Annotated in this window: 51 protein-coding genes and 1 pseudogene (2 of these 52 only partly in view); 29 read left to right on the top strand and 23 right to left on the bottom strand. The window is 72.3% G+C overall.

Annotated elements, in window-relative coordinates:
- A protein-coding gene (locus PGN05_RS02885; RefSeq protein WP_419751010.1) for an FAD-dependent monooxygenase crosses the window boundary here: on the top strand, positions 1-1,002 show its 3' portion. Its footprint begins 129 nt before the window's first position; 1,002 of the gene's 1,131 nt are visible here — the last part of the coding sequence; its start codon lies off the left edge, out of view; its stop codon occupies positions 1,000-1,002.
- Positions 1,003-1,054: 52 nt separating this feature from the next.
- Here PGN05_RS02885 and PGN05_RS02880 read toward each other — a convergent pair whose 3' ends face one another.
- From PGN05_RS02880 to PGN05_RS02850, 7 genes are all read right to left on the bottom strand, one after another.
- A complete protein-coding gene (locus PGN05_RS02880) occupies positions 1,055-1,996 on the bottom strand; it encodes a quinone oxidoreductase family protein (protein WP_419751008.1) in 942 nt (313 codons plus the stop codon).
- Entirely contained in the window at positions 1,996-3,171 is a 1,176-nt protein-coding gene (locus PGN05_RS02875; RefSeq protein ID WP_419751006.1) for an FAD-dependent monooxygenase, read from the bottom strand. Before PGN05_RS02875 ends, PGN05_RS02880 begins: the two co-directional genes overlap by 1 nt.
- A gap of 101 nt (positions 3,172-3,272) precedes the next feature.
- Positions 3,273-4,502, bottom strand: a complete 1,230-nt coding sequence (locus PGN05_RS02870) for an ABC transporter substrate-binding protein (RefSeq protein ID WP_419751004.1) — start codon at positions 4,500-4,502, stop codon at positions 3,273-3,275.
- 95 nt (positions 4,503-4,597) lie between these two features.
- Positions 4,598-5,683 (bottom strand): branched-chain amino acid ABC transporter permease, encoded by a 1,086-nt coding sequence (locus tag PGN05_RS02865; RefSeq protein ID WP_419751002.1) that lies wholly within the window; start codon positions 5,681-5,683, stop codon positions 4,598-4,600.
- Positions 5,683-6,564 carry a branched-chain amino acid ABC transporter permease gene (locus tag PGN05_RS02860; RefSeq protein WP_419751000.1) on the bottom strand — a complete coding sequence of 294 codons (882 nt, stop codon included), beginning with the start codon at positions 6,562-6,564 and terminating at the stop codon, positions 5,683-5,685. The genes PGN05_RS02865 and PGN05_RS02860 overlap by 1 nt, the downstream gene beginning before the upstream one ends.
- Positions 6,561-7,310 (bottom strand): ABC transporter ATP-binding protein, encoded by a 750-nt coding sequence (locus PGN05_RS02855; protein WP_419750998.1) that lies wholly within the window; start codon positions 7,308-7,310, stop codon positions 6,561-6,563. The genes PGN05_RS02860 and PGN05_RS02855 overlap by 4 nt, the downstream gene beginning before the upstream one ends.
- Positions 7,307-8,170 (bottom strand): ABC transporter ATP-binding protein, encoded by an 864-nt coding sequence (locus PGN05_RS02850; protein ID WP_419750996.1) that lies wholly within the window; start codon positions 8,168-8,170, stop codon positions 7,307-7,309. Before PGN05_RS02850 ends, PGN05_RS02855 begins: the two co-directional genes overlap by 4 nt.
- A gap of 151 nt (positions 8,171-8,321) precedes the next feature.
- Between PGN05_RS02850 and PGN05_RS02845 the strand changes: the two genes are divergently transcribed.
- From PGN05_RS02845 to PGN05_RS02825, 5 genes are all read left to right on the top strand, one after another.
- Positions 8,322-9,239, top strand: a complete 918-nt coding sequence (locus tag PGN05_RS02845) for a LysR family transcriptional regulator (protein ID WP_419750995.1) — start codon at positions 8,322-8,324, stop codon at positions 9,237-9,239.
- Between the two features lie 95 nt (positions 9,240-9,334).
- Complete coding sequence (locus tag PGN05_RS02840) at positions 9,335-10,339, top strand: amidohydrolase family protein (protein WP_419750993.1); 1,005 nt, start codon at positions 9,335-9,337, stop codon at positions 10,337-10,339.
- Positions 10,336-11,334 (top strand): cyclase family protein, encoded by a 999-nt coding sequence (locus tag PGN05_RS02835; RefSeq protein ID WP_419750991.1) that lies wholly within the window; start codon positions 10,336-10,338, stop codon positions 11,332-11,334. The genes PGN05_RS02840 and PGN05_RS02835 overlap by 4 nt, the downstream gene beginning before the upstream one ends.
- A gap of 1 nt (position 11,335) precedes the next feature.
- Positions 11,336-12,271, top strand: a complete 936-nt coding sequence (locus tag PGN05_RS02830; RefSeq protein WP_419750989.1) for a fumarylacetoacetate hydrolase family protein — start codon at positions 11,336-11,338, stop codon at positions 12,269-12,271.
- A gap of 2 nt (positions 12,272-12,273) precedes the next feature.
- Positions 12,274-13,059 carry an SDR family oxidoreductase gene (locus tag PGN05_RS02825; RefSeq protein WP_419750987.1) on the top strand — a complete coding sequence of 262 codons (786 nt, stop codon included), beginning with the start codon at positions 12,274-12,276 and terminating at the stop codon, positions 13,057-13,059.
- Here PGN05_RS02825 and PGN05_RS02820 read toward each other — a convergent pair.
- Genes PGN05_RS02820 through PGN05_RS02805 form a run of 4 tightly spaced genes read right to left on the bottom strand, consistent with a single transcriptional unit; the run spans position 13,052 to position 16,126 of the window.
- Complete coding sequence (locus tag PGN05_RS02820) at positions 13,052-13,738, bottom strand: alpha/beta fold hydrolase (RefSeq protein WP_419750985.1); 687 nt, start codon at positions 13,736-13,738, stop codon at positions 13,052-13,054. The two genes, PGN05_RS02825 and PGN05_RS02820, sit on opposite strands and share 8 nt — an antisense overlap.
- Entirely contained in the window at positions 13,735-14,499 is a 765-nt protein-coding gene (locus PGN05_RS02815) for an enoyl-CoA hydratase/isomerase family protein (protein ID WP_419750983.1), read from the bottom strand. Before PGN05_RS02815 ends, PGN05_RS02820 begins: the two co-directional genes overlap by 4 nt.
- Positions 14,496-15,014 (bottom strand): nuclear transport factor 2 family protein, encoded by a 519-nt coding sequence (locus PGN05_RS02810; RefSeq protein ID WP_419750981.1) that lies wholly within the window; start codon positions 15,012-15,014, stop codon positions 14,496-14,498. The genes PGN05_RS02815 and PGN05_RS02810 overlap by 4 nt, the downstream gene beginning before the upstream one ends.
- A complete protein-coding gene (locus PGN05_RS02805; RefSeq protein WP_419750980.1) occupies positions 15,014-16,126 on the bottom strand; it encodes a 3-hydroxyacyl-CoA dehydrogenase NAD-binding domain-containing protein in 1,113 nt (370 codons plus the stop codon). Before PGN05_RS02805 ends, PGN05_RS02810 begins: the two co-directional genes overlap by 1 nt.
- A gap of 324 nt (positions 16,127-16,450) precedes the next feature.
- Between PGN05_RS02805 and aroQ the strand changes: the two genes are divergently transcribed.
- Positions 16,451-16,915, top strand: a complete 465-nt coding sequence (gene aroQ, locus PGN05_RS02800) for a type II 3-dehydroquinate dehydratase (protein WP_419750979.1) — start codon at positions 16,451-16,453, stop codon at positions 16,913-16,915.
- Positions 16,916-17,886: 971 nt separating this feature from the next.
- Here aroQ and PGN05_RS02795 read toward each other — a convergent pair.
- Positions 17,887-18,123, bottom strand: a pseudogene (locus PGN05_RS02795) (transposase); the annotation flags it as partial.
- 7 nt (positions 18,124-18,130) lie between these two features.
- A complete protein-coding gene (locus PGN05_RS02790) occupies positions 18,131-19,600 on the bottom strand; it encodes a sulfatase-like hydrolase/transferase (RefSeq protein ID WP_419750978.1) in 1,470 nt (489 codons plus the stop codon).
- A gap of 781 nt (positions 19,601-20,381) precedes the next feature.
- Between PGN05_RS02790 and PGN05_RS02785 the strand changes: the two genes are divergently transcribed.
- Positions 20,382-20,834: an SRPBCC family protein gene (locus PGN05_RS02785; protein WP_419750976.1), complete on the top strand. Its 453-nt coding sequence runs from the start codon at positions 20,382-20,384 to the stop codon at positions 20,832-20,834.
- Between the two features lie 352 nt (positions 20,835-21,186).
- Here PGN05_RS02785 and PGN05_RS02780 read toward each other — a convergent pair whose 3' ends face one another.
- Positions 21,187-22,041, bottom strand: a complete 855-nt coding sequence (locus PGN05_RS02780; RefSeq protein WP_419750974.1) for an SDR family oxidoreductase — start codon at positions 22,039-22,041, stop codon at positions 21,187-21,189.
- 177 nt (positions 22,042-22,218) lie between these two features.
- Here PGN05_RS02780 and PGN05_RS02775 point away from each other — a divergent pair, with 177 nt between their 5' ends.
- Positions 22,219-23,175, top strand: a complete 957-nt coding sequence (locus PGN05_RS02775) for a helix-turn-helix transcriptional regulator (protein WP_419750972.1) — start codon at positions 22,219-22,221, stop codon at positions 23,173-23,175.
- Between the two features lie 1,088 nt (positions 23,176-24,263).
- Here the strand turns inward: PGN05_RS02775 and PGN05_RS02770 are convergent.
- Entirely contained in the window at positions 24,264-25,127 is an 864-nt protein-coding gene (locus PGN05_RS02770) for an NmrA/HSCARG family protein (protein WP_419751043.1), read from the bottom strand.
- A gap of 797 nt (positions 25,128-25,924) precedes the next feature.
- Here PGN05_RS02770 and PGN05_RS02765 point away from each other — a divergent pair.
- The 5 genes from PGN05_RS02765 to PGN05_RS02745 all read left to right on the top strand — a co-directional run bounded on the left by PGN05_RS02765 (position 25,925) and on the right by PGN05_RS02745 (position 30,886).
- The gene (locus PGN05_RS02765) at positions 25,925-26,164 is read left to right on the top strand and encodes a hypothetical protein (RefSeq protein ID WP_419750970.1); all 240 of its coding nucleotides are present in this window, start codon (positions 25,925-25,927) and stop codon (positions 26,162-26,164) included.
- A gap of 409 nt (positions 26,165-26,573) precedes the next feature.
- Positions 26,574-27,740 (top strand): acyl-CoA dehydrogenase family protein, encoded by a 1,167-nt coding sequence (locus PGN05_RS02760; RefSeq protein WP_419750968.1) that lies wholly within the window; start codon positions 26,574-26,576, stop codon positions 27,738-27,740.
- Positions 27,741-28,001: 261 nt separating this feature from the next.
- Positions 28,002-28,430, top strand: coding sequence for a hypothetical protein (locus tag PGN05_RS02755; RefSeq protein WP_419750967.1), 429 nt, complete (start codon positions 28,002-28,004; stop codon positions 28,428-28,430).
- Between the two features lie 207 nt (positions 28,431-28,637).
- Positions 28,638-30,227: a GAF domain-containing protein gene (locus PGN05_RS02750; RefSeq protein WP_419750966.1), complete on the top strand. Its 1,590-nt coding sequence runs from the start codon at positions 28,638-28,640 to the stop codon at positions 30,225-30,227.
- Positions 30,224-30,886: a response regulator gene (locus PGN05_RS02745; RefSeq protein ID WP_419750965.1), complete on the top strand. Its 663-nt coding sequence runs from the start codon at positions 30,224-30,226 to the stop codon at positions 30,884-30,886. Before PGN05_RS02750 ends, PGN05_RS02745 begins: the two co-directional genes overlap by 4 nt.
- 55 nt (positions 30,887-30,941) lie before the next feature.
- Here the strand turns inward: PGN05_RS02745 and PGN05_RS02740 are convergent, their stop codons facing one another.
- Complete coding sequence (locus PGN05_RS02740; protein WP_419750964.1) at positions 30,942-32,303, bottom strand: aminomethyl transferase family protein; 1,362 nt, start codon at positions 32,301-32,303, stop codon at positions 30,942-30,944.
- 512 nt (positions 32,304-32,815) lie between these two features.
- Between PGN05_RS02740 and PGN05_RS02735 the strand changes: the two genes are divergently transcribed.
- Positions 32,816-33,289 (top strand): ATP-binding protein, encoded by a 474-nt coding sequence (locus PGN05_RS02735; RefSeq protein WP_419750962.1) that lies wholly within the window; start codon positions 32,816-32,818, stop codon positions 33,287-33,289.
- 853 nt (positions 33,290-34,142) lie between these two features.
- On the opposite strand, the gene PGN05_RS02730 is transcribed toward PGN05_RS02735, so the two are convergent.
- Positions 34,143-34,331 (bottom strand): lipopolysaccharide assembly protein LapA domain-containing protein, encoded by a 189-nt coding sequence (locus PGN05_RS02730; RefSeq protein WP_419750961.1) that lies wholly within the window; start codon positions 34,329-34,331, stop codon positions 34,143-34,145.
- Between the two features lie 399 nt (positions 34,332-34,730).
- Between PGN05_RS02730 and PGN05_RS02725 the strand changes: the two genes are divergently transcribed.
- The gene (locus PGN05_RS02725) at positions 34,731-34,970 is read left to right on the top strand and encodes a hypothetical protein (RefSeq protein ID WP_419750959.1); all 240 of its coding nucleotides are present in this window, start codon (positions 34,731-34,733) and stop codon (positions 34,968-34,970) included.
- 127 nt (positions 34,971-35,097) lie between these two features.
- Here PGN05_RS02725 and PGN05_RS02720 read toward each other — a convergent pair whose 3' ends face one another.
- The 4 genes from PGN05_RS02720 to PGN05_RS02705 form a co-directional block, all read right to left on the bottom strand.
- Positions 35,098-35,319 (bottom strand): RGCVC family protein, encoded by a 222-nt coding sequence (locus PGN05_RS02720; RefSeq protein WP_419750957.1) that lies wholly within the window; start codon positions 35,317-35,319, stop codon positions 35,098-35,100.
- A gap of 100 nt (positions 35,320-35,419) precedes the next feature.
- Positions 35,420-36,466, bottom strand: a complete 1,047-nt coding sequence (locus PGN05_RS02715; RefSeq protein ID WP_419750955.1) for a hypothetical protein — start codon at positions 36,464-36,466, stop codon at positions 35,420-35,422.
- A gap of 83 nt (positions 36,467-36,549) precedes the next feature.
- The gene (locus PGN05_RS02710) at positions 36,550-36,750 is read right to left on the bottom strand and encodes a hypothetical protein (protein WP_419750953.1); all 201 of its coding nucleotides are present in this window, start codon (positions 36,748-36,750) and stop codon (positions 36,550-36,552) included.
- Between the two features lie 659 nt (positions 36,751-37,409).
- Positions 37,410-37,682: a hypothetical protein gene (locus PGN05_RS02705; protein ID WP_419750952.1), complete on the bottom strand. Its 273-nt coding sequence runs from the start codon at positions 37,680-37,682 to the stop codon at positions 37,410-37,412.
- Between the two features lie 607 nt (positions 37,683-38,289).
- Here PGN05_RS02705 and PGN05_RS02700 point away from each other — a divergent pair.
- The 9 genes from PGN05_RS02700 (at position 38,290) to PGN05_RS02660 (ending at position 49,689) form a co-directional block, all read left to right on the top strand.
- Complete coding sequence (locus PGN05_RS02700; RefSeq protein ID WP_419750950.1) at positions 38,290-39,084, top strand: IclR family transcriptional regulator; 795 nt, start codon at positions 38,290-38,292, stop codon at positions 39,082-39,084.
- A gap of 85 nt (positions 39,085-39,169) precedes the next feature.
- Positions 39,170-41,200 (top strand): acetoacetate--CoA ligase, encoded by a 2,031-nt coding sequence (locus PGN05_RS02695; RefSeq protein ID WP_419750948.1) that lies wholly within the window; start codon positions 39,170-39,172, stop codon positions 41,198-41,200.
- Between the two features lie 23 nt (positions 41,201-41,223).
- On the top strand, positions 41,224-43,044 hold the full coding sequence (locus tag PGN05_RS02690) for a PEP-utilizing enzyme (protein WP_419750947.1): 1,821 nt from the start codon (positions 41,224-41,226) through the stop codon (positions 43,042-43,044).
- Between the two features lie 11 nt (positions 43,045-43,055).
- The gene (locus PGN05_RS02685; RefSeq protein WP_419750946.1) at positions 43,056-44,126 is read left to right on the top strand and encodes a PEP/pyruvate-binding domain-containing protein; all 1,071 of its coding nucleotides are present in this window, start codon (positions 43,056-43,058) and stop codon (positions 44,124-44,126) included.
- Position 44,127: 1 nt separating this feature from the next.
- Positions 44,128-44,628 carry an acetyl-CoA carboxylase biotin carboxyl carrier protein gene (locus PGN05_RS02680; RefSeq protein ID WP_419750945.1) on the top strand — a complete coding sequence of 167 codons (501 nt, stop codon included), beginning with the start codon at positions 44,128-44,130 and terminating at the stop codon, positions 44,626-44,628.
- Entirely contained in the window at positions 44,625-45,992 is a 1,368-nt protein-coding gene (locus PGN05_RS02675) for an acetyl-CoA carboxylase biotin carboxylase subunit (protein WP_419750943.1), read from the top strand. The genes PGN05_RS02680 and PGN05_RS02675 overlap by 4 nt, the downstream gene beginning before the upstream one ends.
- Complete coding sequence (locus tag PGN05_RS02670; RefSeq protein WP_419750941.1) at positions 45,992-47,473, top strand: biotin carboxyl carrier protein; 1,482 nt, start codon at positions 45,992-45,994, stop codon at positions 47,471-47,473. The genes PGN05_RS02675 and PGN05_RS02670 overlap by 1 nt, the downstream gene beginning before the upstream one ends.
- On the top strand, positions 47,466-48,311 hold the full coding sequence (locus PGN05_RS02665; protein WP_419750939.1) for an HAD-IIA family hydrolase: 846 nt from the start codon (positions 47,466-47,468) through the stop codon (positions 48,309-48,311). The genes PGN05_RS02670 and PGN05_RS02665 overlap by 8 nt, the downstream gene beginning before the upstream one ends.
- Positions 48,312-48,369: 58 nt before the next feature.
- On the top strand, positions 48,370-49,689 hold the full coding sequence (locus PGN05_RS02660) for a hypothetical protein (protein WP_419750938.1): 1,320 nt from the start codon (positions 48,370-48,372) through the stop codon (positions 49,687-49,689).
- A gap of 43 nt (positions 49,690-49,732) precedes the next feature.
- Here the strand turns inward: PGN05_RS02660 and PGN05_RS02655 are convergent, their stop codons facing one another.
- Positions 49,733-50,314 carry a TetR/AcrR family transcriptional regulator gene (locus tag PGN05_RS02655; RefSeq protein ID WP_419750936.1) on the bottom strand — a complete coding sequence of 194 codons (582 nt, stop codon included), beginning with the start codon at positions 50,312-50,314 and terminating at the stop codon, positions 49,733-49,735.
- A 76-nt stretch (positions 50,315-50,390) separates the two neighbouring features.
- Between PGN05_RS02655 and PGN05_RS02650 the strand changes: the two genes are divergently transcribed.
- The 4 genes from PGN05_RS02650 (at position 50,391) to PGN05_RS02635 (ending at position 56,375) form a co-directional block, all read left to right on the top strand.
- On the top strand, positions 50,391-51,917 hold the full coding sequence (locus PGN05_RS02650) for an MFS transporter (protein ID WP_419750934.1): 1,527 nt from the start codon (positions 50,391-50,393) through the stop codon (positions 51,915-51,917).
- Between the two features lie 164 nt (positions 51,918-52,081).
- Positions 52,082-53,566 carry an NAD-dependent succinate-semialdehyde dehydrogenase gene (locus PGN05_RS02645; RefSeq protein ID WP_419750933.1) on the top strand — a complete coding sequence of 495 codons (1,485 nt, stop codon included), beginning with the start codon at positions 52,082-52,084 and terminating at the stop codon, positions 53,564-53,566.
- Positions 53,563-54,987 carry a flavin monoamine oxidase family protein gene (locus PGN05_RS02640; RefSeq protein WP_419750931.1) on the top strand — a complete coding sequence of 475 codons (1,425 nt, stop codon included), beginning with the start codon at positions 53,563-53,565 and terminating at the stop codon, positions 54,985-54,987. The genes PGN05_RS02645 and PGN05_RS02640 overlap by 4 nt, the downstream gene beginning before the upstream one ends.
- A gap of 14 nt (positions 54,988-55,001) precedes the next feature.
- Entirely contained in the window at positions 55,002-56,375 is a 1,374-nt protein-coding gene (locus PGN05_RS02635; protein WP_419750930.1) for an NAD-dependent succinate-semialdehyde dehydrogenase, read from the top strand.
- Between the two features lie 65 nt (positions 56,376-56,440).
- On the opposite strand, the gene PGN05_RS02630 is transcribed toward PGN05_RS02635, so the two are convergent.
- Positions 56,441-57,031, bottom strand: the end of a protein-coding gene (locus PGN05_RS02630; RefSeq protein ID WP_419750928.1) for an amidase. The gene runs 1,110 nt beyond the window's last position; 591 of the gene's 1,701 nt are visible here — the last part of the coding sequence; its start codon lies off the right edge, out of view; it ends in the stop codon at positions 56,441-56,443.

The following is a 57,031-nucleotide window of genomic DNA, read 5'->3' as shown; positions in this document are numbered from 1 at the left end:
TCCGGCATCACCCTGCAGGGCAACGCCCTGCGCGTGCTCCGGCAGCTCGGGGTGCTCGACGAGTGCCTCGAGCACGGCTATGCCGCCGACCAGCTGGTGCTGCGGGCACCGGACCCGGACGCGACGGTCGTCGCCCGGCTCACCGAGCACCGGACCGGCGGGCCGGACCTGCCGGCCAGCATGGGCATGTACCGCCCCGACCTGGCGCGGATCCTCATGGCCCGCGCCGAGCAGGCAGGGGTCAAGATTCGCTTCTCCACCACGGTGCAGGAGCTGGAGCAGGACGACTCGGGCGTGGACGTCCGGTTCAGCGACGGCTCCACCGGCCGGTACGACCTCGTGGTCGGTGCCGACGGCCTCCGGTCGTGGACCCGCCGCCTGCTGGACGTGCCGCTCGAGACGCGCGCGGTCGGCATGGGCATCTGGCGGGTGTTCGCGCCGCGACCGGCCGAGGTCGTCAGCTCCGAGGCGATCTACGGCGGCCCCTGCTACATCGCGGGCTACACGCCGACGTCGGGATCCTCGCTATACGCCTTCCTCGTGGAGGACGCGCAGGACCGCACGACGATCACGGACGAGGAGAAGGTCGCTGTCGTGCGCGGGCTCGCCGGGGCCTACGGCGGCCCGTGGCGGGAGATCCTGGCCTCGATCTCCGACCCGGGGGCGATCAACTACACGTGGTTCGAGGAGCACCTGCTCGACGCCCCCTGGCACCGCGGCCGCGTGTTGCTCATCGGCGACGCCGCGCACACCTGCCCGCCCACGCTCGCGCAGGGCGCAGCGCTCGGCCTCGAGGACGCTTCGGTGCTCGCGGAGCTGCTCACCGCCGCCGACGCCGTGGACGACGACCTGCTCGTGTCCTTCGCCGAGCGCCGGCTCCCGCGCGTGCGCGAGGTCGTCGAGGCGTCGGTGCAGCTGGCCCGGTGGCAGCTGGCGCACGAGCAGGGCGACGTCCCCGCGCTGATGGGACGGATCGCCCACCTGACCAGCCGGCCGGCCTGACGCACAGGAGGAGCCCCGCCCCCGCAGGACGACGGGGCGAGGCTCCTCCTGTTCAGACCCGGACGGCGATCTTGCCCAGCGCGCCGTCGCGGAGGAGCCCGAACGCGGAGCCGATCTCCTCGATGCCGCAGGTGCGGGTGACCGGGGCGCGCAGCCGGCCGCTGCCCGCGAGCGCGGCGATCTCGCGGAGGGCGTCCTGGTCGACCTCCGCGAGCACGTTCCTGGCGCGGAGGCCGGGGAGGCGGTCGGGGTCGGCAGCGTGGCCGGTGCTCACCGCGGCTCCGCCCGGCACGAGCACCGCGGCGGCGAGGCGGCTCAGGACGTCCGGGTCGCGGTCCACCAGGTCGATGACCGCGGCGATCCCCCGGGGGTGGAGGGGCTGCACCTGCGCGGCGACGTCCCCGGCGGACCAGTCGACGACCTCCGACGCCCCGAGGGCACGGACGTGCGCCTCCTCCTCGCCGGCCCGGGCCGTGGCGACCACGCGCGCACCGCGAGCGGTCACCAGCTGCACGGCGTAGCTGCCCACGCCGCCGGTGGCGCCGACGACGAGGACGGTGTCGCCGGCGGACGGGTCGACGGCCTCGACGCAGCGCAGCGCGGTCAGCGCCGCCAGCCCGAGTGCGCCGGCCGCGCTGTCCTCGACGCCGTCCGGGACGGGCACGACCCAGCCGCGGGGGACGGCGACCAGCTCGGCGAAGGCGCCGCGGGCAGCGACCCGCTCGCGGACCAGTCCGAACACCCGCTCACCAGGCCGGAGGTCGTCGACGCCCGCGCCGACCGCCTCGACCGTGCCCGCGAGGTCGCTGCCCAGCACCACGGGGAACCGGTACTCCATGTACCGGGCGGCGGCCCCGCTGGCGACCAGGGCGTCGTGCGGGTTGACCGAGGACCTGCTCACCCGGACCAGCACCTCCCCGGCGGCCGGCTCGGGTGCCGGCACGTCGGCGAGTGCGGGGGCGGCGCCCTCCGCGGCGAGGACGACGGCGCGCATCAGTAGGCCTCCTGCGCCAGCCGTGCCTGTGCCCCGGGGATGCCCAGCTGCAGCAGCTCGGCCTCCCGCTCGGTGAGGTCCTTCCCGGACTCCTGCTTGAGCAGGGCCAGCGACATGTCCGCGACGAACAGCGCGCGATCACGGCGCCGGCGGTACCAGGCGTCGAGCGCCTGGGACAGCGAGGAGTGCTCGTCGAGCGCGGCGGCGAGGGTGACGGCGTCCTCGACGGCCATCGCGGCACCCTGGGCCAGGTGAGGAGTGCTCGTGTGCGCCGCGTCGCCGGCGATCGCGATGCGCCCGCGGAACCACGGCTCGCGGACGACGACCTGCTCCAGGGGCGTGTAGTTGATCGACGCGTCGTCCCGGATGCTGTCGCGCAGCTCTCCGAGGCGACCGGAGAAGCCGGCCATCCGGTCGCGCACCAGCCGGGGGAAGTCGTCGGGGTCGTGGCGCGGGTTCCCCGGCTCGGGCGTCACCAGGGCGATGTACATCTGCTCGGCGCTGATCGGGGTGAGCACGGCCTTGACGGGGCCCGCGAGAGCGAAGGCGATGGACGTGAGGTCGGCGGGGCGGGGCAGGGTGATCCGCCAGTTGGCCGAGCCGGTGAACTCCGGCGTGTACCGGTCGCCGAAGAGGTGCTCCCGGACCTTCGACCGGACGCCGTCGAAGCCCCCGACGAGGTCGTACCGGTCGCTTCCGGATCCCGCATCACGGACCGGCGGGGTGTGCTTGCCCGTCCACGTGGCCAGTTCGACCTCGACGCCGTCGGCGTCCTCGGTCATCTCCCAGATCGTGGCGCCGGTCCGGATGCGGGCCCCGGCCTTCTCCGCCGCATCGCGGAGGATGGCGTTGTAGGCCGGGCGGCTGATCGCGTTGTTCGACGGCGTGCCGTAGCGGCCCGCCGGGGGCGGGATGGCGGCCACCTGGGCGCCAGCGGGGCTCCACACGACCAGCGGCTCGAAGGGGAACCCGACGGCGAGGCACTGCTCCCGGACGCCGATCTCCTGGAGCGCCGCGAGGGCGTTGTTCGGCTGGTTCAGCCCGACGCCCAGGACGGCGTCCGAGCCGGCCGCCTCGACGACGTCCACCTCCACGCCGCGCTGTCCCAGCGCGGCCGCGAGGGACAGCCCGCCGACCCCACCGCCCTGGACGAGGACCCTGCCGGCTGCACCCATCGGACGGCTCCCTTCGCTGACTGCGGCCCCCGGCTGTCCGCGGTGGGGACGGGGCCCCCCCCCCCCCCGGGGGGCGGGGTGGGGGGGCCCCGCTGCGCGGGTCAGCCCTGCGCGCGGTCCGCCGCGTCGACGACGTCGCCGACGTCCTGCCAGCTGGTGCCGTCGAACTGCATCATCTGGTACTGGTGGAGGACGCGACCGCCAGGACCGCCGGAGAGCTGCATGCCGGGCAGGATGGCGGGGTTGTCCACACCGTCGATGTCGTCCCAGGCGTCGATGAACGCCTGACCGCCTTCGCCGCCGGACTCCTCGAGGACCGACACGATGGCAGCTGCCATGCCGTAGCCCTCGATGGCGAGGTAGGAGTCGGCGTTCTTCGCGTCGCCGTACTTCTCGATGTCCTCGCGGAAGGCCTGCACGCCCGCGTCCTCGGCCCAGCGCGGGTCGGCCGGGTCCTTGAAGTACTGCGCGGTGAGGGCGTCCGTCACGTTCTCCGGCCCGGCCGGGCCGACGGACGTGGCCAGGTCGGCCCCGGCGCTGTAGAGGTAGGTCGTGGGCTGGTAACCGATGGCTGCCATCGTGCGCAGGGTGGCCGGCTGGGCCGGGCCGACGACGGACAGGAACACCGTGTCCACGCCGGCGCCGCGCAGCTCGTTGAGCTGGCTGGTGAGGTCGACGACGCCGGGGGCCACGGTGAGAACCTTGGCCGGGGTGGCACCGCCGGCGGTCAGCCCGTCCACCAGGCTGGTGGTCAGGTCGTTGTTGAGGCCCAGCACACCGACCGTCGCGCCCGGCTGCTCCTCACCGATGTGCTCGCCGATGACCTGCCCCTCCCACGCGCTGTCCGGGAACCAGCCACGGGTGAACGGGGTGGCCTCGGTGTCGGAGAAGACCGACTGCGTGGCGGGGACGATCTGTGCCACCTCCTCGCCGTTCAGGTAGGGCGCGGTTGCGGCAGCGAGCCCACCGAAAGTGATGACGACGCCGGCCCCGTCCTGGGCGACGAGCTGGCGGGCGTTGTCCGCCTGCCGCGCCGGGTCGTACGCGTCGTCGAGGACCTCGTACTCGATCTCGCGACCGTCGACGCCACCCTCGGCGTTGATGCGCTCGAAATAGGCCGCGGCGCCGTCGGCCACCGCCGCCGCCCCGGACAGCGGGCCGCTCAGCGGGAAGCTCATGCCGACGACGATCGGCTCGTCGGAGCCCCCGCCCGAACCCGATCCGGAGTCGGACGAGTCATCGGCGCGACCGCTGCAGGCGCTCAGCAGCAGCGTGCCGGCGGCCAGCGCGACGACCGCACGGCGTCGGATCTTTCCTGGGGCAGCGGACATGGGGACCTCGCTCTCCACTGCGACGGCGCAGTGCGGGACGAACGGGGACGGCGGTCGCCGGCCCCGGGGGAACGGGGTGGTGCAGTTCTCGGTGATCAGGCCGTCGAGCGCCGGGGACGCCCTCCGGTGAGCCGGGCGAGCAGTCGTCCGGCTCCGCCGGCCACGCCGGTCGGGAGGAAGAAGAGGGTCAGGAGCAGGGCCACGGCGTAGACCAGCTGTGACCACTGGCCGCCGGTCGTCGACCCAATCTGCTGGCTGATCACGTCCGGCAGGTAGACGATGAACGCGGCGCCCACCACGGAGCCCGCCCAGGTGCGGGACCCGCCGACGACGCAGGCCGACAGCAGGGTGAGCGAGAAGAACATCGAGTAGCTGTCGGGCACCGTGGAGGCCAGGATCAGCCCGCCGAGCGCGCCGCCAAGTCCTGCCACTGCGCTGCTGATGCCGAACATCGTGAGGGTGAGCCGGTTGACGTCGACGCCTTCCGACCGCGCCATGAGCGGGTTGACCCGCAGCGCCTCGACGGCACGGCCCAGGGGGCCGGTCGTGAGGTTGCGCAGCAGCACCAGGACCACGCTCAGGACGACGACCAGCAGCAGGAACTGGAACTGCTCGTCGGTCAGCCCCAGGGACTCCGGCGGTGTGATAGGGGAGCCGGCGAGCTGCAGGCCGACAGTGCCGCCAGTGAGGCCCTCGAAGCGGGCCAGCAGCAGGGGGAAGATCGCGGCGATGGCGATGGTGAGCAGGCCGAGGTTGAGCCCGCGCACCCGGAGCGCCGGCAGGCCGATCAGCCAGCCGGCCGCTCCCGAGATCACCACGGCGGCCAGGACCGCGAGGGGCCAAGCCCACTCGAGTTCCTTGACCAGGAGCATCGCCGAGTAGGCGCCGAGGCCGTACAGCGCACCGTGGCCCGCGCTGATCTGCCCGGCCCGGCCGATGAGCAGGTTCAGCCCGGCCACCGCGATCGCGACCGTGAGCACGCGTGTCGCCCTGAAGAGGTCGAAGTCGCTGACCAGGAAGGGCACCACCAGCCCGACGACGAACAGCGCTGTCCAGGCCCAGGTGACCGGGCGCCGCCACAGGGGGCGCAGTTCGGCCAGCGCCGGCGCCGCCGACGTCGACACCGACGCCGGCGCCGGGTCGGCGGTGCGGGGGGTGGGCCCGGAAACCGAGGTGGCCATCAGGCACGCACCGTCGATGCGCGGCCGAACAGGCCCTGCGGCCGGACGAGCAGGACGAGGAAGATGACGGCGAACGGGACCACCAACTGCAGGTCACCTCCGATGCCGGGGACGTACCGGCTGGCCAGGTTGGACAGGACGCCGATCAGCAGGCCGCCCACGACCGCGCCCAGCCGGCTGGAGAAGCCGCCGAGGGTCACGGCCGCCAGGGCGAGCAGCAGTGCGTTGGTCATGAGCTCCGGGGACAGACCCAGCGTGGGCGCGGCCACCAGGCCCGCCACGGCGCCGACGGCGGCGGCGATGCCCCACCCGACGGCAAGCATCACGCCGGTCGAGATCCCGAGCAGCCGCGCCGAGTCGGGGTTGTCCGCGACCGCGCGCAACCGCAGTCCCAGCGGCGTGAACCGGAAGATCAGCCCGCAGAGGAGCATCGCCACCAGCACGAGCGCCCCGCCGCCCAGAGCCTGGGCGGTGAACGTCAGCGGGCCGACGTGGTAGACGGACTCGCCGAACGGGCTCGGCATCGATCGGACGTCGGTGCCCCAGATGAGGGCCACGACCGCGTTGGTGCCGAGCAGGAGCGCAGCGGTGACGGTGAGCAGGGCCAGCGGTCCGCTGCCCTCGACCGGCCGGACGAGCAGCCGCTCGACGCCGGCGCCGAACAGGAAGGCCAGGACGACCAGCAGCGGCACGATCAGCCACCACGAGAGCCCCGCCGTGCTGAGTGCGAAGGACACGAACGCGGCCAGGGTCGCGAACTCGCCCTGCGCGAAATTGAGCGTGCCAGTGCCCTGGAAGACGAGCGCGATCGCCAGCGCCAGGGCGGCGTAGACCAGCCCCGTCGTCAGCCCCGACACGGTCTGCTGGAGCAGCTCCGTCATGAGGACACCTCCGTGAGGCCGTCGGTGGACTCGCCGAGGTAGGCCGCGCGCAGCCCCTCGTCGGCGGCGAGCTCGCCCGCGGGTGCCGCGGCGACGACCCGGCCGCGGGCGAGCACCACGCCGCGGTCGGCGACCTTGAGCGAGGCACGGGCGTTCTGCTCGGCCAGCAGGACCGACAGCGACCACTCGTCGCGCAGCCGGGCGAGGACGGAGAACATGTCCGCCGACGTCAGCGGGGCCAGCCCCAGCGACGGCTCGTCGATGAGCAGCAGCCGCGGACGGGCCAGCAGCGCCCGGGACAGGGCCAGCATCTGCTGCTGCCCCCCCGACAGTGCGCCCGCCGGCCGGCGGCGCATTTCGCGCAGGACCGGGAACGTGTCGTAGATGCGCTCGAGGTCGCCGTCCGCCTGCGCCCTGGTCGCCCCCGGGCGGGAGATCACGCCGAGGCGGATGTTCTCCTCGACCGTGAGGCCGGTGAACGTCCCGCGGCCCTGCGGCACGTGGCCGAGGCCGCCGCGCGCGATGCGCGCCGCACTCGTGCCGCGCAGCGGCCGGCCGGCGAAGGAGATGTCGCCGCCGGCCTTCACGGTGCCCGAGAGGGCCCGGAGCAGCGTCGTCTTCCCGGCGCCGTTCGCCCCGAGCACCGCCACGATCTCGTTCTCACCGACGGTGAGATCGATGCCGTGCAGGACCCGGACGCCGCCGTAGCCGGCGGTGAGACCCGAGACCTCGAGCAGGCCGCTCATGCCGTCTCCCCGGACACCGCGTGCAGCCGCTCCGGCGCGGGCTCGTCCACGTCGTCCGCCCCCAGGTAGGCCTCGACCACGCGGGGGTCGGTCCGCACCTCGTCGGGCGTCCCGACGGCCAGCAGCCGGCCGGAGTCGAGGACGACGACCCGACGGGCCACCGACATCACCAGGGCGACGTCGTGCTCGACCAGGAGGACGGTGGTGTCGTCGCCGGCGTGCGCCTCGACCTCGGCCAGTAGGTCCCGCGCCTCCTCGGCGCCGAGGCCGGCGGCCGGCTCGTCGAGCATCAGCAGGCTGGGCGTGCTCATCAGCGCGCGGGCGACCTCGACGCGCCGGCGGTCGCCGTGGGCCAGTCCGGCCACCGGGCGCCCGGCCAGAGCCGCGATCCCGAACCGGTCCAGCACCGCGAAGGACCGCTCGAGGGTCTCCCGCTCCTCCTGCCTGCGGCGCGGCGTGGCGAGCATGGAGTGCAGGACGCCGACGCGGCTGTGCGCCACCCCGCCGAGGGCGACGTTCTGCAGGGCCGACTCGCCGTCCAGGAGCGCGGGGGTCTGGAACGTCCGGGCGATGCCCAGCCGCGCCCGCTGGTGGGGGCGGAGCTGACCGAGCGGACGGCCGTGCAGCGTGAGCTCGCCCTCGTACCGGTAGAGGCCGCTGACGCAGTTGAAGAGCGTGGTCTTGCCGGCGCCGTTCGGCCCGATGACCGCCGACGTGCCGCCGGCGGGGATCTCGAAGTCGAGCGCGTCGAGGGCACGCAGACCGGCGAACGAGAGGCCGACCCGGCGCGCGACCAGGGCCGGCGGGGCCGCTGCTCGGGGAGCGGTCGCGGAATGCTCCGACGACATGGCTTGGGTCACAGTCGGGAAGGTAGGGCGTGCGGCAGCTCACCCGGAAATGAATCTCAAGGATGATTCGTATTGACGCCGTGAATGGTCCGACGGACTATTCCGGAGCGGCCCGGGCTCGTGCCGCGCGGTTGATCCGTGGTGGGAAGGGAAGGCGGACTGCGTGAACCTGGCCGGGGTGGACCTGAACCTGCTCGTGTCGCTTCGCGCTCTGCTGCAGGAGCGCAACGTGACCCGGGCAGCGCAGGTGGTGGGGCTCAGCCAGCCGGCGATGAGCAACGCGCTGGCCCGCCTCCGGCGGCAGTTCGGCGACGAGCTCCTCGTCCGCGAGGGGCGCGGGCTGGCGCTCACCCCGGTCGCGCGCGAGCTGCAGCACGCCGTCGAGCCGGCGCTGGGCATGGTGGAGCGGGCGCTGCGCATCCAGGCCTCCTTCGACCCGTCGACGGCGGCACAGGTGTTCCGGATCGCGGCGAGCGACTACGGCATGACGCTGGTCGCCGACCGGCTCCGCTACCTGGGGCGCATCGCTCCCCGGGTCGTGGTCGACCTGGTGCAGATCGACCACGGATTTGTGCGGGACAGCGAGACGGTGATGCGTCGCGTGGACCTCCTGGTCGCCCCCCGGGCCTTCCTCAACGGGTACCCGAACGAACCGCTGTCCAGCGAGCGCTGGGTCGCCCTGGTCGACGCGGAGCACGTGGGCGAGCGGCTCGCGGAGGAGGACCTGCACGGGCGCACGTTGGTCGGTCTGTTCCACGACCTGGGGTCCGGAGCGCACATCGAGCGCCTGCTGACCGTCCGCGGAATCACCGCGACCGGATCGGTCAACGCCGAGTCGTTCTCCGCCGTGCCGGCCCTGGTGGAGGGGACCGATCGCATCGCCTTCCTCCCGGCCAGCCTCGCGGAGCGGCTGCAACCCGGGTACGGCGTGCGCCTCCTGGAGGCCCCCTTCCTCGGCGAGCCGCTGGTGGAGTGCCTGTACTGGCACCGGTCGGCCCAGCGGGACCCGGCGCACCAGTGGCTCCGCAGGCTAATTCTCGGCGCGGCGGCGGCCGGAGAGGCGGTGGCATCCGTGTCGTGAATGGCGCGGCATACCGAATCCGCGGTTCCGCTCCCGCACCCGACGACCGATGCTGAGTCCCGCTGTGTCACCGCCGTCACACGAGGAGTGGACGCTTGCCCGCCGTACCCGCCATCGACGTCCACGCCCATCTCGCCGTCCCCGCCGCCGACGCCCTCCTGGAGGGGCAGCCCGGTCTGGGGCAGCAGCGGGCGCTCGACGCCGCGACGCTCGGCGCGGAGTCGCTGGCGTACAACATGCGGCACATCGCCGAACTCGCACCCAAGCTGACCGATCTCGACCTGCGGCTGGCCGCGATGGACGCCGCGCGGGTCGACGTCCAGGCTGTCAGCGCCACCCCGCTGCCCCATGCCTGGGCCGACCGTGACCTGGCGGCGCAATTGGTCACCGCGACCAACGAGGGCGTCGTCGAGGCGTGCGCGAAGCAGCCCGACCGGCTGCTGCCGATCGGGACCGTGTCCCTGCAGCACCCCGACCTCGCCGTCGGTCAGCTGGACACGGCGGTGCGCGACCTCGGCATGCGTGGGGTGCAGATCTCCACCGCGGCCGGCCCCGGGCGGGAGCTGGACGACCCCTCGCTGGCCGACTTCTGGGCCGCCGCGGAGGAACTCGGCGCCGCCGTCCTCATCCATCCCTGGGGATGCACCCTGGGGGAGCGGCTGAACGCCTACTACCTGTTCAACAGCGTCGGGAACCCGACCGAGACAGCGCTGGCCCTGTCGCGCCTCGTCTTCTCCGGCCTGCTCGAGCGGCATCCGCGGCTCAAGGTCTGGTCGGCCCACGGCGGTGGCTACCTCGCCAGCTACGTGGTGCGCGCAGACCACGCCTGGGCCGCCCGGGGCGACGCGCGCACCACGGAGCAGCCGCCGTCGGCGCTGCTGCGCCGCACGTGGGTGGACTCGCTCGTCTACACCCCGGAGCAGCTGCGCCACCTCGTCTCGGTGATGGGCCCGAGCCAGGTGACCCTGGGCAGCGACTACCCCTTCGACATGGGTGTCGACGATCCGGTCGACCGCCTCGAGGCGGCCGGGTTCGACCCTTCAACCACCGACGCCATCCGCGGCGGCAACGCCGCCCGACTCCTGGGACTCGACACGTGAACGGTTACGACATCACGGCGGACTTCGGGCTGGACCCCGAGGCGGCCATCGCCGACTCGGCCAAGCGGTTCAGCAACTGGAACCGCTGGGGAGCCGACGACGCGCTCGGCACGGTGAACTTCCTCGATGCGGCCAAGCGTGCCGCGGCCGCGGGGCTCGTCCGGCGGGGGACCTCGTTCAGCCTGTCGCTGCCCTTCGACGAGGACGGCCCGCAGTTCGGCTGGAAGCGCCGGGTCAACCCGGTGCGCGTGATGACCTCCACCGGCATGGACACGCCGGAGCAGATGGGGCTGCCGCACGGGCTCTCCGTCGCCGACGACTCGGTCTTCATGCCCCTGCAGTGCTCGACCCAGTGGGACGGCCTCGGCCACGTCTTCGACCACGGCGTCGCCTGGAACGGCCGGGTGGCGCGCGAGGTCGTGACCAGCGAGGGCGACTTCGCCACCGGCATCGAGCACCTCGCCGCCCCCGTGGTCGGCCGCGGCGTCCTGCTCGACGTCGGCCGCGCACTGGGCGAGGACGGCGAGCTGCCCGACGGCTGCCCGATCACGAGCGCCGATCTGGAGGAGACGATCCGCCGGCAGGGGGAGACTTCCGCCGTGGGCCGTGGTGACATCGTGCTGGTGCGCACCGGCCAGCTGAGCCGCGTGCGCCGTCAGCTCGCCGCGGGCGAGGGGTGGGGCAAGTACGCAGGTGGCCCGGCGCCGGGCCTGTCGTTCGAGACCGCCGGCTGGCTGCACTCGACCGAGATCGCCGCCGTCGCCACCGACACCTGGGGGGCCGAGGTCCGGCCCAACGAGTGGCCGGGCGCCATGCAGCCGCTGCACCAGGTGGCCCTGCCGCACATCGGCCTGCTGCTGGGGGAGATGTGGGACCTCGACGGCCTGGCCGCCGACTGCGCCGAGGACGGCGTCCACGAGTTCCTCCTCGCCGCCCAGCCGCTGCCGTTCACCCGGGCCGTCGGCTCGCCGGTCAACCCCGTGGCGGTGAAGTGACGTGCGGCTGACCACCCTGCGCACCCCCGCGGGCCGGCGGGTCGGCGTCCTCGACGGCGACGTGATCAGGCTGCTGGACGCCGGACCGACCTTGCAGGACGTGATCGCCGGCGGGGAGGAGTCGCTCGCCGACGTCGCCCGCCGGGTACGCACCGGCGACGCCGTCGAGGTCGGCGACGCCGCCTTCGGGCCGCTGCTCGCCCCGCCCAGCGTCCGCGACTTCCTCACCTACGAGGCCCACCTGGCCGAACTGGCCGGCAGCGTGCCCGACGAGTGGTACGAGAAGCCGCTGTTCTACTTCTCCAACCCCGCGTCCATCACGGGCCCCTACGACGACGTGCGGATCCCGCCGCTGGTGACCCAGCTGGACTACGAGCTCGAGGTGGGGGTCGTCGTGGGGCGCGCGGGCTCGGACCTCACCCCGGCCCAGGCGGCCGACCACATCCTCGGCTACACGATTTTCAACGACTGGTCCGCCCGTGACCTGCAGGTCCACGAGTTCAAGTTCCCGATGGGGCCGTCGAAGTCGAAGGACGCGGCCATCACCCTGGGCCCGTGGCTCGTGACGGCCGACGAGCTCGCCGACCACGTCGACGACGGCCGGCTGGCCCTGCGCACGGAGGTCTCGCTGAACGGGGTGCGCACCGGTGGCGACGTTACCTCGAACATGGCCTGGTCGTTCGCCGACCTGGTCGCCTACGCCTCCCGCGGCACCGTCGTCCGCCCCGGGGACGTGATGGGCTCCGGCACGTGCGGCACGGGGTGCCTGGCCGAGATCCGCCGGACCGATCCCGACAACGCGCCGGGCTGGCTGGCCCCCGGGGACGTCGTCCGCATCGAGGTCGAGGAGCTCGGTTTCATCGAGAACCGGCTCGTGCCCGGCCCCGCCCCGGTCGAGATCCCCGCGGGCCGGCGCCGGATCCGGACGGAGGCCTGAGCATGCAGCTGAGGGATGCGGTCGTCGTGGTCACCGGCGCCGGGAGCGGGATCGGCGCCGCGATGGCCCGCCGGTTCACCGTCGAGGGCGCGGCGGCCGTCGTCGTCAGCGACCGGGACGGCGAGGCGGCCCAGCGGGTGGCCGACCAGATCGGCGGGACGGCGGACACCACCGAGGTGACCGACGAGGTCGCCGTCGCGGCACTCGTGGAGCGGACGCTGGCCACGCACGGCCGGATCGACCTGTTCTGCTCCAACGCCGGCGTCTTCGCCGGCGGGGGAGTCGAGGTTCCGACGGAGATCTGGCAGCAGGTGTTCGCGGTCAACGTGCTCTCCCACGTGTACGCGGCCCGTGCGGTGCTGCCGTCCATGCTCGAACGGGGTGCCGGCCACCTGCTCAACGTGGCCTCCGCCGCCGGCCTGCTGACCACCCCGGGCGATGCGCCCTACTCGGTCACCAAGCATGGAGCCGTGGCGCTGGCGGAGTGGCTCGCGGTCACCTACGGCGACCGCGGGATCGGCGTCAGCGTGGTCTGCCCCCTCGGGGTGGCCACACCGCTGCTGCTCGACCCGCTGGAGGACGGCAGCTCGGCGGCCGCGGTCGTCGCGGCCTCCGGCACCGTCATCACGGCCGAGGACGTCGCGCAGTCCGTCGTCGATGGTCTCTCCGAGGACCGGTTCCTGGTCCTGCCGCACCCGGAGGTCGGCACCTACTGGGCGCAGAAGGCCGCCGACCCCGGCCGATGGCTGGCCGGCGTCCGGAAGCTGGTGCGCAGGACCGTCAGCTGAGCGCCCGCACCCGCTCGGCCACCAGGTCGGCGACGGCTTCCGGGCGGGTGGCGGCGGGGCTGTGGCCGCAGGGCCACTCGACGGTGCGCCTCGCCCGCCGGGCCATCGCGCGCTGACGCTCGGGGTGCACGACCTCGTCCGCCGCGCACACCACATAGGTCGAGGGAACGGTGCGCCAGGCGACGGCCTCGGGGATGCCGCGGAAGACCTGCCGGCCCACCGGACGCAGGCGTGCGGCGGCGGCCGCAGCGACCTCGGCGGTGGCGTCGCCGTACAGCAGCCGCGCACCGAGATCCGGATCCAGGCCGACGTGGTCCGCGGTCACCCGCAGCGCCTCGCCGAGCCGGGTGTCGGGCAGCCCCGCGATGGCTCCCGGCCGGCTGACCGACTCGCCGGCGTCCAGCTGGTAGGCGGCGACGTAGAGGAGCTCGCGCACCAGCGGGTGACTGCCGGCGTCCGTGATCACCGCGCCGCCGTAGGAGTGCCCGACCAGCACGGCGGACCGGCCGAAGGCCTCCACGGCCTCGCGGGTGGCCTGGACGTCGGCGGCGAGGTCGGTGAGCGGCAGCTCCACGGCGGCGCTCTCGATCCCGCGATCGGACAGGGCCACGCGGACGCCGTTCCAGCACCAGGCGCCGTGCCACAGCCCGTGCACCAGCACGGCACCCGCAGCGGTCATGCCCAGCGGGGCGCGCGCTTCTCCGCGAACGCCGTCCGGCCCTCGACGTGGTCGGGATGCCCGCCGGCATCGCCCTGGTGCCGTGCCTCGATGGCCAGCGCCGCCTCAAACGACACCTCGCTCACCGCCCGGAACTGCCGCTTGGTGAGGGCCAGCGCGTGCGCGGGGCCGGAGGCGAGCAACTCGGCGAGGGCGTGCGCCCGGCCGGTGAGGTCCTCGGCCGGGACGACCTCGTTGAGCAGGCCCAGCTCGAGGGCTTCGGCCGCCGGGACCGACCGCCCGCTGGCCGCCAGCCAGAACGCGCGGGCATAGCCCAGCTCCCGCACCAGGTACCAGGAGACCGCCGTGTCGGGCACGAGCCCGACCTTGCCGAACGCGCAGGCGAAGGAGGCGTTGTCGGCGGCCAGCCGCAGGTCACACGCCAGTGCCAGGCCCATGCCGGCTCCGACGGCCAGGCCGTTGACCGCGGCGACCACCGGCTTGGGCATGTCGGCGATCGCCTGGGCGATCGGGTTGTAGGAGCCGGCGACCGTCTCGTCGGCGTGCTCGAGCTCCTCGACGGCGGCGAGATCCTGCCCGACGCTGAAGGCGCGACCGGTGCCAGTGAGCACCACGGCGCGGACGCCGTCGTCGGCGGCGACCTCGCGGAGGGCGCCGATCAGCTCCCAGCGGGTGGGGCGGTCGAGCGCGTTCAGCTTGTCCGGCCGGTTCAGGGTGACCGTCGCGACCGCGCCGTCGCGTGTGATCTCGACCGCGCTCATGCGGTGCCTCCGGGTCCGTACTGCTCGGCGTCGGGGTGGATGGTGCTGCGCTCGGCACCGGTGACGGAGTAGCCGCGCTCGGCGTAGGGAAAGCCGTCGAGCTCGGTCGTGGCCGGGCGCATCTGGTAGTAGCTGCGGATCTCGCGGATCAGCCCGTCCTCGCAGGTGAACCACTCGGCGCCCCGGGTCGCCACCCGCTCGGTCCCGCCCTCGGGCTGCCACCACATGGTCCACTCGATCACGGCCTGCTCGGTGGTGGCGCAGATGCTGTCGACGACCCATCGGGCCCGCAGCATGCCGGTCACCTTGCGCCAGTAGCGGGCCAGGTGCTCGGCCCCCGCGACCGCCGCCGAGCCGGTGTTCGGGGCGAGGAACCAGTGGACGACCTCGGGGTGCAGGGTCTCGAGCATCAGGTCGACGTCGCCGGCGCTGCAGCCGTCGTAGTACCGGCTGATCAGCGCCGTCCAGGCGTCGGTGGGGTCGGCCGCCGTGCTGGGGTCGTCCAACGTCTGCATCACTTCTCCTGGTAGCTGTGGAACCCGGCGCCGGTCTTGCGGCCGAGCCGTCCGGCCGCGACCAGCTCGTGCAGCGTCCGGGCGGGGGAGAGGCGGGGGTCGTCCTCCACGGCGGCCATCGACTCCAGGGCCGCGACGGTGACGTCGAGGCCGATCAGGTCGATCAGCGCGAGCGGCCCCATCGGGTGCCCGGCGCCCTGCGTCAGCAGTTCGTCGACCTCCTCGACGGGCACGCCGCTCTCGTGCAGACGCACGGCGTCGTTGAGGAACGGGATGAGCAGCCGGTTCACGACGAAGCCACGGCTGTCGGCGCAGGTGATCGGCGTCTTGCCGATATCGCGAGCCCAGGCACTCGCGACCGCCCGCAGCGGGCCGGCGCCCGGGAGGTCGTCGGGCACGACCACCTCGACCAGCTTCATGACCTGCGCGGGATTGAAGAAGTGCAACGCGATCACCGGCCGGCCGGTGGAGACGAAGTGCCGGAGGTCGCCTACGCGGAACGACGAGGTGTTGGTCGCCAGCGGCACCGACGGCGGCAGGACGGCGTCCAGCCGCGCTGCGACGTCGGCCTTGGCGTTGAGGTCCTCGGCCACCGCCTCGATGACGACATCGCCGCCGGCCAGGTCGGCGGGGTCCGTGGTGACCGACACCCGACCCAGGACGTCCTGCTTGGTGGCCGCGTCGAGCCTGCCGCGTGCTACCGCGCGGTCGAGGCTGGCGTTCAGCTTGGCGTGCAGCCGGGCTCCGGACTCACTGCTGCGGGCCAGCACGTGCACAGGCCGGCCGCTGCGGGCGACGGCCTCGACGATGCCGGTCGCCATGTGGCCCGTGCCGACGACCCCGACGGGACCGCGCCACGTCGGGGCCCCGGCCGCCTCGAGACCTCCGCCGGTCTCGTCCGCGGGGAGCAGGAGGCCGAGTCGGTCGCGGTCATCAGGAGCCAGGCCGGCCAGCACCTCGAACGGCCCGGCAGGGTGCCCCGCACCCAGCCGCATCGCGATGTCGACGTCCGCTTTTGTTGCCGTTACGCGCTCGACGAGCAGGACCGCGTCCCGCAGCAGGCCGGACAGGACAGCGAGCGCGTCCTGCGACGGTGGTGCGACGACGGGCACGGGCCCTCCCGGGGATCGGCGCGCCCTGTCCCGATGACCGGCGCCACTGCCACCGTCGAGTCTCGGATCCCCGAGAGACGAGCGGAAATGACTTGTGCCCATGCGCTGCCATCCGTCGGCTCGATAGCTGCCGAGATTCCCCCGTGACAGCCGGGTTCTCGCGCTGTACACGGCCGGCGTGGCCTCTGCTGAACACCGTGGTGTCGGACATGACCGCGGGGTCGACGATCAAGCCGGTCCTCACCTTCTGATCCCGCTGCCGGATGGCCGGGCCGGACGCGCCCGGCCATCCGGTGCCTCGACGCCCAGTCCTGAGGAGGCGCGGTGACGTCGCTCGTCGTCCTGAACGGTCCGAACATGAACCTGCTTGGCACGCGCAAGCCGGAGGTCTACGGCAGCGCGACGCTCGCCGACGTGGAGAAGTCGTGCCGGCTCCAGACGCAGGGCCTCGGCCTCGAGCTGTCCTTTCGCCAGTCCAACCACGAGGGACAGCTCATCGACTGGGTGCACGAGGCCGGTGCGGAGGTGCGGGCCGGGGAGTGCATCGGCGTCGCCTTCAACCCGGGTGCCTACACGCACACCTCGATCGCCCTCCGGGACGCGATCGAGGGCGTCGACCTCCCGGTCGTCGAGGTGCACATCTCGAACGTGCACGTCCGCGAGGAGTTCCGGCAGCACTCGTACATTTCGGCGGTGGCCCGGGGGGTCGTGGTCGGCTCCGGGGTCTTGGGGTACTCCCTGGCGATCTCCGCTATGTACGAGGTTGCCCGCCGGGAAGGACGGCTCTGAGCGCCGGTCGACTCGATCCGGGTGCCGCTCGACCGCTGACTGACTGCGGGTGGTCGTGAGTCGTTCTCCGGGTGGAGCGCTCGCGGCTCCAGCTCAGTAGCGGGGCAGCATCGGCTCCCGAACGCCCGAAGTTGCAGCGCGCCATTCGCCGGCGTGGCGCAGACCACCACGCGAGCCCGCCAAGGCATGCGGTGGGCGGCGTCGCCGGTTGATGAACCTCGCAGAGTCTTAACCGTCAGCGACGAGGGCAACGGGGGGTCAAGACGAGCGTCGATAGAGGTCGGCGCGACACTTCTTGACCACCATTCTGACCACCATTGCACCCTGTCCGGGACGGTTCGCTGCGGTTCGCCGTCGTTCCGTATCCCGGTTGACCTGCACTGACGTACGCCGGTGAACAACCGCGGACCCGCTGCGTCGGCTGGGGGTCAAGGGGCGCAGGTTCAAATCCTTCAGCCCGACAGCGAAACTGGAGGTCAGGGGCGCGTCGGCCGTGAGGTCGGCCCGCTTCTCGCATGACGACAGCAAGGCGGCCGGAGGGACAGCAAGGTCAGCAGCGGAAGCGCTTGGTCGAGCCGGTCGGGTGCGTCCGTCGTCACCAGCGGGCAGTGGCGGCGGCGCGAGCGCCTGTCCCCGACGCTGGGCCGGGTGCGCGCCGTCGGCTCGGCGATCACCGTGGGGCACTCGCTGACGCTCATCGCCTCGGCACTGGGCGGGGTGTCGGTGCCCGGGGCCAGGTCCTCATTGCCGCCTCGGTCGGCGTCGCCGCGCCGATGCAGAGCTGCAGGTCCGTGCCGACGATCAGCTCGCCGGAGTAGTCGTTTCGGGCGGCCGCCCAGCGCTGCGGGGAGGGGTCGCAGGGGCACGAGGTTGGTTGAGCACCAGATGCCTGGCCCGAGCCGGGTTGGCCACGTCGCGGTCAAGTCCGCTGGCGTGGTGTGTGACGGCTACCGCGTGACCTCCGTGTTCGATCACGCGCTGAGCGCCGGGATGGTCCCCTCCTCGCTGGTGTGGCCGGTGTCGCTGACGGGTCGGATGCGGCAGCGGGCGAGGACGTCGAGGCGGAGGTAGCGGCAGCCTTCGTCCATTGCGTCGTGCTGTTCGGCGAGGACGGCGCTGACAAGGCGGATCAGGGTGTTGCGGTCGGGGAAGATGCCGACCACGTCGGTGCGCCGGCGGATCTCGCGGTTGAGCGGCGTCGAGAGATTTGGCGGGTCATTCTCCGCGGACAGCGCCCGGCGGGTAGTCGAGGAGTGTCTCCTCGATCCGGTTCCAGGCGTTGCGCAGGTCGGCCAGCACTGTCGGCTCCTTCCCGGCCAGGTTGGCCTCCTCGCGCTGGTCGGCGACGAGGTCGAACAGCGCCTCTTCCCGCACGCTGCGGTCGACGTTGTGCGAGACCCAGTACTTCCACTTCCCGCGCCTCAGCGCTCCCTGGTCGACCACCCGCCAGAACAGATCCCCCTCCGGTGGCTGCCCGGAACCCCAGAGGTAGTCACTGAGGTCGCGGCCGTCCATCGGGTACCCGGGGTCGGGGGCGGCTCCCGCGGCGGCGAGCAGCGTGGGGTTCCAGTCCATGGTGACCACCGGAAGGTCGGAGACCTGTCCGCCGGACACGCCGGCGGGCCAGCGCAGGATCGTGGGGACGCGGATGCCGCCCTCCAGGGCGTCGATCTTCGCTCCCCGCAGCGGCCACATGTAGGAGAACCGCTCTCCGCCGTTGTCGCTCTTGAACAGCACGATGGTGTTCCGGTCCTGCCGGGTGTCCCGGAGTGCCCGGAGCACCTCGCCGATGGACGCGTCCATGTCCTGGACCATCTCCACGTACTTGGCCACCGAGCCGCCGTCGCGGTGGAACAGGGCCGACGTGTCGCCGGACGTCGCGCGCGCGGTGAGTTGGTCGCTGACGGCCTCGTCCCCGGGGCCTTCCCAGGGCCAGTGCGGGGTCGTGTAGTTCAGATTCATCAGCCACGGCTTCTGATGGCCCCGGTGCACGTACTCAATGGCGCGCTCGGTGAGGATGTCGGTGTAGTACCGGAGGTCCTGGTAGGGCACGTCGTTCTCGTAGAGGTCGTACCTGCCCCCGCGGTTGACCTTGGAGAAGTAGTCCACGCCACCGGCGAAGTTGCCCAGCCACTCGTCCCAGCCGGACTTCAGTGGGCTGAAGTTCGGCAGGCTCCCGCAGTGCCACTTGCCGTACATCACCGTGGCGTAGCCGACACTGCGGAGGAGGGACGCCAGTGTGGGGTGCTCCGGCGGGATGCCGCGCAAAGGGTCCAGCGCATCGGGCCCGGCGATCGGTTCGGACAACCCGGCGTACAGCCGGCCGGGATAGCGCCCGGTGTACAGGCTGATCCGCGTGGGGGAGCAGGTGGACGACCCGGCGTAGCCGTCGGTGAAGCGGACGCCCTCCTTCGCCAGCCGGTCCAGGTTGGGGGTCGAGATGTGCGGCGCCCCGTAGCTGGACAGGTCGGCCCAGCCCAGGTCGTCGGCGATGATGATCAGGATGTTGGGCTGCTCGCCGCCGGGGTGGGCGCCGGGCGTGAACGGTTGCTCGTGGGCGGCGGCGGTGCCGGCTGAAGCCGCCACCGCGCCGGCCGCCGTGGCACCGACCATGCCGACGAAGGCCCGGCGGGACAGTCCGGCGGGCCGTGCTTCGGGGCCACGGGTCGAGGGTTCCTCGGGCATCCTGCTCCGCTCATGGGCGCCCCAACGGCGACACACACCGCGACTCGGGGGCAGAACCGTGGCATGACGGAAAGGCATCGATGTGATGTACACCACGAATGGACGGTGTCCGAAGCTAGCCAGGGACCGTCGCACGGTCAAGGCCAGGAGAGGTGTGTGACCGTCCGGCTCAGGCCGCGCGGAAGGCCGACCGCCGCGACCCGCGGCAAGCGGTAACCTCTTTCCGAACTGCGCGATCAACTGCGCTCGAACACCTTGACTGAGCTGGGCGTCGCAAGTCGCTGGCCCAGCGGCGCCACTCGCAACACCGACCTGCTCGTGGCCAAGCACACTTTGCGCAGCCTCGCGTGCCGCCATCAGCAACTGACCGAGGAGATTCGCGACTGTAGGGACCCCGGCTGGCGGATGCTGGTCGGTGATCCACGGGGGCGATCGCGTGTCGGGGGGCTTCCTCGAGTCCCTGAGCGCGACCGCGACAATTCATCCTTTACTCATTCAATATGGTCGCCGACAGCCATCGTGAGCCGTCGACCGTACACGGGCGGCTGCCGTGTAGATCTGGACGATCAGCTTCAGCCAACGTGACCCAATAATCCAGGGATCAGATCGCAGGGTTGTCGGGAGTCCGGGCGCCTTGAGGTCTTGCAGAGCGGCGACCGCCGCCCCGGGGAGACGGCCAGCTGCCCGGTGGAGGATCGATCCGGCGCAGCCATCGCTGCCGCGGTTGGACAACGGGCTGTCGCCAGGTAGGTCTCGTGCTCGACGCCGAGATGATGGTTCCGTGACAGTTGTCAGAGCGGAACGCATCGTGAACCGCCCGCCGGACGAGGTGTTCGACTTCGTCGCCGCACGCCACTTCGAGAACCACCCTCGGTGGGATCCAGACCTGCTGGAGATGCGGCAGACATCTCCGGGCCCGGTTGGCCCGGGCACGACCGCTCGCGTCGTCCGTCGTCAAGGTCGCCGACGGGTACATGGCAACGCAACGGTGACCCACTACGAGCCCTGTCGGCGGGCGGCGTGGGAGGTGCGCTTCGGGGCCTTCGCCCTGCACCAGACAGTCGACCTGCTGCCCGAGCAGGGAGGCGCCTGGACTCGTGTGCGGCTGTCCATCGAGACTCGTGCCACGGGGCCCATCCGGTATCTCCTACCGCTCCTCCGCGGACGCTTCCGGCGCACCATGACGCGGAGCCTGGCGACCATCGCCGCGTTGATCGGACAGGGCGACCGGTGAGGAGGCCGGGGCGGACTCGGCGCGGTGGGCCGGTGTCCGTTTGCCACAAGTGGCGCCCGCCGGATGCCTAGCGTGGCCACTCTGGCCGCCGGGTTCTGGCGCGGGGGTGAGAGCGCGCGGCCGACGGCCGAGAGTCACGGCTATCGCCGTCAATGACGGTTGAGAGCCAGCTGGGCTGGTTGCCGTTGTGGTTGCAGTTGGTCGCGTTCGCGCGCGTGCGCCATCGTCCGCCATGGTGTGAACTGGCACGTCAAACTGCTTACGACTACAGCGAACCGACAGGAACGCGATCATGACGGCCTGGCAGTGTGGGAGCGGTGCAGGTCGACGCGCCCGACTCAGCTGCCCAGAGTCAGGCGGTGGCGGTGGCGTCGTCGTGGGTCAGCGAGCTGGACAGGTCGCGGTGGGCGTCGGCCTGGGCGAGCAACTGGTGGGCCTTCTGCTCAAGGGCGGCAATCGCGTCGGCGCCGGCGGCCCAGCGCAGCGGCGGGGTGTCGGAGTCGGTGAGCTGGACCAGGGCGCGGGCGAGCTTGGCGGGGTCGCCACCCTGCTGGCCGTTCATGCCCTTCCAGGCGGTGACGGTCTGCCGGGTGCGCTGGGCGTAGTCGTCGATCGACGGCTCGGGGTAGCGGGTGGAGTCCTCGGTGAGCAGCTCGGTGCGGAAGAACCCGGGCTCGACGAGCATCGTGCGGATGCCGAACGGCGCGACCTCCGGCGTCAGCGACTCACTCCAGCCCTCCAGGGCGAACTTCGACGCGGCGTAGGCGGAGGTGAACTCGCCTCCGGTGATGCCGGCTGAGGAGCTGAAGGTCACCACGAGCCCGGAGCGCTGGGCGCGCATGACCGGCAGGACGGCGCGGGTGACGTTGAGCGGGCCGAACAGGTTGGTCTCGATCTGGGCGCGGAAGTCCTCGGGGCTGATCTCCTCGAAGAAGCCGGCGTAGAAGTTGCCGGCGTTGTTGACCAGCACGTCGATCCGGCCGAACCGCTGCACGGCGGCGTCGACGGCGGCGGCGACGCTGGCGGGGTCGGTGACGTCCAGGGCGACGGCGAGCAGGTTCTCGTGCACACCGAGGGCGGCGGTGACGCGGTCGGGATTGCGGCCGGTGGCCACGACCGCGTGCCCAGCGGCGAGGGCCGCGCGGGCGATGTCGGTGCCCATGCCGCGGCCGGCGCCGGTGACGAGCCAGATCTTCTTGTCGGTCATGTGCGTGCAGTCCTTCGGTCTCGAGTGGTGGCGAGGCGCCGCCTGCGCGCTGCGGGCGGCTGGTCGAACTCGCTGCAACCGAGGGAACGCCGCTCGGCGGCGGCGTGGCAGAGCCTGCTGAGAGGGGGTACTGCTAGGGACCTCCACGCGGGTCGGAGCAGACCTAGCGTGGTTGCCGTGAACAGCCGGAAGGACCTGCGCGAGTTCCTGGCCACCCGCCGCGCCCGGATCACCCCGCAGCAGGCTGGCCTGCCCACTTACGGCGGGCACCGGCGGGTGCCCGGGCTCCGCCGCGAGGAGGTGGCGCTCCTCGCCGGCGTGAGCGTCGAGTACTACACGCGCCTGGAACGAGGCAACGCGAACGGTGTCTCCGACGGCGTCCTGGAGGCGCTCGTCCGGGTGCTGCAACTCGACGACGCCGAGCGCGCGCACCTCTACGACCTCACCCGCGGGATGACGACGGCCGCCCGCACGCGTCGCCGTCCAGCCCGGCCCGGCGTCCGCCCGGGCGTGCAGCAGCTGCTCGACGCGATGGCCGACGTCCCGGCGTTGGTGCAGAACGGCCGACTGGACGTCCCCGCCGCCAACCCGCTCGCCCGCGCCCTCTACGCCGACCTGTTCGACGACGCCGCACCGGGGAGCGCCGGCCGCACGCCGAACCACGCCCGCTACGCCTTCCTCGACCCGCGGGCCACCGATTTCTACCCGGACTGGAACCGGGTCGCGGCCGACATCGTGTCCCAGTTGCGCGCCGAGGTCGGCCGAAGCCCCGACGACCGCGAGCTCACCGAGCTCATCGGAGAGCTGACCACCCGCAGCCAGCCGTTCAGCACCCTCTGGGCCACGCACAACGTCCGCTGGCACACCACCGGCACCAAGCGCTTCCACCACAGGGTCGTCGGTGACCTCAGCCTGAGCTACGAGGGGTTGGCGCTTGCCGCCGATCCGGGTCAGACGCTGATCACCTTCACCGCGGAGCCCGGCTCGCCCTCGCAGCAGGCCCTGACGTTCCTCGCCAGCTGGGCCACCTCGCCCGCTCAGCGGTCCTTGACCAGGACAGGACGACGGGCGACCACACGGCCTGACCGTTCCGGCGAGGGACCTCAGCGATCAGTGGGCAGTGCCTCGGACTGATGGCAGTGACGGCGTCATGGGAGTCACGCGAAGCCCAATGGGTCGAGCGGCAACATGCTCACCGGCGACGGCGGCCACGCATCTCTTCCCCGTCGACGGACCGAACGGCGGATCTCGCGATCGTTCTGCCGCCGCGGTGAGCGACGACGGCCAGACCGTGCAGTGATGCGCGCCGCAAGCACCGAGCCGATCCTCGTCGAGGGGCGCAGGCGGGGTGCGCGTCACCAGAAGTAGGTCACCGCTTTAGATGGAAGATCAGGCATCCTTTATTCATCCAATACTGCCGTCATTGACCAGCATGAGTCGTCGGCGCCTTACGCCTTGCTGTGGCTCCGACCAGCGCAACCAGCGAGAATCAACGCCACCCATCGAGCCCAAGATCAAATCGCAGGCTTGGCTGTGTTAGCGCCGGAGGCGAGTGCGTACCGGCCTTCCACGGGATCAACTGGAGAAAGACTGGAGGAACTCGGCGGCGCTACAGGCCCGTCGTCCAGTTGGTCGCCCAGCCTCATGTAGGCGATGCAAGTCGCCCTACACACCTGGCGGGATGGTGACGACTCCGGTCCTGCGCCGCCCGTTCGGCGCGTCCTCAGCACCCAGCTGGCCTGGGAGTGGCACGCCCGAGCGCGGGGGAGAGTTACAGCAACGGATACAGCAACGCCCTGCGAACCGCGGCGAAATAGGCGGACGTCGGCGGACGGTCCGAGCCGCTGACCTCAACGAATGGCACATCGACGAACCAAGATGAACCCCTCGAATGTGACTGGGGGCATAGGGCTCGTCGGTCGAGGGGTGTGGGCAGCAGCTGAGCAGCGCGGTGGCAGTTCTAGATGCCACGGGACTGCCGGTACGAGACGGAGAAGGCATCTCCAGGCCCCGACTCGATCAGGAGAAACCGTGAACGGTGCGGCCGTGGCGCGAAACCAGCCAGCCATGGACCGCTTCGTCAGCCTGTTCGCCGGCACCCTGTCCCCTCGGGACTTCTTCGACCCGGCCAGCCCTGGAGGGCGTCCTGGCCGGAGCGGCCTGAGCGGGCCGGTGCCGCGAACCGTCGCCGTCCCTGACTCCGTTACGGCTGCCCGGCACCGTCATGCACCGGCCCTGTGCCGGCGGAGCCAGTCCTCCACTGTGAGGACGCCGGGATGGATCTCCCGGGTCGTCTCGAGCTCCGCGGCGAACCGCGCGTCGCGGGTCCATTCCCACAGTCGCAAGGTGTCCGGGCTGAAGCGGCCGAAGAGCCACACCGGCATGGGGAACCGTCGCGGTGCCCGGCCCATGACGCGGGTCCAGGCGGCGCGGCACCCGTCGAGCGACAGCCACTCGGCGGCGATCTTGAGTTCGCGACCGACGAAGCGGTCGGGGCCGGCGAAGACCCGTGCGGCGATCACCCCGAGGTCGTCGCAGCAGATCCACGGGATCTCGGTCGCCGCGCCGGCGATCGTCGGCCACACGTGCCAGATCCCGGCTGCCGGGTAGAAGGCCCGGTCGGTCATGAGCTCCATGAACGCGGCCGGTCGCAGCACCGTCGTCCGCAGGCCCAGGGCGCCCATGTGCTCCTCGACGTCGAGCTTCGTCTCCCAGGAGCCCACTCCGGTTCCGCGCTGTCCCGGACCTGCAGAGCCGTAAACGAGGTGCCGGACGCCGGCCCGCAGGGCCGCGTCCGCGACGTTGCGTCCCTGCCGCACCTCGCCGTCCAGTCCGGCCAGCTGGTGGTTCTGCACGCTGTACACGCCATGCGCGCCCTCGCACGCGCGGTCCAGCGACGCCGGGTCCTCCATGTCGCCGCCGACGACCTCGGCGCCGGCCTCCGTCAGCCGCCTGGCCCGACCGCCGTCCGGAGACCGGGTCAGTGCGCGCACCGGCCATCCATCGGCGAGCAGAGCACGGGTGACTGCACCACCCTGCCGCCCGGTCGCGCCCGTGACCAGGATGGTTCCGGGCACGGTCGCCATGGTCGCTCGCCTCCGCCGGTGCGCCGCAGACGTCTCTCGGTGCGCACCGATCGACGAGCAGTCTGCCGCCCTGCCACCGGCAGTGCCATGCCCCGCTGGAACTCTGGCTGCAGGAACGGTGCTCGCCATGGTTGCGGCGCCCGGGGTATGACCCTCCGATACATAGCTGCGCTCCGCGACGATCGACATGGGGGCGGAGTAGGCGCGTAGGCGCAGGCCACGACGGCAATCCTTGACCACCATTTTGACCACCTTTGGACCTCGTTCGGGGCTGTTCACCGCGGTCCCTGGTCGTTCCGTATGCCGCTTGACCTGCGCGGATGGACTCCGGCGAACAGCCACGGACCCGCTGCCGTCGGCTGGGGGTCAAGGGGTCGCAGGTTCAAATCCTGTCAGCCCGACAGAGAAACCGCAGGTCAGAGGCGGGTCGGCCAAACAGGCCGACCCGCCTCTTGCACGACTACAGCAACGCGTACAACAACGCGGCCGTGAGACAGCAACGGTCACCAGTGGAGTGCCTCGTCGAGCCGGTCGGCCGCCTCACGCTGCTGCGCGGGACCGACGTGGCTGCAGATGTCCGCGGTAATGGCGTACGACGAGTGCGCCCGAGGTGCTCCTGCACACGCAATGTCGCCCGTTCGACAGACAGGAGGGCGCAGGTAAACCACTGGGCTGTCCCTGAGTGGGCGGCGCGTTCAGGGACATCATCGCCGGGCTCGCCCCGAGGGCGGCTTCAGGGACAGCACCTGGAGTTGCGCTCAAGATCACCCATTGGTCACTCTGCTGATGTGCCCGGGATGAAGCGGACGGACGGCTGGCGTGCCTCGTTGACCGACAAGGCATGGCGCATCCACCTGGCCATGTGTGCCGGGCTCCTCGCCGTGAGTCTCCAACTGCTGCTTCTTGTCGGTGTTCTCGATGGCGCTCCGACGTGGGCGCAGATCGTCGTCTTCACGGTCTACGTGCTCTTGATCGCCGTTGTGCTGTCCCTGGCGGTTCTCAACCTCGAGGAGCAGCGGTCGAGCCGCGAGCGATAGCGACTCGCCTGGTGTCTCTGAGTGGGCCGCTGAGGGACCTCTGCGCGCTGGGCGTTCGCCGGCGCGCCATACCGTCGCCGCTGCCTTGTTGACCGCGCGATCGGGGTGCCGAGCGACCTTCCGAAACCCGTCACAACGAGTTCTTTGCGCCGCAGTGCGTGAGGTGTGTCGGCTGGTGATCTTGGACTCTCGAGTGATCGAGGAGGGCGGGTGAAGTCGGCAGGAGGGGACGCGACTTGATCGCCGTCGGGGGCAGCGTTCTGGTGCTGGAGAGCCCGCGCTTCTCGGCGTCGCGAAGATCATCGTGACGATGCGCGGACTGCGGTGAGGTGCCCGCCGGGCTCGACAGCTGCGTCGCACGACGACCAAGCTGACGGAGAATCCCTCCCGTGATCGACTTGGAGTCCTCGTGACAGCCACGGACCTGTTCGGCTACTGCGAGGAGCTGACGGAAGCGGAGCGGGACAAGCTGGCACTGCTTCGCGCCTTCCTCGACGAGCACGCGCGGCCCTTCTTGGCGCAGTGGTGGGAGGCGGCCGAGTGCCCGGAGCACCTACGGGTGGGACTGGCCGGCCTGCGGTTGGACGACGATCCGGCGTTGCTGGACGACACCGGCCGGCTCCGGCCGCTCTACGTCGGGTTCCGCGGGCTCGAGCTGGCGCGTTGCGACCTCTCGGTGTCGGTGCTCTACGCCGGTCAGGTCAGCATGTTCCGCACCCTGGTGCGGGAGGGCGGTTCGCCTGAGCAGGTAGCCGAGCTGGACCCGCGGATCCCCACGTTCGAGTACACCGGGTGCTTCGCCCTGACCGAGCCCGACCACGGCTCGGACGTCGCCGGGGGCATGGAGACGCAGGCGCGACGCGAGGGGGATGGCTGGCGCATCACCGGTCGGAAGCGGTGGATCGGCAACGCGGCGATCTCCGACGTGATCGGCGTGGTCGCCGTTGACGAGTCGGGCGACGCGAAGGTCTTCCTCGTGCCGCGGGATGCCCCGGGCGTCAGCGTGCAGGACATCAGCGGGAAGATCAGTCTGCGGATGGTGCGCAACGGCGACATCACCCTCGACGACGTCGTTGTGTCGGAGCGGCAGAGGCTGCAGCGCATCGACTCGTTCCGCGACATCGCCGACATCCTCGCCTTCCTCCGTCCTGATGCTGCGTGGACCGCGACGGGCACGCAGATCGGCGCGTACGAGAGTGCCCTGGCATACGCCCAGCGGCGCCGGCAGTTCGGCCGCCCGATCGCCGGGTTCCAACTCGTCCAGGAGAAGCTGGCCAGGATGCTGGGTAATGCCACCGCCTCGCTGGCCATGGTCGTCGGACTCACCAACGCGCGCGAACAGGGGAGGGGTGGTGACGCGGAGTCGGCGCTGACGAAAGCCTGGATCTCGGACGCGCTGCGGGAGACCGTCGCGCTGGGCCGCGAGATCGGAGGGGGCGAGGGCATCCGTGTCGAACACGATCTGGCCCGGTACTTCGCCGACGCGGAGGCCATCTACACGTTCGAAGGCACCCGCGAGATCAACAGCCTGATCGTCGGCCGCGCCATCACGGGGCTCTCTGCCTTCACTCGGTGAGGACTCGAGAGCGCCTGGGCGGAGGTTGGGTCGGAGGAACGCCGAAGGGGACGACACGGTTGAGCGCGGGAAGAACCACAGCAACCGGTACAGCAACGCGGTGCGGACGGCGGCGAACAGCGGTGCACGCACACGGTCATCGCGGCTTTCCGAACTGCGGGAACGAACGAGTAGGAATGTCTCTGGACCCCGCGCATCTGACTCGGGGTCAAGGGGGCGCAGGTTCAGATCCTGTCAGCCCGACAGTGCGCATCAGGGGCCGTGTCCGAAGAGATCCGGAACGGCCCTGACCGCTTCCTGGGGCGGTGTGATCACCATCAGGTCAACCTGGGCTCGCGCACGGCGACCCGGTCATGGACGGGGCCCGCACCGTCGGCGTACGTGGCGCGAGGCGTGTGCTTCGACACCGAGTTCACCGTTCCGCTGCCGGTCGGGGCCGCGCCACTCGTCCGGGCCTGGTTGGCCGCACGCAACGTGCGGCCTCCGGTCGGCCTGGTCGCGGTGGTCCTCCTCAGCGCGTTCTGCCTGATCAGTCTGCTGATCGGGTTGTTCGACCATGACCTCACCAACGAAGTCGCGTCGTCCTCGGGCCCATGGGAGGTCGTCTGGGGGGTCGTCCTGCTGTCGGTCACCGCCGTTGTCGGTTTGCTCGCCGCCCTCCGGGCGAGGCAGCTGCACAGGCCTCACTGACGGCTCGGTCTTCCGGCTGGCCGATCCGCGGCTGGGATCGAGGCGCGTCGTTTGTCCTGCCTCAGGCGGCGTCGTACGACCGGTGTGGCGATCTGCCCTTTGAGGCACGCTCGCGTCATTGGACGCACACGTGCTGGGCACGACCCGGCCGTCGGGCTGAGGACCGCACACTGTCCGGGCACGTCGGCGGGTGGAGAGGCGAGCGGCATGGACCCCGATGACGGCGCGATGGCCGCCGTGACGTCCGACGGACCTGACTGGACCGCTGGGGTGCTGGAGCACGTGGCGGACGGCATCGCGGTGATCGACGCCGCGGGCGCGTTCGTCGGTGCCAACACCGCGGCCATCCGGTTGTGCGGGCTCCAGGCCGACGGTGTGGCCAGAACACGCTCGCCGTTCCCGGTGCCCCGCGGCCCTGAGGACTGTGGTCGCGAGCGCACGACCGAGTGGTCCCCCGCGCCGGGCGTGCGACGGGAGTTCTCGTACGTGCTCAGCGAGGTCACGGGCTCCGCTCGCTGGGCGGTGTCGTTCCGTGACGTCACGGTCAGCCGGCTGCGGGAGCGCCGGCTGGCGGCGATCGCCCAGGCCGCATCGAGCGTCGCCTCCAAGCGATCCCTCAGCGGCACGCTGGACGCCCTCGCCCAGGAGGTGGCGCGGACGGACTCGCTGGCCGGCGTGCAGATCCTCACGGTGAACACCGCCGGGGACCGGCTGCACATGATGGGTGCCGCCGGCTTCGGTCGCGAGCACGACTTCTTCGACAAGTTGGTGGAGTGCCGCGCCCGGGGCGCCGAGCTCCTCACCCTGGCGGCGCTCGACTCCGGGGCGGCGGTGGTGATGCCGCACCGGTACGACGAGGTCATGCGCGATCCGGGCTGGGTGCCGCTGCACGACTACCTGCGATCCCCGCGGTGGGACGCCTTCGTCAGCGTGCCGCTGATGGCCCGGGACGCTCCGGTGGGCATCCTCAACGCGTTCTTCGCCCCGGGGCAGACAGTCGGGGACTCCGAGCTCGACTTCCTGCTCGCCATCGCGGCACAGGCCGCGATGGCGGTGGACCATGCGGCGCTCCTGGAGCGGGAGGGCGAGGTGGCCCGGCGGGAGGAGCGCCAGAAGCTGGCCCTCGATCTGCACGACTCGGTCGTCCAGCAGGTGTGCTCGATGATGATGCAGGCCCGGTCCCTGGGCGTGCTGGTCGAACGGGGTCTGCCGCCAGGGCCGGAGCGGGTGGCGCAGGTCGCCGACGAGCTGGGGACCGTCGCCGAGGACGTGCTCGCAGACCTCCGGGGCATGGTCGTGGAGCGGCGCCCGGCCACCGCCGCGGACCGCGGCCTGCCCGCCGCCCTCAGGTCCCTGGTGGACACGACGGCCGTGCGGACGGGGATCGAGATGGCCCTGGACGTCCAGGACCCGGCCGACGAGCTGCCCACGCTGGACGCCGACCTCGTCGAGGACGTCTACCGGGTGATCGCCGAGGCCGTGCACAACAGCGTCAAGCACGCCGGCGCCTCCCGCATCGACGCCTACGTCTCGGTGACCTCGGGCGTTCCGCGGCGTCTGGTCGCCGAGGTCACCGACGACGGCCGTGGTCTCGGTGCCGCCACGGGTGCGGAGACGGCGGGGGACGTCGTGTCGTCCGGGGTCGGCATGACGGCGATGCGCGAGCGCGCGGCGCGCTGGGGTGGCGTCGTCCAGGTGCGCCCCGTCGGGACCGGCGGTACGAGAGTGCGGTTGAGCCTCCCGCTGGCCACATCCCTCTCCAGGACAGCGACGACCCCGAGGACGGCCAGGACATGACCGGAGCGGCGACCATCGAGGTCCTCGTCGTCGACGACCACGCCGTGCTGCGCCGGGGGGTGATCGCCTTCCTGGAGGCGCTGGAGGGCGTCACCATCGCCGGGGAGGCCGGCGACGGGCAGGAGGCCCTCGACCGCCTCGGGCAGATGGCCGTGCAGGGCGAGCTGCCGGACGTGGCCCTGATGGACCTGCACATGCCCGGCATGGACGGGATCAGCGCGACCTCGGAGATCGTCAGGCAGTTCCCGGCGGTCAAGGTCGTCATCCTGACCAGCTTCTCGGAGACCGAGCGCCTCAACGCCGCACTGGAGGCCGGGGCGTCGGGGTACGTGCTCAAGGACGCCGGCCCGGCGGAGCTGGACACGGCTCTGCGGGCCGCCGTGCGGGACGAGGTCTACCTCGACGCCGCCGTCGCAGGGAAGCTGACCAGGCAGATGCGTGCCCCGGCGTCCGGGCTCGGTGTGCTGACCGATCGGGAGAAGGAGGTCCTGGTCCTGGTGGCCCAGGGCCGGTCGAACCAGGACATCGCCGACGAGCTGTACATCAGCGAACGGACGGCGCGCAGTCACGTCAGCCACGTGCTGACCAAGCTGCGGGTCACCTCACGGACGCAAGCTGCGCTCGTCGCGGTCAAGGAGGGGCTGGTCCGTCCGAGCTGACCGCGGGGCCGGGCGTGGCTCCGCCGACCGGGGCCGGTCGGCGGAGCCGGGCCGGTCAACCGGCGCGGTAGTTGTCCCGGACGGACTGCACGTACGGGACGGGGGCCACCGTGGCCCGGATCTCCACCTGCCTGTGCTCCTCGACCTGGGGCTTGGCGGAGTTGGGCTCCTCGCCCCAAAGCACGGTCACCCGGGTGCCCGGCTCGGCGTGCGCGGCGTCGATCGTGGCCAGCGACAGGACCTCGCGCTGGTTGACGACGTAGCCGCAGTCCAGCGAGACGCCGACCTGCCCCCCGTCGACGAGGACCTTGTCCTCCTGGTGGAGGGCGTAGCGGATCTTGGGCAGGTCCATGTACTTGGCGCCGGGGCCCTTGCCGACCAGGGAACCCATGGCGGCGGTGACGTCCTCGGCATCCCACACGAGGGTGACCTTGGTGCGCTGCTCCTGCTCGGCCATCGCCTCCAGCGCCGTGCGCCCGACGAAGTCGTGGTCGAACTTGACCGTGATGCCGTAGCCGAGGTCGTAGGGGGAGAGGTAGTAGTCGGTGATGTCGGCGGAGTCCAGGCTGCCGCCGATCGACCCGAGCGCGTCGACCGGCAGCCAGTCGCGGTAGGCGGCCAGGGTCGGGTCGTCGCCGAAGATGGCCGGCAGCGGGGCCGGCACCCAGCCGGACTCCAGGTTGGCGGTGGAGTAGGCCTTGGCGCCGGCGCGGACCAGGCCGTGGTCCTTGCCGGCCTCGAGGAGGGCGTCGAGCACGTCGGCGCCGTCGGCCCACGGGCCGAACACCTCGAAGCCAGGCTGGCCGGCCATGCCGTGGCGGAGGGCCCAGGCCCGGTGGCCGGCGATGGTCAGCTCGGCCATGTGGAAGAACTTGGTCTGCGGCACGGGGGCGCCGGTGACCTGCTCCATGAGCGCGAGGGCGGTGGGCCCTTGCAGCTCGTAGCGGTAGAAGGTGGGCGGGCCCGACTGCCGGACGGCGGAGTTGTCGTCGCGCTCGGCGGTGACGTCGTAGTCGCCGGTGGCGATGTGGAACTGCACCCAGTCGATCACCATCGGGTGGCCGACCAGGTCGAACTGCCCCTCGTCGAGGTGGAACAGGATGGCGTCGCCGATCAGGTAGCCGTCGGGGGAGACCGCGACGTACTGCTTGGCCCGACCCGGGCCGAAGGTGGCGAAGGAGTTGACCGCCAGCTTCGACAGCAGCGCAGGCGCGTCGGGACCGGACAGGAACAGGTCGGTCATGTGGTGGGACTGGTCGAGCAGCGCGCAGGTCTCCACCCAGGCCCGCTGCTCGGAGCGCCAGTTGGTGAACTCGGGTGCGACCGGGAAGGTGTGCGCGCGGGTGGCGCGGTTGCGCAGCAGTTCGACGGGGCTGCCGACGCGGGCGAGGGCCTGGGACACGGTCTCGGAGGACATGGGGGTCCTTTCTTCGGGGGATGCGAACTGGAGCGAAGCCCGCGGAGGGCTCTCACGTGCGGTGCGTCGACGCCGGTGCTGTCCGGCGGTGCCCGGGCAACCGTAGGCGCAGGGGGTTGTGCCGCGCGTCACGCGGATGACCACAGCCGGGGGTCTGGCGGTCGTGTCGTGAGCACGACATCTGACGCGTGGGTCCAGGGCGCATCGGTGCGGTGGCGGGTGAGCCGAGGATCCGCACGGACCCGTCGTTCAGACGCCGACGCCTCGTCGGCGTGACGGGTCGACACGTCCTTCGTCGTGCGTGGAAGGGCGCCGTTCGACGGATGTGGTGTCTGCCGGCGGTGCAGTCCTACGGGTTTTCCCACCTCCGGGCGGGGTAAGTGCGACGTGGTCAAAGCGGTTCAACCGTTTCACCTGGTGGCCCCGGAGTCGGCGACCTGAAGGTCCTGGGAGTCGGCCATGGTGCACAGCCTTTCCGAGGGTCAGTCGTTCCCACAGCCGCGAACTTGCTCGTGAGCATTCAGTCGCCGCCGAACGTCACACGGGACGGTTCATCGGCGTTCTTGAAGGCGACGACGGACGTGCGGCACCGCGAGTGGCGCTTGCCTTCCGTCCTAGCCTCAGTCCCCGGGATGCGCCGGGGGTTGCGCGGCCTGCTCGACGACTCGGCGCTGTCCAACGACGAGATCGAGGACCTGCTCCTGGCCGCCAGCGAGGCAGCCAACAACGCGGTTGAGCACGCGCTGCAGCCGACGAAGCCGTTTTTCGACGTCTGCACCGAGGTCGACGACGGACAGGTGACCATCGTCGTCCACGACTACGGAGGCTGGCGGCAGCAGACATTCCCGTCGGACCGGGGACGCGGCCTGGCGATGATGAGGGCCCTGGCCGACACCACGGTCATAACGAGTTCGCACGGGACGACGGTGACCATTCGGAGCCGCCGCGCGGGTCCTGGGGCGATGGCTGACCCGGGTGGGGCGTAATAGACGGGCGCTCAGTTTGCGACAAGGACGTGCACTTGGCGTGTCCCTGAGTAAGCGGCTCAGGGCAAGGGGGAATCTGGCTGGCTACGCGCAGACAGGTTGAGCCCCGCGCGCTGTCTCCACTCGCCACGGTCCAGAGCCACCAAGACGCCGCCGTTCACCCAAGCGCCTTCGGACGGCCCGGGCGCCAGCACTGTGGAGGCGGCTCTTGAGCAACTCCGCCGCTCTGGGGCGCCGTAGTCGTCCCGGTGCTGAGTTCGGCCGACCACGTGCCGTCCTCGCGCCGGAAGATCGACCCCTCAACGTGCGCGCGGCTGCCCACGTCGGTTCCCTCCGGCGGTGTCGGCCTGCCCGCGCACCGGCCTCTCTGCCGGCGGGCTGCGGTCTCTGGTCCTGCGGGGAAACCTCACCAAGGGCGCCGCTGATGGGCGCGGGGCCGAGGCCCTGCCGATCGCCTGGGAGTGCACCGCCCCCGCCCGCCCGGCAGGTCGCAGGCGGTGGGCGACACCGGCTGGCTCCCGGCCAGCGTGGTCGGCAGGCGCGTCATCGCCGGCGACGTCGTGGAGTTGGAGTTCGCCGCCGCGGAGGGCGACTTCCCGGCCTGGCGGCCCGGAGGCCACATCGACGTGCACCTCGCCGAAGGCCTCACCCGCCACTACTCGCTGTGCGCGGACCCGGCCGACGGGAGCGCAGGCGCATCGCCGTCCGCTCGACGAGCAGGGTCGCGGCGGCTCCTGCTACGCCCACGACCACCTCGTGGCAGGGGACGTCGTCACCCCGACCGGCCCCACGACAACTCAGGGCTGGTCGACGCCCCGGAGTACCCGTTCATCGCGGGCGGGATCGGGATCCCTCAGCGGCGGCGCCTGCGGACCGCGTGGCGGAGCTGGAGGATGCGGGCGCTGCCGAGGATCAGCGTGAGCAGGATGCCGCCGACAGCAGCAATGAGGAGCATGAGTGCCAGGGAGGTGGTACCGGTCATCCCGAGGAAGGACACCTGCACGGCGCGGGTGTTCTGGATCATGAAGATGATCAGGGCCACCGTGAGCACTGCCCCCGCGCAGGCTGCCACCCAGAGGCGTCCAGTGCGTGTGGGGCGCACCTGCAGGCGCGGCTCGGTCGAGGAGCGCGGTGAGCTCGCCTGCTCCGGTCGCTGACTGGAGGGCACCGTGCCGTCGGGGGCCCGGGAGGGACCCGGCGTGGTTGGGGGATGGAGAAGGGACATGGTCCGCTCCTGCCTGTTGCCGTCGCCGGTTCGGTGGCACCACGAGGGTGGCGTGTCACTCGTTCCGGACATCCCTGACACTAGGCGCTCATCCGCTCGGTGGAGGTCTCCGACGGCCACCCGCTTCCGCCGAAGGGGCTCGAGAGAGTGTCCAGCAGAGGGGTGCGCCGCGCCGGTCCATTGGCCCGTCGAGGCCCGCGCCTGATTTCCTGAGACATGCCGAAGATGCTGCGGATGGCCGGGACGGACCTCGTGTGGGAACTCGACGACTCCGTCGATCTCGCGAGTCGCGCCAGGGAGATCGAGACGGCTCGGGCGAGCAACCAGTTCGTGACGCTCAGGGCGCGGCTGCCGGGCCAGAGCGAGTTCTGCTACCTCACCCTCGCCCCCGGGCAGCTCGCGTGGTGGTCGCTCGGCGAGGAGAGCAATCCGAGCACCATGGACTGGAGCCGGTGATCGCCGCAGAGTGCAACCTGCGGAGTCCACGAGGGAACCTGTCGGGGCCGCCGCAGGACTGCCGAGCGACGTCCGCCTCGCGATGGTTGGCGTAGCGGCGGTGACGATGCCGGCCGGGGCCGGCCGCTCAGGAGGACCGGCAGGCGCAGCCCCGTGAGATGCTGCCTCTGAGGGTGGCGTGACAGAACCTGAGCCCGACCGAGTCGTGACGGGCCACCGCGTGCGGGCACACGGCGCACATAGCTCCGTCCCTGGGCTGGGGCCCGGTGTCGGCCAGCGCCTGCGCCCTCTCGGCAGGGGATCTGACGCCGGTCCGAGCCTCGGTGGCGTGCGGAACGCGGATGTTCATGGTGGAGCCAGCCTGACTTCGCCGTCGGAGCGGCGGGATAGACGAACACCGGATCCGGCACCGCAGGGGCGGTGCACGAGATGAGACCCACACCGTGACGCTACGCCTCCCGGCCTGAACAGGGGACGTGCCCGCGGAGCAGTCGTGAGGCTCCGCCGTGGTCGGCCGGTCCAGAACTGCTCGAGTGGATGGGGGACGGTCCCGGCCAGCGCTCGCCGGTGGACGCCAACGGACTGGGCATTGCGCGTGCTTCGCGCAGATTGGCCGCCCCGTACTCGGGATAGACGATGAACCCATGCCATGCGTCGACATCGAAGTCGATGCGCACCTCGGCGACGTCCGGTGACCGGGAGCGACGTTTCTGGGCGATGTCCTCGATGTCGGCTCGAAAAGACTGGGCCTCACTGCGGGTCGTCATCGCCGTGTGCCCGAACAACTTGATCAGGACAGGCAGTCGGGGCTGACGGCGGACGATCTCGATGACCGAGTCCCGCGTGTAACCGCTGCGCCAGATCGGGGCCCAGTGATACTGCTCGACCAGGAACTCGAGGACCGTGCCCCACGTCGTCGGCAGCCGGGTAGGCAGTGACCACTCCGCGACCGGGGGTCGACTCATGTCGACGCGCTCACTGCGCGTGTGGCGCCACCAGTCCAGCCGGGCGGGGATGGGCCGCCGCACTGAACCGTCGCGGGACCTGCGGGTGTTGATGCCGTCCTCGATGAGGAGGTGAGTCGCGGGGATCGCCTCCGACATCAGGATGCCCAGGGTGGGCAGCGTACCCGTCGATTGGCCGCGCATGATCACGTAGTCGTAGCCCCTGCAGGCCGACAGCAGTTCCGGCGCGTGGTCCTCGCACGTGGCAGCGAACCGGTCGGGCGACAACTCGGCGCGGAGGCCGGGACTCGGTCTGAGCGTGTTCGTACCCACCCGGGTGATGCCCAGGATGTCGTAGCCGGTCAGCGACGCCTCTGCTTGGTAGCGAGGTCCCGTGTTCGCGTCGTTGCCCCCTACGGGATAGTGCGAGACGACGAGTGTGTCACTGGGGGAACTGCCGGCGGCAAAGCGTGTGAGCTGCAGTCGGCCGTCGAGGCGCTTCCGACCGGCCGTCGACATGTCTGGCACCTCTCGTTCGAGCCCGCGCGTCACCTGGAGACCGTCGCCCCGACGGAACCGTGTCGACGGAGGCGGTGCACCGGCCGACCTGTCACGTGGGGCCGACGGGCGCGGGACTACGCAGCTACGCTAGTCGGCCCGGGATCAGCGGCGGCTCCGGTTGCCACTCCGTCCAGGTGAGTCAGCACCTGGCGGATGTAGAAGCCGAAGACCGCCTGGTGGACACCGAGGAACGCCAGCGCCTGCCACGGGCTCAGCACCAGGAACGGCGCGCCGACGAAGGCGGTCAGGTGGACGGCGAGGAGGCTCGCCTCCACCCGTCGAGCGCCGAGGGCTCCGACCGTCCTGGGTCATGAGGGCCAGCGTCGCGTCGGTGACCGGCAGCGCGGAGGAACAGGCGCGGACGAGGGCGTTGGGCAGCCCGATCCCGCTACCAGACTCCCGGAGGACGGCGGCCAGGATCTCGGTGACCCGTTTCGACGCCACGCTCACCTCCGGACGGGTGTCCGGCCTTGGGCTCGACAGTCGTCAGCCGGCTCCGCTGAGTCGTCGGCCGGACGCCTCGAACGTGCCGGGCAGTGCCTCCCGGTGGCGGGGCGATGACGCGGGCGGCGGTCCGCCGTCCGCGCGGCCGCCCTCTCTCGAGCCGGGAACGGCTGTCTCGCCGGGCTTCACCGGTCCAGGCCGCACGGCGGGCGTGGCTGAGTTCAGGGCCAGGCGTCCCGGGGCGTGGGTCGAGGACGCCGGAGGGAGGCGCTCGACCCGCCGCGACCGAGCGCATCGGCTAAGGCGGGGCGTCCGGCGCCCGCCGGCGACTACCGGGACGTCGTGATGCCCACAGCGCAGCGCGGAGGTCACCGCTTCTCGTCGTGGGTGAGCCGCTTCGTCGGTGACCTGGTGCGAGCCTTGGCCCCGCACTCGACTTGACTGGCGGGGCCGGTGCAGAACGACTCCGCGCGACGTCTGGCCCCGTCGCTCACTCGTGCAGATGCCTGGCGTCAGCGGACCAGTGGTGACCGCCTTCGGATTCCCAGACCCCCGTCTTCTCGCGGTCCAGTGGCAGCGCAGCCGAGCGCGGAGTCGGCACCGGCGGGCCGGCCGCGCTCAGCGCGTCGAGCAGTGCGGTGGGTTGCTCCTGGTTGCCCGGGTCGGTGGCCGCGGAGAAGGCGCGCTGTGCACCCGTCGCCGTCAGGTCTCCGGCGTCCGCCCGGGGAGTCCGCGGGCGGCGAGTGACTCGGATGGTGGTCATGATGAGATCGAAGTGAGTCGACGAGACGTCCGAGTGATGGTGAGTCCCATGGCAGGGACCGCCGATCTCCCTCCGCCAGCGGAGGGGCTGGCGCCGAACTGACGCCGATGTGAACCTACACCGATCCAGCGACCTGGCCGGTGAACAGGCGTGGGCCGTCGGTCCACCCGTCACACCGGGGAGGCTCGCGTGTGGTCGGGGGGGTGGCAGCAGACGGTTCGCCGGAGTCCGTTGTGGCTCGACCTCCACAGATGAACCCGAGCCCGTGGGAAGTCGCAGCTCAGGGGCCGTATCTGGAGAGATCCGGTACTGCCCCTGAACGCTTCCGGAGGCGGGCCGCCCCCACTTCGACCACCATCAGCTCGCTCCACGAGGACCTCCTCGAGGAAGATGTCGACCTCGCTGGCCGAGATGACGGCCTCGCCGCTCGACGTCGTCATGTCCTCCGCCTCTCCATCACGCCGCCGGAGCGGCCCTGGGGACCTGCTGGCCGCGGGGACAGGGGCTACCGGCTGACGTGATCGGCACCACCTCTTTCCGGGATGCGGAAAAAGCGGAGCACTGATCACCAAGCGAGGAGGGGAACGCCGAGCACTAGCGTGGTGGCATGGGCGGCGACCGCGAAGCCGGTCAGACGGGTGGCCGGCGATCGGTCACGGTCCGGGCGACGTCGCTGTTGAGCGCGTTCGACGCCGACCACCGGGTGCTGAACCTCTCGCAGCTGTCCCGCCGCAGTGGCCTCCCGCTGGCCACCGTCCACCGGCTCGCCGCCGACCTCGTCGAGAGCCGCCTCCTGGTGCGCCGGGCCGACGGCCGCTACGAGATCGGCGCGCTCCTCTGGCGACTCGGGCTGCTCGCACCGCCCACCGAGCTGCGCGAGCTCGCCCTGCCGCACCTGCAGGACCTCGTCGCGGCCACCGGACACACCGTCCACCTGGCCGTTCTGGACGGTGCCGGCGCACTCGTCATCGAGCGCCTCTCCGGAACCAGGAGCCTGCCGACCCGGCACAGCCCCGGCGGCCACCTGCCCCTGCACTGCACCGCTGTCGGCAAGGCGCTGCTGGCCTACGCGGACCCCGCCCTCGTCGACCGGGTCGTCAGCAGCCTCCGGCGGCACACCGCGTACACCGTCACCGACCCGGCTGCCCTCTACCGGCAGCTGGAGGAGATCCGGCGCAGCGGCGTGGCGCGCAGCGCACAGGAACACCGCCTCGGCGTCTCCTCCCTGGCCGCCCCGGTGAGCGGCCACGACGGCGTGGTGGCCGCGCTCGGCCTCCTCGCACCGCTGCGCAGCCCGCGCCTGTCGGGCGTGCTGCCGCACCTCCGAGCTGCCTCCGCCTCGCTGAGCGCCGACCTGCTCCGCAGCGGACTGGCGGTCACGGACGCCGGCGGCCTGGGCTGAGCCTGCGGCCTCGTCCGGCCCGGAGTTTCCGCATACCGGGAGGGAGGTGTTGCCTGTCACACCGACCTCGGCGACTGTCTCGCCCATGTCGGGGTCGGCGGTGCCGGGGGCGGCCGAGGACAGGTCCGTCCGCGAGGGCGACCTGCTGTGGACGCCGTCCCCGGACCGGGTGGAGCGGACCCGCCTGACCGCGTTCACCCGCTTCGCCGAGGAGCGAACCGGCCGGACGTTCGGCGACTACGGGGCCCTGTGGGCGTGGTCGACGACGGAGCTGGAGCAGTTCTGGTCGGCGGTCTGGGACTTCTTCGGGGTCCGCTCGTCGGCCCCGTACGACTCCGTGCTCGCCGCCGACACCATGCCCGGCGCCCGCTGGTTCCCCGGTGCCCGGCTCAACTTCGCCGAGCACGTCCTGCGCAGCCAGGTGCCGGGCGTACCGGCGTTGCTGTACGCCAGCGAGACCCAGCCGCTGCACGAGCTCCCCTGGGACGAGTTCACCCGCCGGATCCGTGCGGTCGCCACCCACCTGCGCCAGCGCGGGGTGCGGCCCGGGGACCGCGTGGTCGGCTACCTCCCGCACGCCCCCGAGGCGATGATCGCGATGCTCGCCGCGGCCGGCGTGGGCGCCGTGTGGGCCGGCGTCTCCCCGGACTTCGGCGCCCGCGGCGCGCTCGACCGGCTGGCGCAGCTGAGCCCCACGGTGCTGGTCACCGCTGACGGCTATCGCTACGGCGGCCGGGACTTCGACCGGCGGAACGAGGTCGCCGAGATCGTCGCCGGGCTGCCCGGCCTGACGGAGGTCGTGTCCGTGCCCGTGCTGGGCCTGCCGGTGTCCGGCCTGCCGGTGCCGGTCACGTCCTGGCCCGACGTCCTGGCCGGTCCGTCCTCCGGTGCCGACGACTTCGTCTGCGAGCAGGTGCCGTTCGACCACCCGCTGTGGGTGTTGTTCTCCTCCGGGACGACCGGCCTGCCGAAGCCCATCGTGCACGGGCACGGCGGGATCCTGCTGGAGCAGCTGAAGTCCCTGGCGTTCCACCAGGACCTGCGTCCCGGCGACCGGGCGTTCTTCTTCACCACCACCGGCTGGATGATGTGGAACTTCCTGGTCAGCATGCTGACCTCGGGCATCGTGCCGGTGCTCTACGACGGCAACCCGTCGCACCCCGACGTCGACGTCCTCTGGCGGCTGGCGCAGGACAGCCGCGCCCGCTTCTTCGGCACCAGCCCCACCTACGTGGAGCTGATGAAGAAGGCCGGCATCGTCCCTCGGGAGCGGTTCGACCTGTCCGCCCTCGAGATCGTCATGCCGGCCGGGTCGCCGGTCGCCCCCGCGACCACGGCGTGGTTCTACGAGGCCGTCGGCGACGACCTGTGGGTGGCCACCGGCAGTGGCGGCACCGACATCTGCACCGGTCTCGTGGGCGGGGTGCCGACGCAGCCGGTCCGCGCGGGGCAGATCCAGGCCCGCTGCCTGGGAGTCGCCGCGGAGGCCTGGGACGACGCCGGCCACCCGGTCGTCGGTCGCGTCGGGGAGCTGGTCATCACCCGCCCGATGCCGTCGATGCCGCTCTACTTCTGGGGCGACGAGGACGGCGCCCGCTACCGGGCCAGCTACTTCGACGCGTTCCCCGGCGTCTGGCGGCACGGCGACTTCCTCGAGGTCGACGAGCACGGCGGCTGCTACGTCCGGGGCCGCTCCGACGCCGTCCTCAACCGGCACGGGGTGCGCATCGGCACCGCGGAGATCTACCGCGTCGTCGAGGACGACCCCGCCGTCCTCACCTCGCTCGTGGTCAACCTCGACCTGCCCGGCGGCGGCTTCTTCATGCCGCTGTTCGTCGTCCTCGCGGCCGGTGCCGTCCTGGACGACCGGCTGCAGGAACGGCTGCGGCGCAGGCTCCGGGAGGAGTACACGCCGCGGCACGTGCCCGACCGGTTCATCGCCGTGCGCGCGATCCCGCTGACCCGCAGCGGCAAGAAGATGGAGGTCCCGGTCCGCCGGCTGCTGATGGGCGCCGACCCGGCGGACGTCGCCGATCCCAGCGCCATGGCCGACCCCGGCTCCCTGGCCGACGTCATCGAGTACGCCCGCACGCAGTGCGACTACTCGCTCGCCTGACCCCCGAGAAGAGGAGACGACAGATGTCCCAGCCCACCGGTGAGCGGTCGTTCCCGCTGCCGTCCCAGATCGCCGACGTCCCGGGTGCTGCGGGGTGGGAGCAGATGTACCCCTACTTCTCGCGGTTCCAGCCCGAGGACGACCAGCGATTCTGGTTCTACAACTCGATGCACTTCCCCGAGGTGGTGCCGGCCTTCGACGGCCTCACCTCCGAGATCCCGTACACCGCGATCGGCGCGAACACCGCGCGCCTGTTCTCCTTCCCGACGACCCTGGGGATCGAGTACCGCATCCTCAACGGCCGCGTCTACATCACCGCCAACCCGGTGACCGACCCGGCGCAGATCGAGCAGCGGCTGGCGCACTTCCAGGAGCGGGCCGGCCACTACTACCAGAACTGGGACGCGATCTACGCCGAGTGGCAGCAGCGGATCGAGGCGCTCATCGCCGACATCGAGGCCGTCGAGGTGCCCCAGCTGCCCGAGCTCGACGACCTCTCCGTCGTCACCGGCCACCGCGGCTACGCCTCCAACCACCTGCTCCGCGAGAACTTCCACCGGTGCATCGACCTGTACTCGAAGATGTGGCACCACCACACCGAGCTGCTGATGCTCGGCTACGGCGCCTACGTCGTCTTCTTCGGCTTCTGCAAGCAGGCGTTCCCCGAGATGGGCGACCAGATGGTCGCCCGGATGGTCGCCGGCATGGACGTGACCATGTACCGGCCCGACGACGAGCTGAAGAAGCTGGCCGCGCTCGCGGTGGAGCTCGACGTCGCCGACCTGTTCGTCGAGGGCAGCGACCCGGCCAAGGTGCTGGCCGGCCTGGGCGAGCGCGGCGACGCCGGCGCCCGGTGGCTGGCCGCCCTCGAGGAGGCCAAGGACCCGTGGTTCAACGTCTCGGTCGGCGACGGCTTCTACCACCACCACCTGTCCTGGGCCGACGACCTGACCGTGCCGTTCGCCGCGCTGCCCCGCTACGTCGAGCAGGTCGCGGCCGGTGCGGACCTCACCCGACCCACCGAGCGGCTGGCCGAGGAGCGCGAACGGATCGCCCAGGAGTACCGGGCGCTGCTGGGCAGCGACGACGAGAGGGCCGCGTTCGACCAGATGCTCGGGCTGTGCCGGCAGGTGTTCCCCTACATCGAGTCGCACAAGTTCTACTGCGAGCACTGGTTCACCACGCGCTTCTTCCAGAAGATCCGCGCGTTCGGTCGGCTGCTCGCCGACCGCGGCGTCCTGGCCGAACCCGACGACGTGTTCCACCTGCGCCACGTCGAGGTCGAGGACGCCCTCGCCGACGTCCAGCTCGCCTGGGCCTCCGGAGGCAGCGAGCTCGGCGCCCGGCACTGGCAGCCGATCGTCGCCGAGCGCAAGCGGATCGTGGCGGCGCTGTCGTCCTGGTCGCCGCCGCCGGCGCTGGGGCCCGTGCCCGAGGCGCTCAACGACCCGGCGGTGCAGATGCTCTGGGGCATCACCGACGAGACGATCGAGACCTGGCTGTCCGGCGACGAGCTCGACGACAACACCGTCCGCGGGTACGCGGCCTCCCCGGGCGTCGTCGAGGGCGTCGCCCGCGTCCTGATGAACGTCAACGAGATCGGGTCGATCCGCGAGGGCGAGGTCCTCGTGTGCCCGGTGACCGCGCCCAGCTGGGGCCCGGTGTTCGGCAAGATCGCCGCCGCCGTCTCCGACATCGGCGGCACCATGTCGCACGCGGCCATCGTCGCCCGCGAGTACGGCATGCCGGCCGTGGTGGGCACCGGCCAGGCCACCACCAAGATCAGGACCGGTGACCGCGTCCGCGTCGACGGCGATCGCGGCGTCGTCACCGTCCTCGGTTGAGGGGGAGCACCATGACCACACTCCCGCCCGTGCTGCGCTTCGCCGACGTCGGCCGGGACGACGTCCCGGCGGCCGGTGGCAAGGGGGCCAGCCTCGGGGAGTTGATCCGGGCCGGCATCCGCGTGCCCGACGGCTTCGTGGTGACGACGGCGGCCTTCCGGTCCGCGGTCGCCGCGCTCGACCTGGGCCCGCGGGTGACCGCGCTGGACCCGGCCGACGCCGATGCCGTGGCGGCCGCCTGCACCGAGCTCCGGTCGACCGTCGAGTCCGCGCCGCTGCCGGCCGAGGTCGCCGAGGCGGTGACCGCCGCGTACGCCCGGCTGGCCGACGAGTGCGGCCAGCGGGACCTGCCGGTGGCCGTGCGCTCCAGCGCCACGAGCGAGGACTCGGCCGAGGCCAGCTTCGCCGGGCTGCAGGACACCTACCTGTGGGTGCGCGGCGCGGACTCTGTCCTCTCCCACGTGCGGAGGTGCTGGGCGAGCCTGTACAGCGTCGAGTCGGTGACCTACCGGCGGCGCCGCGGCATCCCCGAGACGGACCTGGCGATGGCCGTCGTCGTCCAGCAGATGGTGGGCTCCCGCAGCTCCGGGGTGATGTTCACCCGCAGCCCGCTGTCCGGCGACCGCTCGGTCGTCGCCATCGACGCCAGCTGGGGCCTCGGCTCGGCCGTCGTCGGCGGCGACGTCACCCCGGACTCGTTCGTGGTCAGCAAGGTCACCGGGGAGATCGTCCGGCGGACGGTGTCGACCAAGACCCGCTGGCACCAGCCCGACCCCGGCGGGGCCGGCGTGGTGGAGAGCGACGTGCCAGGGAACCTGCGCGACGTCCCGTCCATCAGCGACGACGAGATCGCCGAGTTGGTGGCGATCGCCCGGCGGGTCGAGGCGCACTACGGCTGCCCGCAGGACATCGAGTGGGCGGTGTCGCGGACGGCATCGCCCGGCGAGAACGTCTTCCTCCTGCAGAGCCGCCCGGAGACGGTGTGGGCGGACAAGGACGCGGCCGCGGTCGCGGCTCCGACCGCCCGCGCCTTCGACCACGTGGTCAACCTGCTGGGCGGCAAGCGCCCGTCGGGCGGCTGACATGGACCTCACCCCCGACGACGTCCGCGACGTCCTGCACGCGCTGGACTCCAGCGGCCTGGACGAGCTGCACCTCGAGCTGGCCGACCTCACCCTGACGGTGCGCCGCGCGGGCGCGTCCGGCTGGACGGCCGAGCAGCAGGTGCTCCGCCGGCCCGCGGTGGAGCGGGGTGGCGAACCGCCCGTGGCGGCCGAGCCGGAACGGCCGCGCGCCGCCGTGGCCGAGGGCATGGTGGCGGTGCACCCGCCGCTGCTGGGCACCTTCTACCGGGCGCCGAAGCCGGGTGCGGGACCGTTCGTCGAGGTCGGCGACCGCGTCGCCGAGGACACCGTGGTCGGCATCGTCGAGACCATGAAGATGATGACGCCGGTGCACGCCGGCGTCCGCGGCACGGTCGTGGAGTTCCGCACCCCCAACGGGGAGTTCGCCGACACCGACGCGGTGCTCCTCGTGGTGGACCCGGGCGCGGACGCCGCCGGGCTGGGCGAGGGCGCGTCGTGAGGATCCGGCGGCTGCTCATCGCCAACCGCGGGGAGATCGCGGTCCGGGTCATCCGCACGTGCCGCCGGCTGGGCATCGAGTCGGTGCTCGCCGCCTCCGACGCGGACCTGGACGGGCTGCCGGCGCGGCTGGCCGACCGGGTCGTGCGCCTGGGTCCCGCGCCGGCGTCGGCCAGCTACCTGGACCCGGCGGCCGTCGTCGGCGCCGCGCAGGCGGTGCACGCAGACGCGGTGCACCCCGGCTACGGCTTCCTCTCGGAGAACCCGGCGTTGGCCCGGGCGTGCGAGTCGGCCGGGATCGTCTTCGTCGGTCCGACGCCGGCGTCCCTGGAGGCGGTCGGGGACAAGCTGCGCGCCCGCTCGCACGCGATCGCCGCCGGGCTGCCGGTCGTGCCCGGGGGCGAGGCCGCGGACCTGGCCGGCGCGCAGGCGGTGGCCGCCGAGGTCGGCTACCCGCTGCTGGTCAAGGCGGTGGGTGGGGGCGGCGGGCGCGGGATGAAGCTGGTCGGCACCGCTGAGGAGCTGCCGCACACCCTCGACCTCGCCGTCTCCGAGGCCGCCGCCGCGTTCGGTGACCCGCGGGTCTACCTGGAGCGGTACGTCGCCTCCGGCCGGCACGTCGAGGTCCAGGTGATCGGTGACGGCGCCCGTGCCGTGGCCCTGGGCGACCGCGACTGCTCGGTGCAGCGCCGCTACCAGAAGCTGTTCGAGGAGGCCCCGGCGCCGCTGCTGCCCGACCGCGTCCACACCGAGATGGCGCGGGCCGCCCTGGCCCTCGCCGAGCACCTCGGCTACCGCGGCCTGGGCACCGTCGAGCTGCTCTACGACCGCGAGCGGGAGGCGTTCTACTTCCTGGAGATGAACGCCCGGATCCAGGTGGAGCACCCGGTGACCGAGATGGTCACGGGCATCGACCTGGTCGCCGAGCAGCTCGCCGTCGCCGAGGGGCGGCCCCTGTCCATCCGGCAGGAGGACGTCGTCCTCACCGGCCACGCTGTCGAGTGCCGGATCAACGCCGAGGACTGGACCGCGGACTTCCGGCCCTCCCCGGGGCGGATCGACCGGGTGGTGCTGCCGGTGGGGAACGGCATCCGCGTGGACACCCACGTGCAGGGCGGCTCCGTCGTCCCGCCCTACTACGACTCGCTGCTGGCCAAGCTGATCGTGCATGGAGCAGACCGCGCCGACGCGCTCGCCCGGGCCCGCGCCGCGCTCGCCCTGCTGCGCGTCGAGGGCGTGACGACGACCGTGTCGGTGCACCAGGCGCTGCTGGCCGACCCCGAGTTCGCCGCCGGGGGAGTGGACACCGGCTTCTTCGAGCGGTTCCTCCGCAGCTCCCAGCCCGACCTCGTGGAGGTGTCCTGATGGCCGACGTCGAACTGGTCGACGTCTCCCTGCGCGACGGCAACCAGAGCCTCTGGGGCGCCGCCGGCCTGCGCACGGCGCACGTGCTGCAGGTGGCGCCCCTCCTGGAGCGGGTCGGCTTCCGGGCCCTGGACTACAGCTCCAGCACCGCGATGGGCATGCTCGTCCGCACCCACCGGGAGGACCCCTGGGAGCTGTTCCGGCGCACCCGCGCGCTCATGCCCACGACCAAGCTGCAGTTCATCGGCACCGGGTTCCGCTTCATCTCCTGGCAGAACTCCCACCCCGACACGATGCAGCTGGTCTACGACCGGCTGGTCGCCAACGGCATCGACCGGGTCGTCGTCCTCGACCCCATGCACGACATGGACGCCGCCCGCGCCACCGCCCGCCGGCTGAAGAAGGCCGGCGTCGACGAGGTGGTCGCGGCGCTGACCTTCACGATCAGCGCCGTCCACGACGACGCCTTCTACGCCGACCTCGCTCGCCAGATGCGCGAGTGCCCCGACGTCGACCGTGTCTACGTCAAGGACCCCGCGGGCATCCTCACCGCCGAGCGGGCCCGCACGCTGCTGCCCGCGATCAAGGCCGAGCTCGGCAGTACGCCGCTCGAGCTGCACTCGCACGCCACCATCGGACTGTCTCCGCTGACCTACTCCCTGGCGCCGGAGCTCGGGATCGAGGTGCTGCAGACCGGCTGCGGGCCGCTCGGCAACGGCTCGTCGCTGCCGGAGGTGCGCCGCACCGTGGCCAACCTGCGCGAGATGGGCCACCACGTCGACATCGACGACCGCGCCCTCGGGCTGGCCTGCGACTTCTTCCAGCGGCTGGCGGCAGCGGAGGAGCTGCCCGCCGGGCGACCGCAGGACTTCGACGCCGCCTTCCTGCACCACCAGATCGCCGGTGGCGTCATGACGACGACCCGCCGCCAGCTGCGCGAGATCGGCATGGAGGACCGGTTCGACAGCCTCATCGACGAGGTCGGCCGGGTCCGCGCCGAGCTCGGCCACCCGATCATGGTCACGCCGTTCCCGCAGATGGTCGTGTCGCAGGCGCTGTTCAACGTGATCGGGGAGCGCTACTCGAACGTGCCCGACCAGGTGATCCGGTACGCGCTGGGCAGCTTCGGCCGGCCCACCGCGCCCATCGACCCGGACGTGCTCGACCGGATCCTCGACCGGCCCCGGGCGCGGGAGCTGCAGTCGGAACCCCCACCGCCGTCACCGGCCGAGCTGCGCCGCCAGTTCGGTCCGACGATCAGCGACGAGGAGCTGTTGCTGCGGGCGCACATGCCCGCCGAGCAGGTCGACGCGATGGTCGCCGTCGGTCCCGCGCCGGCGCACTACAACCCGACCCTCACACCGGTGCTCACCCTGCTCCGCGAGCTCGGCGAGCGACCGTCCGTCCACGACCTGGCGGTGGGCAAGCCCGATCTGCGGCTGTTCGTGCACCGCCGTGCGGAAGGAACCCCCCGTGCCTGACCTGGACACCGGCGCCCTCGAGCGGCTGCGGCGGGTGCGCGGCTTCGTGCTGGACATGGACGGGACCCTGGTCCTCGGTGACCGCAACAACCGCGGGCTGCGCGCGCTGCCCGGAGCGGTCGAGTTCGTGCGCCTGCTCGCCGAACGGGACCTGCGGTTCTGCGTGTTCACCAACGGCACCGTGAAGACGCCCAGGCAGTGCGCGGACGCCCTCCAGCAGGCCGGCTTCCCCGTGCCCGACGACGCCGTCCTCACGCCGGCCACGGCCGCGGCCGAGGTGTTCCGGCGACGAGGACACCGACGGGTGATGGTGCTCGGCGGCAAGGGCATCACCGAACCGCTGGAGGCCGCCGGCATCGAGACACTCCCGCCCGTGCGCGGAGCGACGGCGGACGCCGTCTTCGCGGGCTGGTACCGGCAAGAGCTCACCTTCGAGGCGCTCGAGGCCGCCTGCTTCGCGGTCTTCGAGGGGGCCAGGTTCTACAGCGCCTCCCAGTCGCTGTTCTTCGCGACCGCCGAAGGCCGCACGCTCGGCACCTCGCGCGCGATCAGCGCCGTCGTCCGCGACATCACCCGAGCCCGGGTGACCGTCGTCGGGAAGCCGGCCCTGCAGGCCCTCCAGGCGGCGGCGCGCCACCTCTCCGTCCCAGCCGCGGAGGTCGCCGTGGTCGGTGACGATCCCGAACTGGAGGTGCCGATGGCCCACAAGGGCGGGGCACTCGCCGTCGCGGTGCACACCGGGATCGGACACGCGGAGTCGTTCACGGACCTGCCCGAGGACGTACGACCCCACCTGGACCTGCCGGACGTGGGCGTCCTGGCCGACCTCCTCAGATGATGCCAGGGGTCTGAGGGCAGGGGGGCGTCAGGTGCGGTGGCGCGGGTAGACGACGCTCGTGCGCCTGCCCGGTCCCACGGACCTCCTCGACCTGCCCTGGACGCTCGCCGACTCCGTCCGCAGCCTCAGCGCGGCACTGCCGCGCGCCGAGACGCTGCTGCCCCTGGCCGACGACGTCCTGCGCCGCACCCGCTCCCTGCTCGACGGCGCCGGGCCCGCGCTGGCCCGGGCGGCGGCGGTGGGTCCCGAGGCGTTCGAGGTGGCGGCCGACGTCGTGCGGCGCGTCGCCGCGGTCGCGACGCCGGAGCGGGTCGCGACCCTGGGCGCGCTCGTCGACCGGCTCGACGCCGCGCTGGCGCCGGAGCGGGTCGAGGCGGTCACCCGCGCCGTGGACACGCTGCGGTCGCGCGCCGACGTCGTGCCACGCGTCCTCGACGCCGTCGACGGCCTGCTGTCCTCGGGCCGGCTGGACCGGCTCGCCGACGGGCTCGACCGGCTGCTGGCCGCCGACCTGCTGCCCCGCGTCGACCGGTTGCTGGACCACCTGGCCGACGAGCGCGTGGAGCGCGCTCTCGACCTGGCCGGGGACGACCGGGTCGTGCGGGCCCTCGAGCTCGTCACCGGCGACCGGGTCGACCGGACCCTCGACGTCCTCACCGACGAACGGGTCGACCGGACCCTGGACCTGCTGACCGGCGACCGGGTCCAGCAGGCCCTCGACCTGGCCGCCGACGAGCGCGTGCGCACGCTGCTGGACCTCGCGGCCGACGAGCGCGTCCTGCGTCTGCTGGGCCGGCTCGACGCCCTGCTCGCCGCCGACCGCGTCCCGCGCCTGGTGGACCGGGCCGGTGCCCTGCTCGACGACGAGCGGCTGTCGCGGGTCGGCACCCGGCTGGACCGGATGCTGTCCGACGAGAACCTCGACCGCACCGAGGAACTGCTCGGGAGCGGGCAGCCGGCCGCGGCCCTCGGCCTGCTGACCCGGCTCGACCGCGAGCTCACCGACGACGCGGCCCGCGCACTGGGCACGCTGCTCGAGCGCCTGCCCGCGTTGCTCAGCGAGGAGAGGGTCGCCGCCCTGGCCGCGCTCACCGACCAGGTGCCGCGGCTGCTGGGCGGACTGGAATCCGGCTCCCTCCCGCGCACCGCCGACCTGGGGCGGGTGCCGACCGACCTGCACGCGATACTCGAGCTCATCGACGACCTCCACCAGGTGGTGTCGGGTCTGCCCGGCGCCGGACGCGCCCGAGACCGCGGTGACGACCCGCACCCGCAGGTCGAGGACCCGCGGCCGCCCGACGACGGCGGGCCCAACCGGGAGGCGCAGTCGCCCCGGACACCGACGGAGGGCCACAGCTCGTCGTACGCGGAGGGCTGACCTCGCGCGGTCGTGCACCGGGCCCGCCGTCGACGCGTGAGGCTCAGGGACCGTCGACGAGCGGGCCGGATCCGCGGGTGAGCCGCAGCAGGAGATCCCGGGTGGTCGCGAGCTCCGCGGCGCCCAGCGGCCCCTCGAACAGCGGGGCGATGGAGACGCCGTCGCAGGCCCGCATCACGACGAGGATGCGCTGTGGGTCGACGCCGTCCTCGGCGAGGGTCTCGTTCCAGCGCCGGTAGCGCTCCTGCGACCGGCGGGTCAGCTCGGGGAACGAGCTCAGGGTGGCCATGACCGTCGTCTGCTCGACGGCGTCGTGGCCGCCGCCTCGCTCCAGCTCGTCGAAGGTGGCTCGCACGTACGCGCGCAGCAGTCGACCGGGCTCGGTGTCGTCCGGGTCGAGCCGGTCCCGGACGGCCCGGTCGAACTGCTCGAAGAGGTCGTCGGTGAGGGCGGTGAGCAACTCGTCCTTCGTCCGGAAGTGGTGCAGCAGGCCCCCCTTGGACACGCCGGCCTCCCGGGCGACGACCTCGAGGCTGACGCCGGGCCCGTGGGCGAGCACCGACCGCGCGGCCGCATCCAGCAACGCCCGGCGCGTGCGCCCCGCATCCCGCACCTGACCCGGCACCGCGCCTCCCTCTCCACGCCCGCAGTGAGCCTAAGCCCGTTGCTAACCGACCGTCCGGACGGTACGTTATCTCGACGTGAGCACTGCCGTCGCCGCCTCCGACCCCGCCCCGACCCGCCCGGAGGAGATCCGCTCCGCCGGGCCGCGGGAGTGGGCGGCCGTGGCCGTGCTGGTCCTGGCGGTGGTGCTCCTGTCGGTGGACAGCACGGTGCTGTCGCTGGCCGTCCCCGCGCTGACCGCCGACCTGCGGCCGTCGGCCGGGGAGCTGCTGTGGATCGGTGACGTCTACGGCTTCGCGCTGGCCGGCCTGCTCGTGCTCATGGGGGGCCTGGCCGACCGGTACGGCCGCAAGCGCGTCCTGCTGCTGGGTACCGCGGCGTTCGGGCTGGCCTCGGGCGTCGCCGCCGTCGCGGCCGACCCCGCGACGTTGATCGCGGCGCGGGCGGCCCAGGGCGTTGCGGGGGCCACGCTCATGCCCTCGACCCTGTCGCTGATCCGCAACCTCTTCCCCGACCCGCGCCAGCGGACCCGGGCCATCGCGCTGTGGAGCGCGGCCGCCTCCGGCGGGGCGGTGCTCGGCCCACTGGTCGGCGGCGCGTTGCTGCAGTCCTTCTGGTGGGGGGCGGTCTTCCTGGTCAACCTGCCGGTGGTGGTCGTGCTGCTCGTCGCGGGCTGGTTCCTGCTCCCGGAGTCCCGCGCGCCGCGGTCGGGGCGGCTGGACGTCGTCGGCGCGCTGCAGTCGATCGTCGCGGTCCTCGGCGTGGTGTACGCGGTCAAGGAGGTCATCGGCCACGGGCCGACCGCGGCGGCGGCCGGGACGGCGACGGCCGGGGTCGCGGCCGCGATCCTGTTCGTCCGTCGGCAGCGGCGGATCGCCCATCCGCTCGTCGACATCCGGCTGTTCGCCAACCGGGCCTTCTCCGGCGCCCTCGCCAGTCAGCTGGTCGCCCTGCTCGCGCTGACCGGCCTGCTGTTCTTCTTCTCCCAGTACCTGCAGCTGGTGCGGGGTCACTCGCCGCTGGAGGCCGGCCTGCGCGAGCTGCCACTGATGCTGGCCTCGCTGGCCGTCGTCGCAGTCGTCGGGCCGCTGGTCGCCCGCCTGGGCCTGGGCCGGGCCATCGGCCTCGGGCTGGCCGTCGCCGCGGTCGGCATGTTGGCGCTGGCCGGCGCCGAGGCGCTGTCCGGGTACGCCTGGCTGGCCGTGGCGTTGGTGGTGCTGGGCTGCGGCTTCGGGCTGGCGTTCACGCTCAGCACCGACGCGGCGGTGAGCGCGGTCGAGCCGCGCCGGGCGGGGACCGCCTCGGCCCTGTCCGAGACCTCCTACGAGCTGGGCGCCGCCCTGGGGATCGCGCTGCTCGGCTCGTTGCAGGTCGTCCTGTACCGCAGTGCCCTGCCCCGCGACGCGGGCCCCGGGGTCCGGGAGTCGCTGGCCCGGGCGACCCAGGACGGGGCCGGGGAGGGCGTGCTCGCGGTCGCACGCGAGGCGTTCACCTGGGCCATGCAGGGCACCGCCGTCACCGCCGCCGTCCTCCTCGTCGTCGCTGCCGTCACCGCCTGGGTCGTCATCCCCTCCACGAGGACGCGCGGCGCCCACGGCCACTGACCGCCCGTCGGTGCCGACAGTGCCGGATCGGCGCGAGGGCGGCGACGGCACCGCCGTTCCGGCACTCGTGGCAGCAGCCGTCTCGCCATAGCGTCCGGGAACCGGCCTGTGCCCGCCCTGCTCCTGTGACGGGTCGTCGAGGCCCGACCACCGAGAGGACTCCCGTGACGATCGCACCAGCGCGTCCGTCGGAAGCCGCCGTGCTCGAGTCCGTCCCCACCGGACTGTTCATCGGCGGAGCCTGGCGGCCCGCCTCCGACGGGGCGACGTTCGACGTCCTCGACCCCGCGACGGGTCAGGTACTGCGGACGATCGCCTCGGCGAGCGTCGACGACGGCCTCGCGGCGCTGGACGCCGCGGCGGCCGCTCAGGCCGAGTGGGGCGCGACCGCCCCCCGGGTGCGCAGCGAGATCCTGCGACGGGCCTGGGAGCTCCTGCAGTCGCGGCGCGACGAGGTCGCGCTGCTCATGACGCTGGAGATGGGCAAGCCGCTGGCCGAGGCGCTCGGCGAGGTGGCCTACGGCGGTGAGTTCCTGCGCTGGTTCAGCGAGGAGGCCGTGCGCGTCTCCGGCCGGTACGGGTCCAACCCGGAGGGAACCGGCCGGATGGTGGTCTCACACCACCCCGTCGGGCCGTGCTTCCTCATCACGCCGTGGAACTTCCCGCTGGCGATGGCGACCCGGAAGATCGCTCCGGCCGTGGCGGCGGGGTGCACCGTGGTGGTCAAGCCGGCCGAGCTGACGCCGCTCACGACCCTGCTGTTCACCCGGGTCCTCGAGGAGGCCGGGCTGCCGGCCGGGGTCGTCAACGTCATCCCCACGTCGTCGGCACGGGAGGTCAGTGCGCCGATCATCGCCGATCCCCGCCTGCGCAAGCTGTCGTTCACCGGCTCGACGGAGGTCGGCCGGGCCCTGCTCAAGCAGGCGGCCGACAACGTGCTGCGGACGTCGATGGAGCTGGGCGGGAACGCGCCGTTCGTCGTCTTCGCGGACGCCGACCTGGACGCCGCCGTGGAGGGTGCGCTGGCCGCGAAGTTCCGCAACTCCGGTGAGGCCTGCACCGCCGCGAACCGCTTCCTCGTCCACCGGGACGTGGCCGACGAGTTCGCTCAGCGGGTGTCCGCCCGCGTCGCCGCGATGCGGGTGGGACGGGGCACCGAGGACGGCGTGGACGTCGGCCCGCTGATCGACCAGGCCGCGGTCGACAGGGCCCGGGCCCTGGTGGAGGACGCCGTGTCCCGCGGGGCGACCCTGCACACCGGAGGGTCGGCCGTCGAGGGGCCCGGCACCTTCTTCCAGCCCACCGTCGTCTCCGGGGTCCGCGAGGGCAGCGACCTCCTCGCGACCGAGATCTTCGGACCGGTCCTGTCGATCGTCCCCTTCACCGACGAGGACGAGGCCGTGTACCTGGCCAACGACACCCCGTACGGCCTCGTGGCCTACGTCTGGACGCGCGACCTCGCCCGCGGTCAGCGGATGATCGAGCGCCTCGAGACCGGCATGCTCGGGCTGAACGCCGGCGTGATCTCCAACGCCGCCGCGCCGTTCGGAGGCGTCAAACAGTCCGGGCTCGGCCGCGAGGGCGGCGTGGAGGGGATCCACGAGTACCTCACCACCAAGTACACGATGACCCCGGACCCGAGCCGATGACCGGCACAGCCGTCGTCCACCCGTCTCCGCAGTCGACCACGGAAGGCACGTCCCGGACCGTCATGGAACACCTCGAGCGGAACGTCGCCGTCATCGGCGCGGGCGTCACCGGACTCACCGCCGCCACCCGTCTCGCCGCCGCGGGCAAGACCGTCGTCGTCCTCGAAGCCCGCGAGCGCGTCGGCGGACGGCTGTGGACCGAGGTGGTCGACGGCCAGCTGCGCGAGATCGGCGGCCAGTGGGTGTCGCCCGACCAGACCGCTCTCCTCGAGACGCTCGACGAGCTCGGTCTGGAGACCTACTCCCGCTACCGGGACGGCGAGAGCCTCTACATCACCCGGGACGGGGAGCTGCGCCGGTTCACCGGCGACATCTTCCCCGCGGGGGAGCGGACCGAGAAGGAGATCTCCCGGCTCGTCGACGTCCTGGACGGCCTGACCGCCGAGGTGGACCCGGCGGCGCCGTGGGCGCACCCTCGGGCCCAGGAGCTCGACCGGATCTCGTTCCGCGGCTGGCTCGAGCAGCAGACCGACGACGACGAGGCCCGTGAGAACGTCGCGCTCTTCGTCGCCGAGGCCATGCTCACCAAGCCGGCGCACACGTTCTCGCTGTTGCAGGCCCTCCTCATGGCCGCGAGTGCCGGGGGCTTCAGCAACCTGGTCGACGCCGACTTCATCCTCGACAAGCGCGTGGTGGGCGGCCTCCAGCAGGTGCCGCTCCGCCTGGCCGAGGAGCTGGCGGCCGGCTCCGTCCGGCTCGGCACCCCGGTGCGGACGATCGAGTGGGACGAGTCCGGTGCCACGGTCACGGGCGCGGACATCGCGGTGCGGGCACGGCACGTGGTGGTCGCGGTCCCGCCGAACCTCTACGACCGCATCCAGTACGTCCCGGCGCTGCCGCGGCTGCGCCAGCAGCTGCACCAGCACCAGTCGCTCGGCCTGGTGATCAAGGTCCACGCGACCTACGAGACGCCCTTCTGGCGCGCGGGCGGCCTGTCGGGCACCGCGTTCAGCCCGTACCAGCTGGTGCACGAGGCGTACGACAACACCAACCACGGGGAGAGCCGGGGCACCCTGGTCGGCTTCGTCGCCGCGGAGCAGGCCGACGCGCTGCTCCGGCTGAGCGCGGAGGAGCGCCGGGCCCGGATCCTCGAGTCCCTGGCGGCCTACTTCGGGCCGGAGGCCCGTCGTCCGGTCACCTACTACGAGAGCGACTGGGCGGCCGAGGAGTGGACGCGGGGCGCCTATGCCTCGAGCTTCGCCCTGGGCGGTCTCACCCGCTACGGCGCGCTTCAGCTCCAGCCCGTGGGTCCGATCCGGTTCGGGTCGAGCGACCTGGCCGGCCTGGGTTACCAGCACGTCGACGGCGGCATCCGGGTGGGCCGGCGACTCGCCGACGACATCATCGCAGCCGGCACGTGACGAGGAGAGACCCCATGCCTGCCTACGCAGTCACCAACCCGGCCACCGGGGAGACCGTCCGCACCTACCCGGCCATCTCCGAGGCCGACCTGGACGGAGCGATCGCCGAGGCCTCCGCCGCGTACACGTCGTGGAGCCGCGCCACGACCCCGGCCGAGCGGGCGGAGCTCGTGCGCAGGGTGGGTGCCCTGCTCACCGAGCGCAGCCAGGAGCTGGCCGAGATCGCGGTGCGGGAGATGGGCAAGCCCATCGCGCAGGCCGTCGGCGAGGTGGAGTTCGCGGCCGAGATCTTCCGGTACTACGCCGACGAGGGACCCCACCACCTGGGCGACGAGCCGATCGACGTCGAGTCCGGGTCCGCCGTGGTCCGCAAGGAGGGACTCGGCGTCCTGCTCGGCGTCATGCCCTGGAACTTCCCCTACTACCAGGTCGCGCGCTTCGCCGGGCCCAACATCGTGGCGGGGAACACCATCCTGCTCAAGCACGCGCCGCAGTGCCCCGAGTCCTCGTCCGCCCTCGAGGAGATCTTCCGTGCCGCCGCGACGGAGCTCGGCGTCCCGACCGGCGTCTACCGCAACATCCTCGCCACCGACGAGCAGGTCGCCGCCGTGATCGCCGACCCGCGCGTCCAGGGCGTCTCCGTCACCGGCTCGGAGCGGGCGGGCTCGGCGGTCGCCGAGGTCGCCGGCCGCAACCTCACGAAGGTCGTGCTGGAGCTCGGCGGCTCCGATCCGTTCATCCTCCTGTCCACGGACGACCTCGACGCCGCCGTGACCGACGCGGTCAACGCCCGGCTCGACAACAACGGTCAGTCCTGCAACGCCGCCAAGCGCTTCATCGTGACCGCCGACCTCTACGACCGGTTCGCCGAGAGGTTCACCGGCGCCCTCGGCGCGGTCACGCCTGCGGACCCCACCGACGAGAGCACGACGCTGGGACCGCTGTCGTCCGACACGGCCAGCGAGCGGTTGCAGGAGCAGCTCGACCGCGCGGTGGAGCAGGGGGCCACCGTGCTGGCGCGCGGCGAGCGGCGGGGCAACTTCTTCCCGCCCGCGGTGCTCGCTGACATCACCCCCGAGATGGACGCCTACCGGCAGGAGTTCTTCGGTCCGGTGGCCATGCTGTTCCGGGCCGAGGACGAGGACGACGCCGTCCGGCTCGCCAACGACACGCCGTTCGGCCTCGGCTCCTACCTCTACACCACGGACCCCGACCAGGCCGACCGCGTCGTCGACCGGATCGATGCCGGGATGGTGTGGGTGAACCTGGTGCTGGGCGACGCCGCCGAGCTGCCGTTCGGGGGCACCAAGCGTTCCGGGTTCGGTCGCGAACTGGGCCGCTACGCCCTCGACGAGTTCGTGAACCGCAAGCTCGTCCGGAAGGCGTGACGCCGGCACCGAGCAGTCGCTGAGCCCCGCACCACCCGACCCGGGCGGTGCGGGGCTCAGCCGTGTCAGGGAGTGCGGGGCGGGCGGGTGCGGCGGGTGCAGGTCCCCTCGAACGCGGTCGCGAGCAGCAGCAGCGCCGTGTCGTCGTGGGCCCGCCCGGCGAAGGTGAGTCCCACCGGCATGCCGATGTCGGCCATCGTCCCCATCGGCACCGTGACGGTGGGGATGCCCAGGTGCCGGATGACCAGGTTGCCGTTCGCCACCCACACGCCGTTGCGCCAGGCCAGATCCGCGGATGTGCTGGTGCGGTCCGCGTCGGCCGGCCCGACGTCGGCCACCGCGGGGAAGACGACCGCGTCCAGCGACAGCTCGTCCATCCACGCCTCGAGGTCGACGCGACGTGTCTCCTCGAGCCCCCGGACGCCGTCGGCCAGCTCCGGCATGTCGGCCCAGGTGGCCCCGGGGTGCTCGCGCACCCAGTCGGGATACCGCGCGATGTCGTCGTCGAAGCCGGTGTAGCGGTGGGGGAGCGCACCCTCGGGGTGCGGGGAGATCCTCGCCCCGTCGACGTCGGCCAGGCTGCTCAGGGCAGGGTCGCCGTTGGCACGCAGGAACTCCTCCCACGCCCACGCGGAGAGGTCACCGATCTCGCGGCG

The sequence above is a fragment of the Geodermatophilus sp. CPCC 206100 genome (assembly GCF_048569675.1).
Classification (GTDB): Bacteria; Actinomycetota; Actinomycetes; order Mycobacteriales; family Geodermatophilaceae; genus Geodermatophilus.
The sequence above is the reverse complement of the archived record's forward strand: the minus strand, read 5'-3'. Positions and strand labels throughout refer to the sequence as shown.

Bases quoted from the DNA above. Each gene is read 5' to 3' on its own strand.
- PGN05_RS02720 (WP_419750957.1), bottom strand. From the start codon at position 35,319: ATGAACATCCGCGTTCCGCACGCCACCGAGGCTCGGACCGGCGTCAGA.
- PGN05_RS02815 (WP_419750983.1), bottom strand. From the start codon at position 14,499: ATGAGCGCGGTCGAGATCACACGCGACGGCGCGGTCGCGACGGTCACC.
- PGN05_RS02860 (WP_419751000.1), bottom strand. From the start codon at position 6,564: ATGACGGAGCTGCTCCAGCAGACCGTGTCGGGGCTGACGACGGGGCTG.
- PGN05_RS02690 (WP_419750947.1), top strand. From the start codon at position 41,224: ATGTCCCAGCCCACCGGTGAGCGGTCGTTCCCGCTGCCGTCCCAGATC.
- PGN05_RS02780 (WP_419750974.1), bottom strand. From the start codon at position 22,041: ATGACCGACAAGAAGATCTGGCTCGTCACCGGCGCCGGCCGCGGCATG.
- PGN05_RS02865 (WP_419751002.1), bottom strand. From the start codon at position 5,683: ATGGCCACCTCGGTTTCCGGGCCCACCCCCCGCACCGCCGACCCGGCG.
- PGN05_RS02685 (WP_419750946.1), top strand. From the start codon at position 43,056: ATGACCACACTCCCGCCCGTGCTGCGCTTCGCCGACGTCGGCCGGGAC.
- PGN05_RS02705 (WP_419750952.1), bottom strand. From the start codon at position 37,682: ATGACCACCATCCGAGTCACTCGCCGCCCGCGGACTCCCCGGGCGGAC.
- PGN05_RS02750 (WP_419750966.1), top strand. From the start codon at position 28,638: ATGGACCCCGATGACGGCGCGATGGCCGCCGTGACGTCCGACGGACCT.
- PGN05_RS02790 (WP_419750978.1), bottom strand. From the start codon at position 19,600: ATGCCCGAGGAACCCTCGACCCGTGGCCCCGAAGCACGGCCCGCCGGA.
- PGN05_RS02640 (WP_419750931.1), top strand. From the start codon at position 53,563: ATGACCGGCACAGCCGTCGTCCACCCGTCTCCGCAGTCGACCACGGAA.
- PGN05_RS02745 (WP_419750965.1), top strand. From the start codon at position 30,224: ATGACCGGAGCGGCGACCATCGAGGTCCTCGTCGTCGACGACCACGCC.
- PGN05_RS02680 (WP_419750945.1), top strand. From the start codon at position 44,128: ATGGACCTCACCCCCGACGACGTCCGCGACGTCCTGCACGCGCTGGAC.
- PGN05_RS02825 (WP_419750987.1), top strand. From the start codon at position 12,274: ATGCAGCTGAGGGATGCGGTCGTCGTGGTCACCGGCGCCGGGAGCGGG.
- PGN05_RS02695 (WP_419750948.1), top strand. From the start codon at position 39,170: ATGTCGGGGTCGGCGGTGCCGGGGGCGGCCGAGGACAGGTCCGTCCGC.
- PGN05_RS02880 (WP_419751008.1), bottom strand. From the start codon at position 1,996: ATGCGCGCCGTCGTCCTCGCCGCGGAGGGCGCCGCCCCCGCACTCGCC.
- PGN05_RS02820 (WP_419750985.1), bottom strand. From the start codon at position 13,738: ATGACCGCTGCGGGTGCCGTGCTGGTGCACGGGCTGTGGCACGGCGCC.
- PGN05_RS02875 (WP_419751006.1), bottom strand. From the start codon at position 3,171: ATGGGTGCAGCCGGCAGGGTCCTCGTCCAGGGCGGTGGGGTCGGCGGG.
- PGN05_RS02725 (WP_419750959.1), top strand. From the start codon at position 34,731: ATGCCGAAGATGCTGCGGATGGCCGGGACGGACCTCGTGTGGGAACTC.
- PGN05_RS02765 (WP_419750970.1), top strand. From the start codon at position 25,925: ATGAAGCGGACGGACGGCTGGCGTGCCTCGTTGACCGACAAGGCATGG.
- PGN05_RS02635 (WP_419750930.1), top strand. From the start codon at position 55,002: ATGCCTGCCTACGCAGTCACCAACCCGGCCACCGGGGAGACCGTCCGC.
- PGN05_RS02740 (WP_419750964.1), bottom strand. From the start codon at position 32,303: ATGTCCTCCGAGACCGTGTCCCAGGCCCTCGCCCGCGTCGGCAGCCCC.
- PGN05_RS02670 (WP_419750941.1), top strand. From the start codon at position 45,992: ATGGCCGACGTCGAACTGGTCGACGTCTCCCTGCGCGACGGCAACCAG.
- PGN05_RS02770 (WP_419751043.1), bottom strand. From the start codon at position 25,127: ATGGCGACCGTGCCCGGAACCATCCTGGTCACGGGCGCGACCGGGCGG.
- PGN05_RS02870 (WP_419751004.1), bottom strand. From the start codon at position 4,502: ATGTCCGCTGCCCCAGGAAAGATCCGACGCCGTGCGGTCGTCGCGCTG.
- PGN05_RS02700 (WP_419750950.1), top strand. From the start codon at position 38,290: ATGGGCGGCGACCGCGAAGCCGGTCAGACGGGTGGCCGGCGATCGGTC.
- PGN05_RS02810 (WP_419750981.1), bottom strand. From the start codon at position 15,014: ATGCAGACGTTGGACGACCCCAGCACGGCGGCCGACCCCACCGACGCC.
- PGN05_RS02855 (WP_419750998.1), bottom strand. From the start codon at position 7,310: ATGAGCGGCCTGCTCGAGGTCTCGGGTCTCACCGCCGGCTACGGCGGC.